Genomic DNA, 56,949 nt, shown 5'->3' on the forward strand with positions numbered 1-56,949 from the left:
CGTCGTCCTCGGCACCGCCGCCCGCGCCGCCGGCCTCGGCCCCGAGGACGCCGCGCACTGCGTCGCGTACGAGACGGTCAGCGGCCCGGCCACCGCGGCGGTACGCCTCCTCGGCCTCGACCCCTTCCAGGCCACCGCCGTCCTCGCCCGCCTCGCCCCCGAGATGGACCGGGTCGCCGAGCAGGCCGCTGCCGCCGCGCTGAGAGGTGTCGACGCCCTGCCCGCGGCGTCCGCGCCCCTCCTCGACATCACGGCCGAGCAGCACGCGGCCTGGCCCGTCCGCCTCTTCGCCTCCTGAGACCCCATCCTGAGACTCCCCCCATCCTGAGACTCCCCCCATCCTGAGCCTCTTCCCGTCCTGAGAACCACTGGAGCCGCCCCATGCACCTCGACCACTCCCACGACGGCCCGGCCGCCGTCTCCGCCGACGCCCACCGTCCCGACGGGAAGCGGCGCGCGCTGCGCGTCGGACTCGGCGGGCCCGTCGGCTCCGGCAAGACCGCGACCGTCGCCGCGCTCTGCCGCACCCTGCGCGACCAGCTCTCCCTCGCCGTCGTCACCAACGACATCTACACCCGCGAGGACGCCGAGTTCCTGCTCCGCAACGCCGTCCTGCCCCCCGAGCGCATCCAGGCCGTCGAGACCGGCGCCTGCCCCCACACCGCGATCCGCGACGACATCTCGGCCAACCTCGAAGCCGTCGAGGAGTTGGAGGACAGGGTGGGCCCCCTCGATCTGATCCTCGTCGAGTCCGGCGGCGACAACCTCACCGCCACCTTCTCCAAGGGCCTGGTCGACGCCCAGATCTTCGTCATCGACGTGGCCGGCGGCGACGACATCCCGCGCAAGGGCGGCCCCGGTGTCACCACCGCCGACCTGCTCGTGGTCAACAAGACCGACCTCGCGCCGTACGTGGGCTCCGACCTGGAGCGGATGGCCCGCGACGCCAAGGCGCAGCGCGGTGACCTGCCCGTCGCCTTCACCTCGCTCACCGGCCCCGACGGCGTCCGCCCCGTCGCCGACTGGGTACGCGCCCAGCTGGCCGCCTGGGTCGCATGAGCCTGAACGCCACCGCCCGGATCGTCGCCGACGCCGACGGCGGCCTGCCCCTCCTGGAGAGCTCCGGCCCTCTCGCAGTCCGGCGCACCCGCGCCACCGGCCCGTACACCCGCGTCACGGTCGTCGGCGCGATGAGCGCGCCGCTCGGCGGTGACCGGCTGGCCGTCGAGACGGAGGTACGGGACGGGGCGCGGCTCCTCGTGGACTCCGCCGCCGCGACCGTCGCCCTGCCCGGACGGGGTGACGAACCCGCCGTGTACGACATCCGGCTCACCGTCGGCGAGGACGCCACGCTGCGCTGGCTGCCCGAACAGCTCGTCTCGGCCCGCGGATCGGACCTGCGGATGCGCACGACCGTCGAACTCGCCGGCACGGCACGGCTCGTGCTCCGCGAGGAACAGGTCCTCGGCCGGCACGGTGAGGAGACCGGCACACTCACCACCCGCCTCACCGTCCGCCGTGCGGGACGGCCCCTGCTCGACCAGGAGTTGGCGTACGGGCCGGGCGCACCCGGCGGCTGGGACGGGGGCGCCGTCCTCGCCGGCCATCGCGCCGTCGGACAACTCCTGGTGGTCGACCCGCGGTTCGAGGCGAAGCCGGTGGAGCCGCTGCTGTTCGCCGACCACGCGGCCCTCGCCCCCCTCGCCGGACCCGCCGCGCTGGTCACGGCCGTCGCCCCCGACGCACTCCACCTGCGGCGCGTCCTCGACGAGGCGCTCAACGCCCTTGCCCCGTTCTGAGGTCACCGCCCAGAAGCACATCCAGGTGCACTCCGCTCAGCGGTACACCGCTCTCCGGTTATTGGTTCGGCAAAGAAACACCAGTACGACCTTTCGCCGCGTGCCCCACTGACGAAAGGATCCCCCGGACAGACCGACATCCATAGGGGGAGGAACCACGTGGGACGCACCGCGGTGCTCGGCTCGGCCGGCACTCTCATAGCGGGCACACTCATGGCGGGCGCGCTGGCGGCTCCGGCCGCCACCGCCGACAGCCGCCACCGGCCGGACGCGGAGGCGCGCGGCGCCGCCGTCGCCGCCGAGCGGGCGGCGCAGCAGGGCATCGACTGGCAGGACTGCCCGGCCGACTGGGGCCTGGAGAAGCCCATCCAGTGCGGCTGGGTGACCGTCCCGGTCGACTACAGCAAGCCGAACGGCAAGCAGATCAAGATCGCCGTCGACCGCATCGGCGCGACCGGCACCCCCGCGGAGCGCCAGGGCGCGCTCCTGTACAACCCCGGCGGTCCCGGCGGCTCCGGACTGCGTTTCCCCCGCCGCGTCACCACCAAGAGCGCCCTCTGGGCGAACACCGCCAAGGCGTACGACTTCGTCGGCTTCGACCCGCGCGGCGTCGGCCACTCGGCCCCCATCTCCTGTGTCGACCCGAGCGAGTTCGTCAAGGGCCCCAAGCTCGACCCGGTGCCCGACAGCGAGGCCGACAAGCGCGCGCAGCGCAAGCTCGCCGCCGAGTACGCCGCGGGCTGCGCGGAGAAGAGCGGCGACATCCTGCCGTACATCAACACGCTCAACACCGCCCGCGACCTCGACGTCGTCCGGGCCGCGCTCGGCGAGAAGAAGCTCAACTTCGTCGGCGTCTCCTACGGCACCTACCTCGGCGCCGTCTACGGCACCCTCTTCCCCAGCCACGTCCGGCGCATGGTGCTCGACAGCGTCGTCAACCCCTCGACGCGGAAGATCTGGTACGAGGTCAACCTCGACCAGGACATCGCCTTCGAGGGCCGGCTCAAGGACTGGATGACCTGGGTCGCCCAGCACGATGCCACCTTCCACCTCGGCGACACCTACGAGGAGGTCCGGCAGCAGTGGGAGACGCTGCGCGCCGCGGCCAAGAAGAGCCCGCTGGGCGGGAAGGTCGGACCGGCCGAGCTCGTCGGCTTCTTCCAGAACGCGCCGTACTACGACTCCATGTGGGTCCCGGTCGCCAAGGCCTGGAGCGCCTACGCCGCCGGTGACCCGCAGCCGCTGATCGACTCGGCGGCCGCCGACCCCACCGACACGGCCGGCAACACCGCCTCGGAGAACGGCAACGCGGTCTACACCGCCGTCGAGTGCGCCGACGCCCCCTGGCCGACCAGCTGGAAGAAGTGGGACCGGGACAACAGCCGGCTCCACGAGAAGTACCCCTTCATGACGTGGGCCAACGCCTGGATGAACCTGCCCTGCGCCACCTGGTCCACTCCGCGTCAGCGGCCGACCGAGGTGCGCACCGGCAAGGGCCTGCCGCCCGTGCTCATCACCCAGGCCGAGCGGGACGCGGCCACGCCGTACGCCGGAGCGGTCGAGCTGCACAAGCGGTTCAAGGGCTCGCGTCTGATCACCGAGAAGGACGCCGGCTCGCACGGCATCACCAACCTCGTCAACCCGTGCCTGAACACCCGGGTGGAGGCGTACCTGCTGACCGGCGCGCTGGACGGCAAGGACGTGACATGCGCTCCGCACGCCACGCCCCAGCCGTAGCCACCGACTGACGGGGGAGGGGCGGCCGCCCGAGCGGCCGCCCCTCCCTCATGCGCGCGTGGCCAGCCAGGCGTCCTCGGCCGCGTAGTCGAAGAAGTCCACCTGGTACTTCACCAGACCCGGGAACGCCTCACGCCACTCCCGCACCGCCAGCTGCGCGGTCAGCCACTCGACCGTCGCCGGCAGGGACTCCTCGTACGACACCACCGGCCGGTACCCCAACTCCTTCTCCGCCGCCGTCATCCCGTAGACGATCGGGTGGGCGCCCGTCCACGGCGTGAGCCCCACCGTGCCCACCGCGGGCCCCTCGATGAGGACCGTCTCGCTCTCCACACCCATCACCGCGTCGATCGCGCGGCCGATCTCCGCCACGGTCGGCGCCTGCGGATCGGCGCCGTTGAGCACCCGGCTGCCCGGGTTCGCCGCCGCCAGGCGGATCAGCTCCGCCAGATTGTCCACATGGACGGGGTGGAACCGCGAGGCGCCGCCGTACGAGAGGACGCGCACCGGCCGCCCGTCGAGCGCCCGCTTGACGAACCACAGCTCGCGCGGGCCCGGGCAGTACGGTCCGTGGATCGCACCCGCCCGCAACACCGTCGTCGGCAGCGCCTCGCCCGCTGCGAGCAACTCCTGTTCCAGCGCCACCTTCCGCGTGCCGTAGGTCCCCTCGCCCCGCGCCACCGTCGGCCAGGACTCCGGGATCGGCACCGGGAAGGCGGGGAAGCCGTCCGGCTCGTCCTGAGTGTCGAAGCTGCGGCCCCGGTCGTCCTCGTAGACCGCACCGCTGGAGATCACCACCGCCGAACCGATCCGGTCGGCGAGCGCGGTCAACTGCCGCCCGTGGCCGCCGTGGTAGGCGACGATGTCCACCAGTACGTCACAGCCGTCGCCGAGCCCCGCCGCGAGCGCGCCCTCCTCGTTGCGGTCGAGCGCCACCGACCTGACCTCCGCCGGCCACCTCTCGTCACGGCCACCGCCGCGCGACGCCGCCGTCACCTCCCAACCGTCCGCGACGAGCGCCCGCACGGCCGCCCGCCCCACCTGTCCTGTCGCTCCGAGTACGAGTGCGTTTCCCTTTGCCATGGGTGCGACGCTACGGCGGCGGTGATCGCCGCCCCACCGGCTTTCGCCGTGCGCGGATCAGCTGTCAGCGTCCGCGGCGCGGGAACTTTCGCGGTGCCACGGCGTTCTCCGCCTCCGCCGCCTTCACCTTGGCCGCGTAGTCGTCGACGTACTCCTGTCCGGACAGCGCCAGGATCTCGTACATGATCTCGTCGGTCACCGCGCGGATCGCCGCCTTCTGGTCCTCCATCCCGGCATAGCGCGAGAAGTCCAGGGGCGCCCCGAACCGGACGGTGACCCGCCTGACCCGCGGCACGACCTGCCCGGGCGGCTGGATCTCGAAGGTCCCCACCATCGCGCACGGGATCACCGGCACCCCGGCCCTGATCGCCATGACGGCGACCCCGACCTTGCCCTTGTACAGCCGGCCGTCGTGCGACCGGGTGCCCTCGGGGTAGATCCCGAGCAGCTCGCCCTTGGCCAGGACACCGAGCCCTTCGCGGATCGCCGCCTGCCCCGCCTCCTTGCCGGAGCGGTCGACCGGGATCTGCCCGGCGCTGCGGAAGAACGCGGCGGTCAGCCGGCCCTTGAGCCCCGGCCCGGTGAAGTACTCCTGCTTCGCGAGGAAGGTGATCCGCCGCTTCAGGACGACCGGCATCAGGAAGTGGTCGGAGAACGACAGATGATTGCCCGCGACGATCGCCGCGCCCTCCTCCGGAATGTGCTCAAGGCCCTCGATCCGCGGCCGGAAGAGCAGCCTCAGGAACGGCCCGAGCAACACGTACTTCAACAGGCGGTAGAACACCGGCGGCCCCCGTTCGTCGTCCCTTGTCCCTCCGGGTACTTTCTCACCCCTCGCGCGTCCGTGGTCCACACTGGAGGAGGAGAGTGGAACCGATGGCTGCCGCACGCCGACCGAGACGGCCCGGCGCAGCCGTCACCGCGGCGCTGTGCGCGGTGATGACCGCCGGGCTGTACGGATGCTCCGACGCGGGAACCCCCGAACCGACCCCGACGCCCGCCACTACCACCCCGCGTCCCGAGTCCCGGCCCCCGTCCCGGTCTCCCTTCACCGGCCTCCCGGCCCGGCCCGCCCCCGTACTCGCCGTGAAGATCGACAACGTGGGGCCGGCCCGCCCGCACACCGGCCTCGGCGCGGCAGACCTGGTCTACGTCGAGCAGGTCGAGGGCGGCCAGACCCGGCTCCTGGCCATCTGCTCCAGCCGCCTCCCCGAGCGGATCGGCCCCGTGCGCAGCGCCCGCGAGTCCGACATCGAGCTGCTGCGGCAGTTCGGCCGGCCCGCCCTCGCCTACTCCGGCTCCCATTCCGGCCTGAAGCCCCTGCTCAAGGCGGCCCCGCTGTACGCGCTGCCGCCGGAGGACGCGCCGGGCGCCTATGTACGCGACCGCGGCCGCAGCGCCCCCCACAACCTGTACCTGCTGCCCGCCCGCGTACTGGCCGCCGCGCCGAAGGCGGAGCAGGCCAAGGACATCGGATTCCGCTTCGGCCCGGCCCCCGAGGGCGGGACCCCGGTCAACGAGCGCACCGTACGCTTCCCCGCCGCCCGGTACACCTTCACCTGGAACGGTGCCGAGAAGGGCTGGCGGGTGGCGATGGACGGCCGGCCGGCCGTCACCACCGACGGCGGACCCGTGACGGCGACGACCGTCGTCGTGCAGTACGTCGACATCCGGCCGTCGAAGTTCAGCGACTTCCTCGGCAGCGTCTCCCCGTACACCGAGACGGTCGGCAAGGGCACCGCCCTCGTCCTGCGGGACGGCCGGGGCCACGAGGCCCGCTGGAGCCGCCCGGCCGCCGAGGCAGGCACCGCCTTCACGACCCCGGCCGGCGAGCCCCTGAACTTCGCGCCCGGCCGCACCTGGATCGTTCTCGCCCCTCGCGGATAGCCGCGGGCCCTCGCGGGTACCCGCGAGGGACGACCAGGGAGGAGGTCCGCCATGGGCGCCGACATCTGGGGCTATCGCGAGACCGCGGGCCATGTGCCCGGAACCCGGCTCATCGGCTATCGGGTCGAGGCCACCGACGGACACATAGGAAAGGTCGACAAGCACACCGAGGAGGTCGGCCGCTCCTACCTCGTCGTCGACACCGGACCGTGGATCCTGGGCCGCCACGTGATGCTGCCCGCGGGAATGGTCACCCGCGTCGACACCGAGCACGAGACCGTCCACCTCGCCTGCACCAAGAACGAGGTCAAGGAGTCGCCGGACTTCGAGAGCGGGCAGCACGAGGAGGACGGCAACGCCATCAAGCTGATCGAGCACTACTACGCCAACCGCCACATGTGAGCGCGGTGACGTAGGAGGGAGGGCGGGGGCGCCTTCACGCGGAGTGCTTCAGGCGAGGGTGTCTTCAGTGGCCCGCCGGCCGCCCGCGCCGGCGGGCCCCGCCGGGAGCGGCACTGTCCGCCGCCGCCATGCCGATCGTGACCACACCGAGCACCACCCAGCCGAACCAGAGCCAGCCGCTGCTGCCGAGCGCCACGGTGTACGCCGTCGTCAGCACCAGGGCCGAAACGGTGATCACGCTCATCGTCTTCGTGGGACCGGACATGTGTCCGCCCTCCTCATGACGGGATGACGAGGCCGTCCGCTTCATCGTGACCCCTGGGAGGGGCGGAGCGCTACTCCCCTGCTCGTCCCGGTTCGGCCCGCCCTACTGGCCGCGGGCCTGGAGCGAGGCGAGATAGGCGTTGTACGCCTCCAGCTCCTTGTCCCCGTCGCGGTCGGCGGCCCGGTCCTTGCGGACGGCCTGACGCTGCTCGGAGTGGTACCACTGGTACACGAGCGCGATCAGCACCAGCACCGACGGGATCTCGCTGAAGGCCCAGGCGATGCCGCCCGCCGCGTTCTGGTCGGCCAGGGCGTCGATGGCGAGCGAGGCCGGCGGATTCTCGTACGCCTTGATCATCGGCTCGGTCGCCATCATCAGGGCGATCCCGAAGAACGCGTGGAACGGCATGCCCGCGAAGAGCTCCAGCATCCGCATCACGTAGCCCGGGCGGTGCGGCCCCGGGTCGACGCCCATGATCGGCCAGAAGAAGACCAGGCCGACGGCGAGGAAGTGCACCATCATCGCGATGTGCCCGACCTTCGACCCCATCAGGGTGTCGAAGAGGGGGGTGAAGTAGAAGCCGTACAGGCTCGCGATGAAGAGCGGGATCGTGAACGCCGGGTGCGTGATGATCCGCATGTAGCGGCTGTGCAGCAGCATCAGCAGCCACTCGCGGGGCCCCTTGCTGCCGCGGCCGGCCACCGGCAGCGCCCTGAGCGCCAGCGTCACCGGCGCGCCGAGCAGCAGCAGGATGGGGGAGAGCATCGAGACGACCATGTGCTGCACCATGTGCACGCTGAACATGACCATGCCGTAGTCGTTGAGCTTGGTGCACATCATCAGCGCCACGCTCAGCACACCGAGCGTGAAGAAGACGGTCCGGCTCAGCGGCCAGCGGTCGCCGCGCCCCCGCAGGCGCGCCACGCCCCACCCGTACAGCGCGAGCCCCACGAGGCAGCCGACGAGGAAGAACGGGTCCGCCGAGAACTCCAGCCCCCGCCCCAGCGTGAACGGCGGCAGATCCATGGTCGTGCCGTGCCCGCTGTGATCCATCTGTGTACTCCTGGAGCCCGATTCGCGCTTGTTGTCCGCACCAGACTAGAACCGCCCCCGTTCGCGGATGCGACCGGGGGCGGATCGTGGAGCTACGGGAGCGTCGTCAGAGCACGCACTCGGCCTCGGCGTACCGCTCGGCCGGAACGGTCTTGAGGGTCTCCACGGCCTGCGCGAGCGGGACCATCTCGATCTCCGTGCCGCGCAGCGCGGTCAGCATGCCGAACTCGCCGCGGTGCGCCGCCTCCACCGCGTGCCAGCCGAAACGGGTGGCGAGGACCCGGTCGTACGCGGTCGGCGTGCCGCCGCGCTGGACGTGGCCGAGGATCACCGGCCGGGCCTCCTTGCCGAGGCGGCGCTCCAGTTCGACCGAGAGCTGGTTGGCGATGCCGGTGAAGCGCTCGTGACCGTACTGGTCCTTGGCGCCGACCTCGAAGCTCATCGAACCCTCGCGCGGCTTGGCGCCCTCGGCGACCACGACGATCGCGAAGCGCTTGCCGGCCTCGAAGCGCTCGCCGACCCGGGCGGTCAGCTCGTCGATGTCGAAGGGCCGCTCGGGCACGACGATGGCGTGCGCGCCCGCCGCCATGCCGGAGTGCAGGGCGATCCAGCCGGTGTGCCGGCCCATGACCTCGACGATCAGGACCCGCTGGTGGGACTCGGCGGTGGTCTTCAGCCGGTCCAGGGCCTCGGTGGCCACACCGACGGCGGTGTCGAAGCCGAAGGTGACGTCGGTCGAGGCGATGTCGTTGTCGATCGTCTTGGGCACGCCCACGATCGGCAGCCCGGCCTCGGACAGGAGGTTGGCGGCCTTCAGCGTGCCCTCGCCGCCGATCGGGATGATCGCGTCGAGACCGAGCTCGGCGACATGGCCCCTGGCGCGCTCGACGCCGTCGACCAGGTGTGCGGGCTGGACCCGGGAGGAGCCGAGGATGGTGCCGCCACGGGCGAGGATGCCGCCCACCGCGTCGAGGTCGAGCTTGCGGTAGTCGGCCTCCAGGAGACCCTTCCAACCGTCGTGGAAGCCGATGACCTCGTCCCCGTGGTCGACGACGGCGCGGTGCACGACGGAACGGATGACGGCGTTCAGACCGGGGCAGTCGCCGCCGGAGGTGAGCACACCAATGCGCATAGCCCGAAATACCTTTGCAACGTGGGCCGACTCCCGGACCACGTCGTCCGGTTGGATCCCCGCCACCCTATCGGTGCCGGGTGGCGGGGCCGAAACGGATGTCCGCACAGTGGACACCGTAGATTCGTACGAATCCGCGGCAATCGTGCGTCCGTACGTCCGGGTGTCGCGGATCCGGGCGTCAGGCGGGCTGCGTCGCAGCGGCGATGCGCTCGGAGCGCAGCGCCTCGTACCACCGGTCGTCGGTCGGCGGCAGCGCGTTCACGTCGAGGGCCAGCTTGAGGAGCAGGTCCGCGATCTGCGGGTTGCGGGCCATGACCGGGCCGTGCATGTACGTACCGAAGACGGTCTCGTTGTACGCGCCCTCGGTGCCGTCGCCCGTTCCGTTGCCGTTGCCGAAGACGGTCCTGGCGAAGGGGCGGGCCGTCGGGCCGAGGTGGGTGATGCCCTGGTGGTTCTCGAAACCGGTGAGCTGGGGGAGGCCGAGCCGGGGGTCGATGTCCGCGAGGACGTCACCGACGCACCGCTCGCCCTCGCCACGGGTGGAGATCACGTCGATCAGGCCGAGGCCGGGCTCGCGCTCGCCGAGGTCGTTGATGAACTCGTGGCCCAGGATCTGGTAGCCGGCGCAGACCGAGAAGATGATCGCGCCGTTCGACGCGGCCCGGGAGAGGCCGCCGTCGCGGCGCAGCCGCTCGGCCGCGAGCCGCTGCGGCCGGTCCTCGCCGCCGCCGATCAGATAGATGTCGCCGGAGGTCGGCACCGGCTGGTCGCTGCGGACGTCGACGCGCTGGACGTCCAGACCGCGCTGGCGGGCGCGGCGCTCGACGACGAGGGCGTTGCCCTGGTCGCCGTAGGTGCTGAGCAGGTCCGGGTAGACCCAGACCAGGCGCAGGCTGCTCTCACTCATGCTGCATGTCCTCTACGGGTCAGTTGCCGACGCGGCGGCGGACGTCCTGGAAGGCGGTGTAGTTGGCGATCAGCTCGATCTGTCCGGGCGGGGACATCTGCACCGCCTCGTCGATCGTCTCGCACACGCGGAAGTCCACGCCCGCGACCTCGAGGCGGACCGCGAGGTCCAGCTTGCGGTCACCGATCACCATGATCGGGTGGCCGGCGAGCCGTCCGTAGTCCACGTCCCACAGCCACGAGGTGTCCGTGCCGTCGGCGCCGCGCGCGTTGACGGAGAGGATCACCGGGGTCGGCGGCTGGTCGATGAGGGAAAACGTTTCGAGCCAGCCCGCCGGGTTCTTCGCGAGCAGCAGCCGCAGGTCACGGCCCTGGAAGGAGACCACGTCGTAGCGGCCGGCGACGGCCTGCACCTGGTACATGCGCTCAAGGGCGACCTGCGGAGGCACGCCGAAGACCGCGGCGACGGCGGCGGAGGTGGCGGCGTTGGCCTTGTTGGCGCGGCCGGGCAGCTGCAGATGGATCGGCCAGGCCGAACCGTGCGGGTCCAGGACGTGGTCGCCGTTGAGCGCCCAACTCGGTGCCGGGCGGCGGAAGCCGCACTCGCCGCAGAACCAGTCGTCGCCGGGGCGCTGCATGACACCGCCGCAGGAGGGGCACGACCAGGCGTCGTCCTTCCACTCCTGGCCGGCGGCGACCCACACGACGTTGGGGGAGGAGGAGGCGGCCCAGACGATCAGCGGGTCGTCGGCGTTGGCGATGACCACGGCCTTCGTACCGCTCAGGCCCTCGCGCCACTTCTCGGCGAGCATCCGGGTCTCCGCGGCGCGGTCGAGCTGGTCGCGGGAGAGGTTGAGCAGCGCGATCGCCTTGGGCGTGGTGTCCCGGGCGACGCCGGCGAGGTACTTCTCGTCGACCTCGATGACGCCGTACTTGGCGTCCGAGCCGCCGGCCAGCGCGGAGGTGATTCCGGCGGGCATGTTGGCGCCGAGCGCGTTGGAGACGACCGGGCCGCTGGCCCGCAGGGCCTCGGCGATCAGGCGGGTCGTGGTGGTCTTGCCGTTGGTCGCCGACACCAGGACGACGTCCAGATGCTGCGCGAGCCGACCCAGCAGATCGGGGTCGAGCTTGAGCGCCACCCGGCCGCCGATCACCGATCCGCTGCCGCGTCCCGCTGCGCGCGACACCGCGGCGGCGGCCTTGCCCGCCGTCACGGCCAGCTTGGCGCGTGGCGACAGCGGCTCTGGATTACCGGGGTGTCCTGACATCGTTCTTGTTCCTCCTTGCGTCGGTCCGGGCTCAGCCTATCGAGATCCGGCCAGCGACCCGAACCGCGGCACCACCGGGACTCCTGCCGAAAGAGCGAGGTCACAGGGGACCGTACCCTTACGCCCATGCGAAACCGGCCGATCCCCGGCAGTTCCGGCCACGTGCGAGCCATGACTCTGCTCGGCGACCCGGTGCTGCACGCCCCCTGTGAACCCGTCACCGACTTCGGCCCGGAGCTCCTCCGGCTGGTCGAGGACATGTTCGCCACGATGTACGCGGCGAACGGCGTCGGTCTCGCGGCGAACCAGGTGGGCGTGGGCCTGCGGGTCTTCGTCTACGACTGCCCGGACGACGAGGACGTCCGCCACCTGGGGCACCTGGTCAACCCGCGCCTGGTGGAGGCGGACGGGGACGTGGTCCGGGGTCCCGAGGGCTGCCTCTCCCTGCCCGGCCTGGAGGCGCCGACCCCCCGTTTCGACCGGGCGGTGGTCGAGGGCCTCCGCCTGGACGGCACCCCGGCCCGGGTCGAGGGCACGGGCTTCTTCGCCCGCTGCCTCCAGCACGAGTGCGACCACCTGGAGGGCGGCGTCTACGCGGACCATGTCACGGGGTGGCGCAAGTCACGTCTGCTGAGGGCGATCCGCAAGGAGCCGTGGGGGAGCGGGGCGGACTCCCTCAAGGCGTAGGGCTTGATTCCTCGGGACCGAGGCGTGGGTCTTGGGTCCTCGGGACCGCGGCGTGGGTCATGGGTCCTCGGGACCGAGGCGTGGGTCTTGGGTCCTCGGGACCGCGGCGTGGGTCATGGATTCTCGGAACCGCGGCGTGGGTCATGGGTCCTCGGAACCGAGGCGTGGGCCTCGGTGTCGCGGAACCCCAGGCGTAGGGCTCGACCCTCAGAACGCGGGCCCGCCTTCGCGGTCGCCCGCCTCGGCGAGGCGCCCCCACAGGAGGTCCGCCAGCGCGTGGACCAACTCCTTGCGCGAGCACGGGCGTTCGCCGAGCCACCAGTCGCCCGCCGCGTGCATCATGCCGACGATGCCATGGCCCCAGATGCGGGCCTGCGCCTCGCCGCCCGGGCCGAGGTCGATGCGTTCGGCGATGACCTGGCCCAGTTCTTCGCCCATCCGCCGCAGCAGCGGGGCCGAGTGGCGGCCCACGTCGAAGCTCTGCTCGGCCTGGTGCGAGGCCTCCGCAGGGTGCATCAGGAAGCGGTAGACCTGCGGCATCGCCTCGATCGAGGCGAGGTAGGTGTCGAGCGTCGACTCGACGCGCCTGCGCCGGTCGGCCGGGGCGTCCAGCGCCGCCCGCAGCGCGGCGAGCAGTGCGTCGGTATGACGGGTCGCCAGCGCCCGGTAGAGCCCGCCCTTGTCGCCGAAGTGCCGGTAGAGGATCGGCTTGGTGATCCCGGCCTCGGCCGCGATGGCGTTCATCGAGGCCTTGGGGCCGTCCCGGAGCACCACCCGGTCCGCCGCCTCCAGCAGTTCGCGGCGCCGCTGATCGGCCGGCTTCTGCTGGTCGGTGGTCCGGTGTGTGGTCTCCATAGCGTGTCTCCCCGCCCGTGCGAATTCCGTGAGGCTGTCGCAACGTAACACCAGACCGGCACCCGGTGCCGCGCGGCCTGAACCGCTCCGCCGCAGGTTGACAGCACCTACTTGCGAGTAACACACTTCTGTTACCGCAAGTAACGCAATGCTGGGAGGGAACATGGCCGAGTTCACGCTCGAACTCAACGACGACCAGAAGCAGGTCCGTGACTGGCTGCACGGATTCGCCGAGGACGTGATGCGCCCCGCCGCCGCCGAGTGGGACGAGCGTGAGGAGACTCCCTGGCCGATCATCCAGGAAGCCGCCAAGATCGGCATCTACTCTCTCGATTTCTACGCCCAGCAGTTCTTCGACCCGACCGGCCTCGGCATCCCGATGGCGATGGAGGAGCTCTTCTGGGGCGACGCGGGCATCGCCCTCTCCATCGTCGGCACCGGACTCGCCGCCGTCGGCGTCCTCGCCAACGGCACCGAGGAGCAGATCGGCACCTGGATCCCGCAGATGTACGGCGACGTGAACGACGTGAAGGTCGCCGCCTTCTGCTCCTCCGAGCCCGACGCCGGTTCCGATGTCGCCTCCATGCGCACCCGTGCCGTCTACGACGAGGCCAAGGACGAGTGGGTGCTCAACGGCACCAAGACCTGGGCGACCAACGGCGGCATCGCCAACGTCCATGTCGTCGTCGCCGTCGTCGACCCCGGGCTCGGCTCCAAGGGCCACGCCTCCTTCATCGTGCCGCCGAACACCCCCGGCCTCTCGCAGGGCCAGAAGTTCCAGAAGCACGGCATCCGGGCCTCGCACACCGCCGAGGTCGTCCTGGAGGACGTCCGCGTCCCCGGCCACTGCCTCCTCGGCGGCAAGGAGAAGCTCGACGAGCGCCTCGCCCGGGCCCACGAGAAGGCCAGGGCGGGCGGTGGTGAGCGCGTGAAGAACGCGGCCATGGCGACCTTCGAGGCCTCCCGCCCCGCCGTCGGCGCCATGGCCGTCGGCACCGCCCGCGCGGCCTACGACTACGCCCTCGAATACGCCAAGACCCGCGAGCAGTTCGGCCGCCCGATCATCGACAACCAGGGCATCGCCTTCCAGCTCGCCGACATGCGCACCCAGATCGACGCCGCCCGTCTCCTGGTCTGGCGCGCCTCCTGGATGGCGACCGCCGGAAAGCCGTTCACCTCGGCCGAGGGCTCGATGTCCAAGCTGTTCGCCAGCGAGACGGCCAAGAAGGTCACCGCCCAGGCCATCCAGATCCTCGGCGGCAACGGCTACACCCGGGAGTACCCGGTCGAGCGCATGCACCGCGACGCCGCGATCTACACGATCTTCGAGGGCACCAGCGAGATCCAGCGCCTCGTGATCGCCCGGACCCTCTCCGGGACGCCGATCCGCTGACGCCGTGGCCCGCCCGGCCCCCGCGGCGGGGGCCGGGAAGCTCACACCAGACAGAACTCGTTGCCCTCCGGGTCCTGGAGCACCACCGCGTAATAGCCCATCCCATGCGGCTCGTCCATCGTGTACAGCACCGACGCACCCAGGGCGGTCAGCCGCGCCACCTCTCCGTCCACCCGCTCCCGGCGCACCGCGAGCGGTACGTCACGGCCCCCGCCGACCTTCAGGTCCAGATGCAGCCGGTTCTTGACCGTCTTCGGCTCCGGGACCCGCTGGAACCAGACCCGCGGCCCGACGCCCCCGGGGTCCACGATCGACTCGGGCAGCTCCCCGGCGCCCCCCGTCAGCTCCTCCTCGGGCACCCCGGTCGCCGCCCAGTACTCCCGCCAGGTCGCGTGCCCGGCCGGCGGCGGCTCCGGCACATAGCGCAGGGCCTCCGCCCAGAACGCGACCAGCCTCCGAGGGTCGGAGCAGTCGATGGTGAGCTGCAGGGTCATCTCGATCGGTTCCATGACGAGAGCGTCGCAGGCGCCACTGACATCGAGCCAACAGGCCGATCCCGACCGGGTGTTCGCCCGCGGTCTCGGCAGGTTACGTTGGGCGGAAGAATCGCCAGGCCGGTGTCAGGCCGGTGACCACCAGGGGGCAACGTACACATGGCAACGACCACCGAGATCCCGGGACCCGCGGGGCTTCCTCTGCTCGGCTCGATGTTCGACCTCAAGAACGACTCGCTCGGAACGTTTCTGCGCGCACAGAGCGAACACGGGGACGTCGTCCGCATCACCGCCGGACCGCCCGGCGTGCGCGCCACCGTCTACGGCGTCTTCTCCGCCGAGGGCGCGCAGCAGGTCCTGGCCACCGAGTCCGCCAACTTCCGCAAGGACAACGTCTTCTACCAGGAGGTCCGCGAGTCCTTCGGCAACGGCCTGCTGACCAGCCAGGACGAGGACTACCTCCGGCAGCGCCGGCTCGTCCAGCCGCTCTTCACCCGCCGCCGCGTCGACAGCTACGCCGAGGCGGTCGCCGCCGAGGTCAGGGCCGTCACCGGCGCGTGGACGACCGCCCCGGACGCCACCGTCGACGTCCTCGACGAGATGACCCGGCTCGCCCTGCGGGCCGTCTCCCGGATCCTCTTCGGCACGGACGTCGACGCGGCCGTCGAGATCGTGGAGCGGGCCTTCCCGGTGATGAACGACTACGTCTTCCGCCGCGGCTTCTCGCCCCTCAACATCCCCCGCGACTGGCCCACCCCGGGCAACCGCCGCGCCGCCGCGGCCCACGAGGAGCTGTACGCGGTCTGCGACCGGATCATCGCCGAGCGCCGGGCGGCCGGCACGGCCGAGGGCGGGCAGGACCTGCTGACCCTGCTCGCCGAGGCCGAGAGCGCCGAGGACGGCAGCTTCGACGCCTCCGAACTGCGCGAGCAGGTACTGGTCTTCCTGCTCGCCGGGCACGAGACGACGGCCACCTCCCTCGGCTTCGCCCTCCACCTCCTCGCCCTCCACCCCGAGGAGCAGAAGCGGGTCCACGAGGAGGTCGACCGGGTCCTGTCCGGCCGCACCCCCGGAGCGGCCGACCTCGACGCCCTGCCGTACCTCACCCAGGTGCTCAAGGAGGCCATGCGGCTCTTCCCGGCCGCCCCCGCCATCGGCCGCCGCGCCGTCGCCGCCACCCGCATCGGCGACCACACCATCCCCGCCGGCGCCGACGTGATCGTGGCCCCCTGGGTCACCCACCGGCACCCCGCCTACTGGGAGGACCCGGACCGCTTCGACCCCGAGCGCTTCACGCCCGAGGCCGAGGCGGGCCGGCCCCGCTACGCCTGGTTCCCGTTCGGCGGCGGCCCCCGCGCCTGCATCGGACAGCACTTCTCGATGCTGGAGTCGGTGATCGCCCTCGCGATGATCCTCCAGGAGTACGCACTCGAAGCGGTCGACACCGAGGTGCCGGTCAACTCCGCGATCACACTCCGGGCAACCGGCCCGGCCCGCGTCCGGCTGCGCTCCCGTACCGCCGGTACCGCCTAGGAGACCGCGGACCGGGTCGAGACCAGAACGGTCGCGTAGAGCTCCTCCGACGTGACCACCCGCGGCGTCAGGCCGTGCCCGGAGACCGCCTCGACGGCCCGGGCGGCCTGACGCTCGCTCGTCTCGACCAGCAGATGACCGCCGGGCGCCAGCCAGTCGGCGGCCTCGGCCGCCACCCGGCGCAGCACGTCGAGGCCGTCCGCGCCACCGTCGAGCGCCACCAGCGGCTCGTGCTCGCGCGCCTCGGGCGGTAGCAGCCCGACCTCCTCGGTCGGTACGTACGGCACGTTGGCGACCAACACCTCGACGCGTCCCCGCAGCGCGGACGGCAGCGGCGCGAACAGATCACCCTCGTAGACCCGCCCGCCGAGCGGTTCGACGTTGCGCCGGGCGCACCGTACGGCCGCCGGCTCGATGTCGGAGGCGTGCACCTCGACACCTTCCACGGCCGAGAGCAGCACCGCCCCGGCCGCGCCGGAGCCGCAGCACAGATCGACGCACACGGCCCCCGGCCGGGCGAGGCCCACGGCCTGCCCGACGAGGAACTCCGTACGCCGGCGGGGCACGAACACCCCTGGATCGACGGCGATCCGCAGACCGGAGAAATCGGCCCAGCCCACGACGTGCTCGATGGGCAGGCCGGCGGCGCGCCGAGCCACCATCGCATCGAGTTCGCCGGTGCTGCCGGCCGTCGCGAAGAGAAGCTCCGCCTCGTCCTCGGCGAACACACAGCCGGCGGCGCGCAGTCGGGAGACGGTGGTGGAACGAAGGGAAAAAGAGGGGTCGAGCGACATGGAACCTTCCGGGAAGCCGAGGGGCGCTCCCGTGGTCACCTCTGTCGGGCGGACCACACGGTCGTCGAGGGGGAGCACCCTGCCTGCATGGCGTTGATGGGGCTCACCTCCTCGTTCGTTCGGCACTGCTGAGCCGCTCACATTACATGATCGTCACCGTGTGGACCCGCCCGGCTTCGGGCTCAGGCGGAGAGGTGCGCCTCGATGGCCGCGAGGACCTCGGGGGCGTCCGGCTCGGTGCGCGGACGGAACCGGGTGACCTGGCCGTCCCGGCCGATCAGGAACTTCTCGAAGTTCCACTGGACGTCGCCGGACTCGCCCTCCTCGTCCGCGACCTTCGTCAGCTCCGAGTAGAGGGGGTGACGGCCGTCGCCGTTCACGTCCGTCTTCTCCAGCAGCGGGAACGTCACGCCGTACGTCGCCGAGCAGAAGGTCTGGATCTCGTCCGCGCTCCCCGGCTCCTGGCCCGCGAACTGGTTGCACGGCACGCCGAGGACGGTGAAGCCCCGCTCCCCGTACTCCTTCTGCAGCCGCTCCAGACCGGCGTACTGCGGCGTCAGTCCGCACTTGGAGGCCACGTTCACCACCAGGACGGCCTGGTCGCGGTAGTCGGCCAGCGAGATGGGGTCGCCGGTCAGGGTGCGCAGCGGGATGTCGTACAGGCTCATGGACAGCTCCTGGTGGGAACGGGGTCGGACATGGGGTTTGATCTCAGCATGGGAGACGAACCACTGGCAATCGCGATCGATTCCCCACCGGAGGGCTCTGCGCGACCCGTGCGGTGCGGGATGTGCGGACGCCCCCTGACCGGCGCGGAATCCCGCCGCACCGGCCTCGGCCCGTCCTGCGACGCCAAGCTCCACCCACCGGGCCCGGCCATCCGCACCCGCCGCCACGAGGTCGACCAGGACCCGCTCCCCGGGACCTAGGGGGCGTCCGCAGGGGTGTCTCGGGCGAGCGGTCAGAGGGTACGGAACAGGCCCTCCTGCACCACCGACACCAGCAGCCGCCCCTCGCGGTCGTAGATCCGGCCGCGGGCCAGGCCGCGGCCGCCCGTCGCGATGGGGGACTCCTGGTCGTATAGGAACCACTCGTCCGCCCGGAACGGCCGGTGGAACCACATCGCGTGGTCCAGCGACGCCATGTCGAAACCGCGCGGACCCCACAGCGGCTCCACCGGGATGCGGACCGCGTCCAGGAGCGTCATGTCGGAGGCGTAGGTCAGCGCGCAGGTGTGCACCAGCGGGTCGTCGCCCAGCGGGCCGACCGCCCGCATCCACACCGCGCTGCGCGGGTCCGCGCCCTTGACCTCCTCCTTCGTCCAGCGCAGCCGGTCGACGTAGCGGATGTCGAACGGCTGGCGCCGCGCCATCCGCTCCAGCGCCTCCGGCAGCGTCCCCAGGTGGTCGCGGATCTCGTCCGCGAGCTTCGGCAGGGTCTCCGGGTCCGTCATGTGCCGCGGCGGCAGCTGGTGCTCGAAGCCGGCCTCCTCCGGCAGGTGGAAGGAGGCCGTGAGGTTGAAGATCGTCCGCCCCTGCTGGATCGCCGTGACCCGGCGGGTGGTGAACGAACGGCCGTCCCGCACCCGCTCCACCTGGTAGACGATCGGGACACCCGGGCGCCCCGGACGCAGGAAGTAGGAGTGCAACGAGTGCACCGGCCGGTCGCCCTCCGTCGTGCGCCCGGCCGCCACCAGGGCCTGGCCGGCGACCTGCCCGCCGAAGACCCGTTGCAGCGACTCCTGCGGGCTCTGCCCGCGGAAGATGTTGACCTCGATCTGCTCCAGATCGAGCAGGTCGACGAGGCTCTCGGCGGGATTGGTCACGACTGCGCTCCTTAACCCTGACTGACCCTGGCTACAGCTGTCCGACGGACGTCACACGGACGATCGCGCGGCCCTCCTCGTCGGAGGCCGCGAGATCCACCTCCGCGCTGATGCCCCAGTCATGGTCGCCGTTCGGGTCGGCGAAGGTCTGCCGGACGCGCCACAGGCCGTGGGCCACGTCCTCCTCGATCGCGAGCAGCTTCGGACCGCGGGCGTCCGGACCCGTACCGAGATCGTCGTACTCGTCCCAGTACGCGTCCATCGCCTCGCCCCACGCGTCCGCGTCCCAGCCGGCGTCCGCGTCCAGCTCGCCCAGCGCGTCCACGTTGTCCAGGGCAGCCAGCTCCACCCGCCGGAACATGGCGTTGCGGACCAGGACCCGGAAGGCCCGGGTGTTCGCCGTGATCGGCTTGACCTGGTCGGCCTTCTCCTGAGCCTCCTCGGCGGTCTCCACCTCGGGGTTCGCGAGCTGCTCCCACTCGTCGAGCAGCGAGGAGTCCACCTGGCGCACCATCTCGCCCAGCCACTCGATCAGATCGGTCAGGTCCTCGGTCTTCAGATCGTCCGGGATCGTGTGGTCCAGCGCCTTGTACGCGCTCGCGAGATAGCGCAGCACGATCCCCTCGGTCCGCGCCAGCTCGTACCAGGACGTGAACTCCGTGAACGACAACGCCCGTTCGTACATGTCACGGATGACGGACTTCGGCGAGACCGGGTGGTCACCGACCCAGGGGTGCGACTTCCGGTAGACGTTGTACGCGTGCCACAGGAGCTCCTCCAGCGGCTTCGGGTACGAGATGTCCTGGAGCCGTTCCATCCGCTCCTCGTACTCGACACCGTCCGCCTTCATCTGCCCGACCGCCTCGCCGCGCGCCTTGTTCTGCATGGCGGCGAGGATCTGGCGCGGGTCGTCGAGGGTCGACTCGACGACCGAGACCATGTCCAGGGCGTAGGACGGCGACTCCGGGTCGAGCAGGTCGAACGCGGCGAGCGCGAACGTCGACAGCGGCTGGTTGAGCGCGAAGTCCTGCTGGAGGTCGACGGTGAGCCGGATCGTCCGGCCCTCGGCGTCCGGCTTGTCCAGCTGCTCCACCACGCCGCCGTCGAGCAGCGAGCGGTAGATCGCGATGGCCCGGCGGATGTGCCGCAGCTGCGCCTTGCGCGGCTCGTGGTTGTCCTCCAGGAGCTTGCGCATGGCCTCGAAGGCGTTCCCGGGCCGGGCGATCACCGAGAGCAGCATGATGTTGGTGACCTTGAAGCGGGAGGTCAGCGGCTCAGGCTCGGCGGCGATCAGCTTCTCGAAGGTGGTGTCGCTCCAGGCGACGAAGCCCTCGGGCGCCTTCTTGCGCACCACCTTGCGCCGTTTCTTCGGGTCGTCGCCCGCCTTGGCCAGCGCCTTCTCGTTCTCGATGACGTGCTCGGGCGCCTGCGCGACCACGAGGCCGGCCGTGTCGAAGCCCGCCCGGCCGGCCCGGCCCGCGATCTGGTGGAACTCCCGCGCGCGCAGCGTGCGCACCCGGGTGCCGTCGTACTTGGTCAGCGCCGTGAACAGCACCGTACGGATGGGCACGTTGACGCCGACGCCGAGCGTGTCCGTCCCGCAGATCACCTTCAGCAGACCCGCCTGGGCCAGCTTCTCGACGAGCCGGCGGTACTTCGGCAGCATGCCCGCGTGGTGGACGCCGATGCCGTGCCGTACGTACCGCGAGAGGTTCTGGCCGAACTTGGTGGTGAAACGGAAGTTGCCGATCAGCTCGGCGATCTTGTCCTTCTCCTCCCGCGAGCACATGTTGATGCTCATCAGCGACTGCGCGCGCTCCACGGCCTGCGCCTGAGTGAAGTGGACGATGTAGACGGGAGCCTGCTTCGTCTCCAGGAGCTCGGTCAGCGTGTCGGTGATGGGCGTCAGCCGGTACTCGTACGAGAGCGGCACCGGCCGGGTCGCCGAGCGGACCACCGAGGTCGGGCGGCCCGTGCGCCGGGTCAGGTCCTTCTCGAACATCGACACGTCGCCGAGCGTCGCCGACATCAGGACGAACTGGGCCTGGGGGAGTTCCAGGAGCGGGATCTGCCAGGCCCAGCCGCGGTCCGGCTCCGCGTAGAAGTGGAACTCGTCCATCACGACCTGGCCGATGTCGGCGTACTTTCCGTCCCGCAGCGCGATGGAGGCCAGCACCTCGGCCGTGCAGCAGATGACGGGTGCGTCGGCGTTCACGGAGGCGTCGCCGGTCAGCATGCCGACGTTCTCGGTGCCGAAGAGCTTGCACAGGTCGAAGAACTTCTCCGACACCAGCGCCTTGATCGGCGCCGTGTAGAAGGTCACCTGGTCATTGGCCAGCGCCGTGAAGTGCGCGGCCGCCGCGACCAGCGACTTTCCGGAACCCGTGGGCGTGGACAAGATCACGTTGGCGCCGGAGACCACCTCGATCAGCGCCTCCTCCTGGGCCGGGTAGAGGGTGATGCCCCGGCCCTCCGCCCATGAGGAGAAAGCCTCGAAGAGGGCGTCGGGGTCGGCGTTCGGCGGCAGCTGATCGATAAGGGTCACGCCCCCATCTTGCCTGGCTTCCGCTCGGATGAGGGAACCGGCCGCCGGCCGCAAGATCACGGACGATACGCTGCCTTGTCGACCGGTCGTCAACTGAGCGCCGGCGCCGGATGAATGGGGCGGGAACGAGCATGATGGGACCGGCGCACTCGCTGTCCGGAGCGGCTGCCTGGCTGGGCGTCGGGGCGGCGACGGCCGCCGCGGGCCACCCGATGCCCTGGCCTGTCGTCGTCGTCGGAGCGCTCATCTGCGCGGGTGCGGCCCTCGCCCCCGACCTCGACCACAAGTCCGCGACCATCTCGCGCGCCTTCGGACCGGTCTCCAAGGGGCTGTGCGAGATCGTCGACAAGCTCTCGTACGCCGTCTACAAGGCCACCCGCTCCACCGCCGACCCTCGCAGGTCCGGCGGGCACCGCACCCTGACCCACACCTGGCTGTGGGCGGTCCTCATCGGCGCCGGGGCCTCGATCGCGGCGATCACCGGCGGCCGCTGGGCGGTCCTCGCGATCCTCTTCGTCCACCTGGTCCTGGCCGTCGAGGGCCTGCTGTGGCGGGCCGCGCGGATGTCCAGCGACGTCCTGGTCTGGCTGCTCGGCGCCACCAGCGCCTGGATCCTCGCCGGGGTTCTGGACCAGCCGGGCAACGGTTCGGACTGGCTGTTCACCGGCCCGGGGCAGGAGTACCTCTGGCTGGGCCTGCCGATCGTCCTCGGCGCGCTCGTCCACGACATCGGCGACGCGCTGACCGTCTCCGGCTGCCCTATCCTGTGGCCGATCCCGGTGGGCCGCAAGCGCTGGTACCCGGTCGGCCCGCCGAAGGGCATGCGTTTCCGGGCCGGCAGCTGGGTCGAGCTGAAGGTCCTGATGCCCGCCTTCATGCTGCTCGGCGGCGTCGGCGGGGCTTCGGCGCTCGGCTACCTCTGACACCGAGTCGCCGGGTGCGCCGTCTGGCGCGCGGGGGCGTCGGCCGTCCATGATGTGGTGCTCCCGACGGGCCGTCAGGTGCTCGTCGGCATCCGCTGTCGGTCCGGGGGGTCCGCATGGAGGAACAGCACAGACGCCACGTACGCGGGATGAGGCGGGGGATGGCGGCGGCGCTGACGGCGCTGGTCTCACTCGCTCTCGCCTTCACGACACCGGCGCAGGCGCGGGCGCAGGGGCCGGCGCGGGTACAGGGGCCGGCGCCCGCCCGGGCACAGACCGCCGGCCCACGTCCCTGCACCCCGTCGATCACGGTGCTCGCGTCGTTGCCCGGGGCGTCGGCGGGGGCCGTCACCGACCTCGGCCGGGGCCGGACGGCCGTCGGCAGCTCCGCCGGGAAGCCGGTGTACTGGCGCGGGACGCGCGTGCACGCCGTCCCGCTGCCGGCCGGCTACACCGGGGGGACGGTGGAGGCGGTCAACCGGCACGGCCTCATGGTCGGCACCCTGTCGGGCCCGGGGCGGGGGCCCGCCCCCTTCAGCTACCGGCCGGGCGCCCGCGCGGTCACTCTGCTGCCGGGCGGCGGCTATGCCAAGGACGTCGACGACCGGGGCCGGATCGTGGGCTATCGGCACGAAGCCGACGGCCGGGTCACGGGCGTCGAGTGGTGGGGCCGGACGATCCGTGGAGAGCTCGCGGTCCCCGCGCACGTCCGGGTCGAGGAGGTCACCGGGATCAACAACGCGGGCCAGATCGTCGGCAGCGGCTACGGCGAGGGCGAGGAGTACGCCGGCTACCACGTCGCCCTGCTCTGGTCCGCGGACCGGTCGGCCCCGGCGCGCGAGCTGCCGCCCGTCCACCCGGGGGACACGTACTCCTCCTACGCGCCCCGCGACATCGACGACCGGGGCCGCATGGCCGGCACCTTCAGCTACAGCAGGGCCATGGAATCGGCCGGTCTGCACTGGGCACCTCCCTACACCGAGGAGCCGCTGTGGCTCGCGCCTCCCGGTGGCCGGACCTCCGCCACCCTGGAGGACATCAGCCCGAGCAGCGGCGTGGCCGTCGGCACCGTGGGCGACTCGCCGATCACCGGCCCCTGGCCGCCCGACACCGCCCCGCCCGAGCAGGCCCAGTACTGGCCGGGCGCAGGGTCCGCGCTCGTCCTGCCCCGCCTCGCGCCGGAGGGCGCCTCCGCCGCGTACGCGGTCGGGGACGACGACCGGGTCGGCGGACGCGCGACGGACGCCTCCGGGCGCGTGCGCCCGGTGATCTGGACATGCGCGTCGCGACAGGCGTACCAGCCGTAGGAAGCGGCGTACGGCTCGCTCACGGCAAAAGGCCCGCCGCCCCGGAAGGAGCGGCGGGCCTCACCGGTTCGGTCAGCCGTGCCAGGACCGCCACAGTGCCGCGTACGCCCCGTCCGCCGCCACCAGTTCGTCGTGGCTGCCCAGCTCGCTGATCCGGCCCTCCTCGACCACCGCGATCACGTCCGCGTCGTGCGCCGTGTGCAGGCGGTGGGCGATCGCGACGACCGTGCGGCCGTCCAGGACCCGGGCCAGTGAGCGCTCCAGGTGGCGGGCCGCGCGGGGGTCGAGGAGCGAGGTCGCCTCGTCGAGGACCAGGGTGTGCGGATCGGCGAGGACCAGGCGGGCCAGGGCGATCTGCTGGGCCTGGGCCGGGGTGAGCGCCAGTCCGCCCGAGCCGACCTCCGTGTCCAGGCCCTCGTCGAGCGCCCGCGCCCAGCTGTCCGCGTCCACCGCGGTGAGCGCCGCCCACAGCTCGGTGTCCCCGGCGCCCGCTCGCGCCAGCAGCAGGTTGTCCCGGAGCGAGCCGACGAAGACATGGTGCTCCTGGTTGACCAGGGCCACGTGCTCGCGGACCCGCTCGGCCGGCATGCTCGCCAGCTCCGCGTCGCCCAGCGTGACCGATCCCGTGCGCGGGGCGTAGATGCCCGCGAGGAGCCTGCCGAGCGTCGACTTGCCCGCGCCGGAGGGACCGACGAGAGCGAGCCTCGTCCCGGGCGCCACGTCCATGGAGACCTGGTGCAGGACGTCGACGCCCTCGCGGTAGCCGAAGCGCACCTCGTCCGCCCGGACCGCCCGCCCCTCGGGCCGTACCTCGTCGTCACCCGCGTCCGGCTCGATGTCCCGGACGCCGACGAGCCGGGCCAGCGACACCTGGGCCACCTGCAGCTCGTCGTACCAGCGCAGGACGATGCCGATCGGATCCACCAGCATCTGTGCAAGGAGCGCGCCCGTGGTCAGCTGACCCACGGTGATCCAGCCCCGCAGGACGAACACCCCGCCGAGCATGAGCACGCCGGCCAGGACCAGAGTGTGCGTGAGGTTGACGACGGGGAAGAGGACCGAGCGCAGGAAGAGGGTGTACCGCTCCCACGCGGTCCACTCGCTGATCCGCCGGTCGGACAGGGCGATCCGGCGGGCGCCGAGGCGGTGCGCCTCGACCGTACGGCCGGCGTCGACCGTCTCGGCGAGCGCGGCGGCGACGGCCGCGTAGCCCGCGGCCTCCGAGCGGTACGCCGACGGCGCCCGCTTGAAGTACCACCGACAGCCGACGAGCAGCAGCGCCGCGGCAGGCAGCAGTGCCAGCGCCAACGGCGGGGCCGTCGCGGCCAGTCCGCCGATCAGCAGCCCGGCCCAGACCACGCCGATGGCGAGCTGCGGCACGGCCTCGCGCATCGCGTTGGCCAGCCGGTCGATGTCGGTGGTGATCCGGGACAGCAGGTCCCCGGTCCCGGCCCGCTCCAGGACGCCCGGCGGCAGACCCACCGCCCGGACGAGGAAGTCCTCGCGCAGATCGGCCAGCATCTCCTCGCCGAGCATCGCGCCGCGCAGCCGCACCAGGCGTACGAAGTACGTCTGGACGGCCAGCGCGACCGCGAACAGCGTGATGGTCCGCCCCAGTCGGAGCTCGTGCTCCCCGGTGGCGAGCCGCTCCACGAGCGAGCCGAGGAGGTAGGGACCGGCCATCGAGGCGATCACGGCGACCGCGTTGACGACGATGAGCAGCGTGAACGCCCTGCGGTGGCGGCGCAGCAGTTCGCGTACGTAGGTGCGTACGGTCGCGGCCGTGCCGACGGGCAGCGTGGTCGCCGTCCGCGGGGCCGCCGGGTCGTACGCCGGTGGCGCCAGGCCGATCATGCCGACTCCCCTTCCAGCTCTTCGAGTTCTTCCTCGAGCGGTTCGTGTTCGAGTGCGGAGGTGCGCGCGAGCTCCTCCTCCGTCTCGCGGGTGACGACGGCTCGGTAGCGCGGCTCGCCCCGCAGCAGCTCGCGGTGCGTTCCCACGGCCACCACCTCGTCGTCGTGGATCAGTACGACCCGGTCCGCGACGTCGAGCAGCAGCGGCGAGGAGGCCAGGACCACCGTCGTACCGCCCTCGCGCAGCCGTTTGACGCCGGCCGCGACCCGGGCCTCGGTGTGCGAGTCGACGGCCGAGGTCGGTTCGTCGAGGACGAGCACCTCCGGATCGGTGACCAGCGAGCGCGCCAGGGCCAGGCGCTGGCGCTGACCACCGGAGAGCGACCGGCCGCGTTCGGTGATCGGGGTCTCCATCGGGTCGCCGTCGGTGTCAACCGAGGCCTGCGCGAGCGCGTCGAGGACGTCACCGCACTGGGCGGCGGCCAGGGCGTCCTCGGCGCGCACCGCGCCGGAGGACGGTACGTCGAGGAGTTCGCGGAGCGTGCCGGAGAGCAGCACCGGGTCCTTGTCCTGCACCAGTACCGCCGTGCGGGCGGCCGCCAGTTCCAGCTCGTCGAGCGGCACACCGCCGAGGAGCACCGACGTGTGGCGCTCGCCCGGTTCGGTGGGGTGGCCGCCGAGCCGGTCCGCGAGCCGTCCGGCCGCGTCCGGGTCGCCGCAGACGACCGCCGTGAAGCGGCCGGCGGGGGCGAGCAGGCCGGTGGCCGGGTCGTACAGGTCGCCGGCCGCCTCGGCCTGCCCGCCGGTGGCCGTCGTCGTGCGGCTGAGCGAGAGGACGCGGGCGGCCCGCTTCGCGGACGGCCGGGAGAAGGAGAAGGCCATCGCGATCTCCTCGAAGTTCCGCAAGGGATGATGGGTGAGCGCCACGGCTCCGTAGACGGTGACCAGTTCACCGACCGCGATACGTCCGTCCAGGGCGAGCCGGGCTCCGTACGCCACCACGGCGATGAGCAGCGCACCCGGCAGGAGGACCTGGATCGCCGAGATCAGTGCCCACATGCGGGCGCTGCGGACGGCGGCCTTGCGGACCTCCTGGGAGGCGGTGCGGTAGCGGCCGAGGAACAGCTCCTCGCCCCCGATGCCGCGCAGCACGCGCAGCCCCGCCACGGTGTCCGAGGCCAGCTCGGTGGCCTTGCCCGCCTTCTCGCGCTGGACGTCCGCCCGGCGGGTGGCCCGGGGCAGCAGCGGCAGGACGGCGAGGGCGAGGACCGGCACGCCGACCGCGACGAGGGTGCCGAGGGCGGGCTGGTAGACCACCAGGCCGATGCAGACGACGACCAGGGTCACGGCCGCCGCGGCGAACCGGGACAGCGCCTCCACGAACCAGCCGATCTTCTCGACGTCGCCGGTGGAGACCGCCACGACCTCGCCCGCGGCCACCCGGCGGGTCAGGACGGAACCGAGTTCGGCGGTCTTGCGGGAGAGCAGCTGCTGGACCCGTGCCGCGGCGGTGATCCAGTTCGTGACGGCGGTGCGGTGGACCATCACGTCGCCGACCGCGATGGCCGCGCCGAGCAGGGCGAGCACACCGCCCGCCAGCGCGAGTCGCCCGCCGTCGCGGTCCACGACGGCCTGCACGGCGAGGCCGACGGCGAGGGGGAGTCCGGCGATGGCGAGCTGGAGCAGCAGTCCCCACAGCAGGGACCTGACCTGCCCGCCGAGTTGGTTGCGGCCGAGCCAGAGGAGGAACCGGGTGCCCGTACGGACATCGGGGACCCCTGGATCGGCGTACGGTAGATCGCGAATCTGCATGTCGTCCCAGGGTCTTCCGGTGGCTCGTCGGCCGGTGGCCGGGCGGTTCAAACCGTGCAAGGTTCGCGCTTCGGGACGGCGAACGGCAATTGATTTATTCGCAATCGGGCACAGAACACGCCAAGATCGAACAACGCCCTCTGGACGCCCCGGGCACCCCGCGATTCACTCGCGACCCATGAGACATCAGAAGATCATGAGCATGATCGGTGGCCTCGCGCTGGTCGCCGGCGCCCTGCTCGGCGCGCAGCCGGCGGTCGCGGACGGGCCGCCCGAGCAGCCGCCGGCCGAGTTCACCAGCGACTGGCACGACCCGGTGACCGCCGCACCGCCCGTCGCGAAGCCCGACACCCCTTCCTGCGAGATCACACTCGCCGCCGCACAGTTCCGCGACTTCACCCCGTACAAGGGGAGTTACACCCCTCCGAAGGAGTGCGGCACCCGCTGGAACAAGGTCGTGCTCCGCCTCGACGGAGAGGTGAAGGGGCGTCAGTACGACCGGCTCGGGTACCTCACGGTGGGGGGCGTGGAGATCTTCCGCACCTCGACGCCGCAGCCCTCGCCCGACGGGATCCGCTGGTCGGTGGAGAAGGACGTCACCCGCTACCGCGACACCCTCAGCCGCCCGCAGCCCGTCGAGATGCTCATCGGCAATGTCGTGAACGAGACGTACACCGGTGTCTTCGACGTCCGCGTCACGCTCACCTTCTTCACGGCCCGGGGGCAGGTGAAATCCGCGGTGGACACCCCCGACCGGGTGATACCGCTCGACTCCGCGAGCCCGACGACGCCGCGCAACACCGAACGCGTCCTCGCGGAGGTCTACGCCACCGGCTCCGGCGGCGGCTGCGAGGAGTACTGGTACCTGACCGTGCCCGACGCGGCCCCTTACTCCTGCAAGGCGACCGACGGCCCGTACCGCGAGGTGCAGATCCGCGTGGACGGACGACTGGCCGGCATCGCCGCCCCGTTCCCGACCGTCTGGACCGGCGGCTGGTCCAACCCCTTTCTCTGGTACGTCACCCCCGCCCCGCGCGCCTTCGACATCCAGCCGATCGTCTACGACCTCACCCCCTTCGCCGCCCTCCTCAACGACGGCCGGGCCCACCGGATCGAGGTGTCGGTGCTCGGTGTCCCGGCCGGGCAGCCCGGCTGGAGCACGCCGACCAATCTGCTGCTCTGGCAGGACGAGGGGAGCACGGTCGTCACCGGCTCCCTCGACCGTCATGAGGAGAGCGCCCCGCGCGGCTCCTCGGTGTACACGGCCGGCTCGGAGCACCGGCTCGACACCGAGGGCGGTCACGGGCTCACCGTCGCCGGGCACCTGAACACCTCGCACGGCCGGGTCGGCACCACGGTCACCCGGACCCTCGCCCACACCTCCGTCCACCGCTGGGGCGAGGGCGAGAACCCCGACGCTCTCACCGGCCGGTGGACCGACGACGAGACCGTGACGGCAGGACGCACCAGCACCCGTACCCACCGCACGTACACCATGGACGGCGAGACGACGGTCGGCGCGGGCGACCGGCTGCGGACCGTGCTCGCGCTCGGCGACCGCGCCGACACCGTCGTCGTACGGAACGGGCAGAGGCTCTCCTGGACGCGTCTGGACGACAGCTACCGCGGTGACGCCACCTACACCACCGGCGTCCCCCGCGATCAGCGGCACGCGGTCGGTACGACGACCGAGCGGTACCGGCTTTCCGGCTCCGGCGGCTGCCACGACCGCACCCTGACGACCGTGCAGGGGACGGTCACCGAGGACCGTTCCCGCTGCTGAGAGCGGGTAGAGGCGCGCCTGACGGGCGGGTCCGGAACAAGGTGTCCCTCGCCCGCCGCCCTTCGCGCGCCGCGCAGCCTTTGGTGGACGACGTCACGCCCGCTCGGCAGCCGACAGGCTGACGGCGCGCGGGGCCCGGCAGGTGCGAGCCGGGCCCCGCGTGTTTCACGCCTCGTCCGGCCTGGCCGAGTCCACGCCGGACCTGGCCCTGCGCCATTCACCGCGCGTGAAGTCGGGGATCGGCTGCGGCGCGCCCCCCGCCTTGATCGAGGCGTGACTGAGCGGCACCGGCGCCGTCCAGGTCGCCGCGTCGTACACGTCGAAGTCGGGGACGAGCCCGAGCCGCATGCACTGCATCAGCCGGAAGATCATGATGTAGTCCATGCCGCCGTGCCCGCCGGGCGGATTGGCGTGCTCCTTCCAGAGCCAGTGGTCGAACTCCCCGGCGTACGCCGCGAAATCACCCCACTGGTGCCCCTTGTGGTCCGGCTCCACATAGATCCGGGCCGGGTAGTCCTCGAACACACCCCGCGTGCCGCCGAGACTGTTGATCCGGCTGTAGGGATGGGGCGTGGAGACATCGTGCTCCAGCCGGATCACGCGGCCCTTCGCCGTCTGGACCAGACTGATCGTCCGGTCGCTCTCGATGTACGTCTCCTTCCAACTCGGGTCGCCCGGTGGCATCTTCTCGGCCCGGTACTGGGCGAGCCCGAGCGCAGGCGTGCCGAAGCTGCTGATGCTCACCACCCGGTCACCACGGTTGACGTCCATGTAGTTGGCCACCGGGCCGAAGCCGTGGTTGGGATAGAGATCGCCCCGCAGCCGGGTGTGCCAGAGCCTGCGCCACGGGCCCTCGTAGTACGTGGGCGAGAACATCAGCTCGCGCAGATCGTGGTTGTACGCCCCCGCGCCGTGCAGCAGATCGCCGAACTTGCCCGCGTGGGCCATCCGCAGGACCCGCATCTCGTTGCGGCCGTAACAGCAGTTCTCCAGCTGCATGCAGTGGCGCCGGGTCTGTTCGGAGAGGTCGACGAGCTGCCACAGCTCGTCCAGCCGCATGGCGATGGGACATTCGACGCCGACGTGCTTTCCGTTCAGCATCGCAGTCCGCGCCATCTCGAAGTGGAGGTCCCAGGGGGTCGCCACGTAGACGAAGTCGAGGTCGGAACGCTTGCAGAGGTTCTCGTAGTCATCCTCGCCGTGGGTGTACACGGCGGGGGAGGGCTGGCCGGCGGCGACGACCTTGGCGGCGGCCCGCTCCGTCTTCGCCTTCACCGGGTCGCAGACCGCGACCACCCGCACGCCGGGCAGGGCGAGGAAGAGATCGATCATGCTGCCGCCGCGGTTGCCGAGGCCGACGATCCCCACCCGGACGGTGGAGCGGCCCTCGAAGGGGACGCCGGCCATCGTCGCCCCTCTGCGCGGGGGAGTCCCGGCGGTCTCCTCGGGCACGGCGGCCTCGGCGGCCTCGGCGGGGGTCGCCCCCAGACCGCCGAGGGCGATGCCCGCTCCCGCGACGCCGGCGGTGGTCCGCAGTACGGACCGACGGCTCGGGGACTGCGGCGCGTTGTCGTTCACAGAACCTCCAGTAGCTGTGTGCATGGCTGGTTCATGAATCCCGCACAGGACCCTGGCCGTTGGGACGGGAGGTGCGCAAGGGCGCGGATTGGACTCTTGCGACGGGCACTTGGACTCTTCGATTCCGCATACGCAAAGGCCCCTCACCGCTGTCCTGCGGTGAGGGGCCCAGGCGATGCAGCGCCGCCGGGTGTCGGGCCGTGCGGCCTGCGGCCGCCTTGCGATGCCGCGGCCGGATGTCGGGGGCCGAGCGGTCTGCCGCCGCCTTGCGATGCCGCGTCCGGTGTCAGGGGCGCGTCGCGCGCTCCAGGGCCAGGAGCGCGGACTCGTAACTCCGCCCGGTGGCCCGGTCCATGCCGATCTCGCACATCCGGTTCGCCGACAGATGCGCGTCGAACGGCCGCGCCGTCACCGCGGCCGCCTCACGCGCGGTGGCGGAGGCCGTGAGCTCCGGGTGCAGCATGCCCCGATCCCCCGCGAATGCACAGCATCCCGCGTCGTCCGGGACGACGACCTCCTCGGCGCACGCCCGCGCCAGAGCCGTCAGCTTCTCCTCGTCGCCCAGATGCCGCATGGAGCAGGTCGGATGCACCACCGCCGAGCCCACCCTGCGGCGTACCTCCAGCCGCGGCAGCAGCTCGTCCGCCGCCCAGACCGGAGAGTCCACCACGGTCAGCTCCGCATGCAACTCCCGGTTGTCGTCGGTGAGATACGGCACCACCTCGTACGCGATCCCGAGGGCGCAGGAGGACGAGTCCACGACCAGCGGCAGCCGGCCGCCGGCCGTCCAGCCCCAGGCCGCCTCGACGATCCGGTTGGCCATCACCACGTTCCCGCGCTCATAGCCCTTGGAGTGCCAGATCGTGGCGCAGCACGTACCGGCCACGTCGTCCGGGATCCACACGGGCTTCCCGGCGCGGGCGGCGAGGGCCACCACGGCCTCGGGAAGCGACGGCCCGGTGCGCCCCTCCGGATCACCGAAGATCCGGTTCACACAGGCCGGGTAGTAGACGGCGGTGGCCGCCGGACGGTCGGTGGCAGGCAGGCGGCGGGCCGCCGCGCCCGGGATCTCAGGCAGCCACTCCGGTACGAGTTCGGGCCGCACCACCTTGCGCGCGAGACCGGTCACCGACTCCAGGACACCGTCACCGATCCGGTGGGCGGCCGCGACGGCGAGGCGCGCCGAGGCCTCCATGGCGCGGAAGTTCCTGGCCGCGAGCGCCGCGACCAGCTCCTCGCGCGGGGAGTGACGCTCATGGCGGAACCCCTTCATCAGCGCCCCGGTGTCGATCCCGACGGGACAGGCCAGCTTGCAGGTCGAGTCTCCCGCGCAGGTGTCCACGGCGTCGTAGCCGTACGTATCGAGGAGGCTGGCCTCCACCGGTGAGCCGTCACTCTGGCGCATCATCTCCCGTCGCAGCACGATGCGTTGGCGTGGTGTCGTCGTCAGGTCGCCGCTCGGGCACGTCGGTTCGCAGAAACCGCACTCGATGCACGGGTCGGCGATCGCCTCCACCCTCGGAATCGTCTTCAGGCCCCGGAGATGGGCGAGCGGATCGCGATCGAGGACGATCCGCGGGGCGAGGACCCCGTCGGGGTCGATGAGCTCCTTGACCCGCCACATCAACTCGCTCGCCTTCGGCCCCCACTCCAGCTCCAGGAAGGGGGCGATGTTGCGGCCGGTGGCGTGCTCCGCCTTCAGCGAGCCGTCGAACCGCTCCACGGTCAGCTTGCAGAACTCGTCCATGAAGGCCGCGTACCGCTCCACGTCGGAGGAGTCGGCGGCGTCGAAGGCCAGGAGGAAGTGGAGGTTGCCGTGAGCGGCGTGACCGGCCACGGCCGCGTCGAAGCCGTGCCGGGACTGCAGCTCCAGCAGGTCGGCGCAGGCCTCGGCGAGCCGGTCGGGCGGTACCGCGAAGTCCTCGGTGATCAGCGTCGTGCCCGAGGGCCGCGAGCCGCCCACGGCGGTGACGAAGGCCTTGCGCGCCGTCCAGTACCCGGAGATCACCGCCGGATCGCGGGTGAAGGCGTTGCTCACCGAGGCGACCGGGGCGATCAGATCCAGACCGTCGAGCACCTCGGCGGCCGACCGCTCGCAGGCCTCCAGCGCGGCCGCGTCCGGCGCACGGAACTCCACGAGCAGAGCGGCCGTCTCCCTGGGCAGCTCCGCCCAGTCGGCGGGCACCCCGCGGACGCTGACCGAAGCGCGCAGCGTGTTGCCGTCCATCAGCTCGACCGCGAGCGCCCCGGCGTCGTTGAAGTGCGGGACGGCCGCGGCCGCGGCCGGCAGCGAGGGGAAGAAGAGCAGCGCCGTGGAGACCTGCCGGTCCAGGGGCAGGGTGTCGAAGACGACCTCCGAGATGAAGCCGAAGGTGCCCTGCGAGCCGACCATCAGGCCGCGCAGGATCCGCACGGGCGTGTCGCCGTCCAGGAACGCGTCCAGGCGGTACCCGTTGGTGTTCTTGATCGCGTACTTGGCGCGGATGCGGGCGGTGAGCTCCGCGTCGGCCTCGATCTCGGCCTTGAGGCCCAGAAGCCCCTCGCACAGGCGCGGCTCGGCCTGCGCGAGCTCCTCGTCGGCTGCTGGATCACCGGTGTCGACGACGGTGCCGCTCGGCAGCACGAAGGTGAGGGAGGCGACGGTCCGGTAGGAGTTCCGCGTGATGCCGGCGGTCATGCCGGAGGCGTTGTTGGCGACGACTCCGCCGATCGTGCAGGCGACGGCGCTGGCCGGGTCGGGGCCGAGCACCCGGCCGTACCGGGCGAGGGCGGCGTTGACCCGTACGACGGTGGTGCCGGGGCGGACACGGGCACGGGCCCCGTCGTCCAGGACCTCGACGCCCGCCCAGTGCCTGCGCACGTCGACGAGGATGTCCTCGCCCTGCGCCTGGCCGTTGAGGCTGGTCCCCGCCGCCCGGAACACCACCTCACGGCCCTTGCCGTGCGCGTACGACAGGACGGCGGAGATGTCGTCGATGTCCTCCGCGACCACCACGACCTGCGGCACGAAGCGGTAGGGGCTCGCGTCGGAGGCGTACCGCACCAGGTCCGAGATCTTCCAGAGCACCTTCTCCGGGCCGAGCAGCGCGGCCAGCTCCTCCCGCAGCAGCCGTGGCGTGCCCTTGTGCTGGAGCTCGGGGACCCGGTCGGGGGCCGGTCTGCGCTTCGTACCCGGACGAAGGGACCGCGGGTTCGGCTCCAGCAGTGGCATGTCACGGCTCCCATCGCGCGCCTGCGCGCCCGATCAGCAGCGGCGCTCCGGCACATGGTCGACCAGAGCGGACAGCAGACCTCCGAGCACCTCGCGCTGTTCTACGGTCAGTGGAGCCAGGATGTCCTCTGCGGCCGCCCGGCGCGCGCTGCGCAGGGCGCGCAGCGTGGCGCGTCCCGGGTCGGTGAGCTCGATCCGGATCACCCTGCGGTTGGTCGGATCGGGGACGCGGCGCACCCGGCCGGCGGCCTCCAGGCCGTCGACGAGGCTGGTCACCGCGCGGGGGACGACCTCCAGGCGCTCGGCGAGATCGGCCATCCTGGGCGGACGGTCGTAGTGCGCGACGGTACGCAGCAGCCGGGACTGCGCCGGAGTGATGCCGACCGGCTCCAGGTGCTGCTTCTGGATGCGGTGCAGACGCCGGGTGAGGCGGAGCAGCTGTTCCGCGAGGAGGCCGTCGGCGTCCGGCGTGGTGTCCGGCGTGCCCGTACCGTCGGAAGTGTTCATGCCGGGAAGAGTATCAGGACCATGTTCATTGTGAGTATAGGTAACAATGAGCTAAGCTCGGATCGTCTCCGATGCCGCACCCCTCGTAGGAGCCCATGCACCCCCACGAACAGTCCGCCTGGACACCCCCCGCGCGCGATCCCGCGCAGCCGAAGGAGCCCGCCCAGATGCGGCGCATCCTGAGGCTCTTCCATCCCTATCGGGCCCGCCTCACCGTCGTCGGCCTGCTCGTCGGCGCCTCGTCGCTCGTCTCGGTCGCCTCGCCGTTCCTGCTGAAGGAGATCCTGGACACGGCGATCCCGCAGGGCCGCACCGGGCTGCTCAGCCTGCTCGCCCTCGGCATGATCGCCACCGCCGTGATGACCAGCGTCTTCGGCGTCCTGCAGACCCTGATCTCCACGACCGTCGGCCAGCGCGTGATGCACGACCTGCGCACCGCGGTCTACGCCCAGCTCCAGCGGATGCCGCTCGCCTTCTTCACGCGCACGCGCACCGGCGAGGTCCAGTCCCGTATCGCCAACGACATCGGCGGCATGCAGGCGACGGTCACCTCGACGGCCACCTCCCTCGTCTCCAACCTCACCGCCGTCGTCGCCACCGTCGTCGCGATGCTCGCGCTGGACTGGCGGCTCACCCTCGTCTCCCTGCTCCTGCTTCCGGTCTTCGTCTGGATCAGCCGCCGCGTCGGCCGCGAGCGCAAGACGATCACCACGCAGCGGCAGAAGCAGATGGCCGTCATGGCCGCGACCGTCACCGAGTCCCTCTCGGTCAGCGGCATCCTGCTGGGCCGGACCATGGGCCGCGCCGACTCGCTCACGAAGTCCTTCGCCGAGGAGTCCGAGCGCCTCGTCGACCTCGAAGTGCGCTCCTCCATGGCCGGACGGTGGCGGATGTCCACCATCGGCATCGTCATGGCGGCCATGCCGGCGATGATCTACTGGGCCGCCGGCTTCGCGCTCCAGGCGGGCGGACCGGCCATCTCTCTGGGCACGCTCGTCGCCTTCGTCTCGCTCCAGCAGGGCCTGTTCCGGCCCGCCGTGAGCCTGCTCTCCACCGGAGTGCAGATACAGACCTCCCTCGCCCTCTTCCAGCGGATCTTCGAGTACCTCGACCTTCCGGTCGACATCACCGAGTCCGAGAACCCCGTCCGGCGGGAGAAGATCAGCGGCGAGGTGGCGTTCGAGAACGTCGACTTCGCCTACGACCCCGAAGCCCCCGGCCGTGCCACGCTCGACTCCATCGACGTGACCGTCCCGGCCGGCGGCAGTCTCGCCGTCGTCGGACCCACCGGCTCCGGCAAGTCCACGCTCAGTTATCTGGTGCCCCGGCTGTACGACGTGACCGGCGGCCGTGTGCTGCTCGACGGCGTCGACGTCCGCGACCTCGATTTCGACACCCTCGCCAGAGCCGTCGGCGTGGTCTCCCAGGAGACCTACCTCTTCCACGCCTCCGTCGCCGACAACCTGCGCTTCGCCAAGCCCGACGCCACCGACGAGGAGATCGAGGCCGCCGCCCGCGCCGCGCAGATACACGAGCACATCGCCTCCCTGCCCGAGGGGTACGACACCCTGGTCGGCGAGCGCGGCTACCGCTTCTCGGGCGGCGAGAAGCAGCGCCTGGCGATCGCCCGCACCATCCTGCGCGACCCGCCCGTCCTCATCCTCGACGAGGCGACCAGCGCACTGGACACCCGTACCGAACACGCCGTCCAGCAGGCCATCGACGCGCTCTCCGCCGGACGCACCACCATCACGATCGCCCACCGGCTCTCCACCGTCCGGGACGCGGACCAGATCGTGGTCCTCGAAGCCGGACGGGTCGTCGAGCGGGGCACCCACGAGGAGCTCCTCGCCCGGGACGGCCGGTACGCGGCACTCGTACGCCGCGACGCGCAGAGCGCGCGGCCGCACCCGAACGGCGAACACACGAACGTGGGAGCGGTTGTTCCCCAGAACGTGTGATCGTGCCGCCTTTCGTTGCCCAACTCCCGTGTGACGCATGATGATTACGGTGCGCAAGCGACGGGCTGCAGACCGCGACCGCGTAGTCCCACTCATGCATCTGTACGAGGAGAAGCACCACCATGAACGTGATCACCAACCTGCTCGCCGGCGTCGTCCACTTCCTGGGCTGGCTCGTCTGACGATCGCAGTGCCACGGCGCCGCCGGGCCCCCGTCCCAGGGGACCGGCGGCGCCGCCGCGTGCGGGCTCCGCGGTTTGGCGCACCGGCCGGGTTAGCGTGCGCCCATGACGTACCGGACCTGGCAGCCCGAACACCGTCGCCGCCGTCGGCTCACCCGCCGCGGCCGGATCGCCCTGCTCCTGGGCGCGGTTCTCGCCGTGGCCGCCGCCATCGCGATCCCCCTGCTCCTGCCGGACGAGCCCGCAGTCGAGAAGCCGCGCACCCTCGTCATCCCGGAGGGCTGGCGGGCCGGTCAGGTGTACGCTGCCGTGGACCGCTCCCTCCGCCTCCCCGAAGGCACCACCCGCGCGGCCGCGGCCTCCCCGGCCACCGGGCTGGGACTGCCCGCCGAGGCGGCCGGCAACCCCGAGGGCTATCTCTTCCCCGCGACCTATCCGGTGCTCTCCTCGACGACCCCCGAGAGCCTGTTGCGCTACATGGTCGACACGGCGAACAAACGGTTCGGCGCCGGTCACATCGGCACGGGCGCACAGCGAAAGGGCCTGAGCCTCCACCAGACGGTGGTCATCGCCAGCATCGTGCAGGCCGAGGCCGACACTCCCGAGGACATGGGCAAGGTCGCCCGAGTCGTCCACAACCGGATCGCGCGGGGGATGGCGCTCCAGATGGACTCGACCCTGAACTACGCGCTGGGGCGTTCGACGGTGGACACCACGCACGAGGACACCAGGATCGCGAGCCCGTACAACACCTACGAACGCACCGGTCTGCCACCCACGCCGATCGGCAACCCCGGCGAGGAGGCGATGACCGCGGCCGTCGCGCCGCCGGAGGGGAAGTGGCTGTACTTCGTGACGGTGCGGCACGGGGACACCCGGTTCACCGCCGACTACGCGGAACACCAGGCGAACGTGGCGGAGTTCAACGCCGAGCGACGCGCGGCGAAGGCGGGATGACGGCCGGCGGCCGCACGGACGGAACCCGGACGGGACCCGGACGGGACCCGGACGGGACCCGGACGGAACCCGGACGGAAGCCGAACGGAACCGGACGGAACCCGGACGGAAGCCGGACGGAAGCCGGGATGACGGCCGGCAGCCGGATGCCGGATGCCGGTCGGAGGGAGGCCGGACGGCGGCGGGCCCCGGGCGGCGATCAGCCGCTGACGACCGGCTCCCGGTGGAGGGGGTCAGCCGCTGACGACCGGCTCCCGGTCCAGGAGTCGGCGGATCTCCGTGACGGCCGCGCGGCCGGCCCGATTGGCGCCGATCGTCGAGGCCGACGGCCCGTACCCCACCAGGTGGACGCGCTCGTCCCGTACCGCCCGCGTCCCCTCCACACGGATGCCGCCGCCCCGCTCGCGCAGCTTCAGCGGGGCCAGGTGGTCGATCGCGGCGCGGAAGCCCGTCGCCCACAGGATCACGTCGGCCTCCACGCTCCGGCCGTCGGCCCAGGCCACGCCCGTCGGGGTGATGCGGTCGAACATGGGGTTGCGGTCCAGGACGCCCCGCGCCCGCGCGCTCCGGATCGCGTCGGTCAGCGGGAGGCCGGTGACCGAGACGACGCTCTGCGGCGGCAGCCCACGCCGTACACGCTCCTCGACCATCGCGACGGCGGCCCGGCCCTCCATCTCGCCGAAGGGCCCCTCGCGGTAGACGGGCTCGCGCCGCGTCACCCACGTCGTCTCGGCCGCGACATCGGCGATCTCCATCAGGTGCTGTGTCCCGGACGCGCCACCACCGACCACGATCACCCGCTGACCGGCGAACTCCTCGGGGCCCGGGTAGTTCGCCGTGTGCAGCTGGCGGCCGCGGAACGTCTCCTGGCCCTGGTAGCGGGGCCAGAAGGGGCGGTCCCAGGTGCCGGTCGCGTTGATCAGGGCGCGGGTCGCGTAGCTCCCCTCCGATGTCTCGACCAGCAGCCGGCCGCCGTCGCCCTCACGGACCGCGGAGACCTCGACGGGCCGGTGGACGCGGAGGTCGAAACGCTCCTCGTACGCCGTGAAGTACGCGCCGATCACCTCGGAGGAGGGCCGGCGGTCGTCGGCACCGGTCAGTTCCATGCCCGGCAGCGCGTGCATGCCGTGGACCTTGCCGTAGGTGAGCGAGGGCCAGCGGAACTGCCAGGCGCCGCCGGGACGAGGGGCGTGATCGAGGACGACGAAGTCCCGCTCCGGCTCCAGACCGGTGCGGCGCAGATGGTAGGCGGCCGAGAGCCCCGCCTGCCCGGCGCCGATCACGACCACGTCGATGGCGCGTACCGTCTCAACCCCGAAATCGTTCACGATTCCACCAACGGCGGCGAGGCCGCAGATCTTCCCCAGCGCCCGGCGGCTCCCCCGGCCCCCTCGGCTACCTCCCTCCCGCCACCAGGAGAGGAGCCCCGCCGGGCGCCGAGGCCGGGCGGCCGTTGGCCGCCGGGACGCCCAGCAGCGGGGAGGCGGGGATCGTCGGCAGAAGACCGCGCGCCGCCAGCTCGGGGGTCACGCCCTCCCCGAACCAGTACGCCTCCTCCAGATGCGGGTATCCGGAGAGCACGAAGTGCTCCACACCCAGATCGTGGTACTCCTCGATCCGGTCGGCGACGTCGGCGTGGCTCCCCACCAGTGCCGTACCCGCCCCGCCCCGTACCAGACCCACGCCGGCCCACAGGTTCGGCGCGATCTCCAGCCTCTCGCGCTCCAGCGAGCCGCCGCCGTGCAGGGCGAGCATCCGCTGCTGGCCGACCGACTCGCTCCTGCCGAGCGCCTGCTGGGCCGCGGCGATCGTCTCCGTGTCGAGATCGGAGAGCAGCCGGTCCGCGGTCGCCCACGCCTCGCGGGAGGAGTCGCGCGAGATGGTGTGCAGACGGATCCCGAACCGCACCTCGCGCCCGCGCTCCTCCGCGAGCCGCCGGATCCAGTCGATCTTCTCCTTCACCTGCCATGGCGGTTCGCCCCAGGTCAGGTACACGTCCGCGTGCTCGGCCGCGACCGGACCGGCCGCCGGGGAGGAGCCCCCGAAGAAGATCTCCGGCAGCGGGTCCGGCGGCAGCGCGGTGAGTCCTCCCTCCACCTGGTAGTGCTCGCCGTGGAAGTCGTACGGCTGCCCGCTCCACACGCCCCGCACCACCGACAGGAACTCGGAGGTCCGGGCGTAGCGCCGGTCGTGGTCGAGATGGTCGCCGAAGCGTCGCTGCTCGGTGGAGTCGCCGCCCGTCACCACGTTGAGCAACAACCGGCCACGGGTGATCCGCTGGTACGTCGCCGCCATCTGCGCGGCGAGGACCGGTGAGACGACCCCGGGGCGGAAGGCGACCAGGAACTTCAGCCGCTCGGTGTGCTGCGCGAGCGCGACCGTCGTGAGCCAGGCGTCCTCGCACCACGTCCCGGTCGGCGTCAGCACGGCCTCGAAGCCCAACCGCTCCGCCGCCTTGGCGATCTGGGCCAGGTACGCGATGTCGGGGGCCCGTACTCCGCTGACGGTGCGGGACCGGGTGATGCCGCCGTCGGTGTAGGCGTGCCGGTCGACAAGGGTGCGGCCGTCGCCGCCGGTGGGCAGGAACCAGTGCAGGTGGACGGTCATCGGGAGGTGTCCTTTCCGTAGCTGCGCGCCAGGGTGGTGGACGGCGGCAGGGTCTTGTTGAAGCGGGTGTCGACGTAGTCGCCGAAGTCGAACGGCCTGGGGATCAGCTTCAGTTGGGCGAAGGCGTCGGCGATCTCCTGCTCGGAGGCGATGGCCTCCTTGTCGATCGCGACGGGGATCCGGGTGCCGTTGCTGCGCTTCACGGCCGCGAGCGCCACGTCGTACGGCAGTCCCGTCTCCTTCGCCCAGACCTTCGCCCAGGCGTCGGGGTGCTCGAAGACCCAGTCCTGGGCCCGGCGCAGCCGTTCGATGAAGTCGCCGATCGCCGCGGCCTTCTCCTTGTCCGCGAGCGCGGAGGGTGCGGCGACCTGGAAGCCGAGGCCGTTGACCACGCCACGGCCGTCGGCGAGCACACGGGCCTTGCCGCTCGCCAGCACCTGCGAGGTGTACGGGTCCCACACCGCCCAGGCGTCGACCTTGCCGCTGGTGAACGCGGCGAGGGCGTCGGCGGGCTGGAGCAGGCTCACCTTGATGTCGGCGAGGGAGAGACCGACCCGCTTCAGCGAGGCGATCAGCTGGAAGTGGGCGGAGCTGCCCTGGGCGACGGCGACCGTCCGGCCCTTGAGGTCCCGCGGCCCGCGCAACGGGGAGTCCTCGGCGACGAGGATCGCCTCGCCGGCCGAGTCGCCGTGCGTGGCGGCGACCACGGTGATCTTCGAATCCGCGCCGGCGGCGAAGACGGGCGGGGTGTTGCCGACGGAACCGATGTCGACGGCCTCGGCGTTCACGGCCTCCAGGAGCGGGGGGCCGGAGGTGAAGGTCGACCACGTGATCCGGTACGGCAGGTCGTCGAGCTCACCCGCGGCACGCAGGACGGCCTCCGAGCCGCCCTTCTGGTCACCGACGTCGAGGACGAGCGCGCCGGAGCCGTCGCTGCCGGTGTCGGCGGAGGAGGGGGAGGAGCAGGCGGAGGCGAGGAGGACGAGGGGGAGGAGGAGCGCAGCGGGCAGCAGGGAGCGCTTCATGTGCGAGGGTTCTCCGATCAGGGTCGGGGGGCCGGTCAGCAGGGGCAGGGGAGGGGCACGGGTCAGGCGGCGTGGACGCCGGGTGTGCCTTCGTTGACGCCGAGTTCGGAGAGAAGGCGGGCGCGCAGGGCGGCGAAGCCTGGATCTCCGGCGGTACGCGGGCGGTCGAGGCCGATGGCGGTGTCGTACGCGATCACACCGTCACGCATGACCAGCGCCCGGTCGGCGAGGAGCAGCGCCTCGTCCACGTCGTGCGTGACGAGCAGCACCGCGCACCCCCGCCGCTGCCACAACTCGGCGACGAGTCGCTGTGCCTTGATCCGGGTGAGCGCGTCGAGCGCACCGAAGGGCTCGTCGAGCAGCAGCAGATCCGGTTCGCGTACCAGAGCGCGGGCGAGCGAGGCGCGTTGGGCCTCCCCGCCGGAGAGCGTCTTGGGCCAGGCGCCGGAGCGATGGCCGAGCCCGACCTCCTCCAACGCCCGCTCGGCGACGGCCCTTTCGGGCTTGCCGGGCAGCCCGAGGAGGACGTTGCGCCACACGCGCTTCCAGGGCATGAGGCGCGGCGCCTGGAAGGCGACGGCCCGGCGCTTGGGGACGAGGACGGTCCCGGAGATGTCGCGATCGAGCCCGGCCAGCACCCGCAGCAGGGTCGACTTGCCGCAGCCGCTGTGCCCCAGGAGGGCGGTGAACTCCCCGGCGCGCAACGTCAGATCGAGACGATCGATGACGGCACGCCCGTCGAAGGAGCGCGTCAGCCCCTGGATGGTCACTGCCCGGTGAAGGTCGGTCGCCATTGCAGCAGCAGCCTTTCGAGAGTACGGACGACGGCGTCGGCGATCAGGCCGAGGAAGGCGTAGACGACGAGGCAGACGACGATGACGTCGGTTCGGAAGAACTCCCGCGCCTGGTTCATCAGGAAGCCGATGCCGGCGTCGGCGTTGATGGACTCGCCGAAGACGAGCGCGAGCCAGGCGGTCGCGAGGGAGTACCGCAGTCCCGTCATCGCCCCCGGCAGCGCGCCGGGCAGAACGACATGCCGAATCAGGCCCCACCGCCCGAGCCCCAACGATTCGGCCGCCTCGACCAGTTGGGCGTCCACGCCGCGAATCCCGGCGTAGACGTTGAGATACAGATGGAAGGCGACACCGAGGGCGATGAGCGCGACCTTCGGGGCCTCGCCGATGCCCAGCCAGATGATGAACAGCGGGATGAGCCCGACCCAGGGCACGGTCCTCAGCATCTGTACGGTCGCGTCGACCAGGTCCTCGCCGAGTCGCGAGAGCCCGGAGACCAACGCGAGCGACACGCCGACGGCGCCGCCCAGGAGCAGTCCGACGGCGACCCGTTGGAGCGAGACGACCATGGCGTTCGGGAGCGTGCCGTCGGCGATCAGCTCGCCGCCGACGCGGACGATGGTGCCGGGGGAGGCGAGGACATCGGCGGGCAGGACGCCGGTCGAACTGAACACCTGCCAGAGAAGGAGCAGCAGCAGGGGGCCGACGGTCCGGCGGACCCAGCGGGGTACACGGACCCGCCGACTGCCGCCCTGCGGGCCGGAGACGGGTACGACCGCCTCAAGTTGATACGACATAGGGGATATGTCCGCCGCGATGTCAGGCGGAGCATGACCAACCGTCATGGGAGGGCTCCGGGAAAGGGAGAGTGGGTACGCGTCAGCGCCCGAGCGACGCGCGCAGAGCGCGCGCGTCCACGGTGATCAGTCGGTGATCAGTGCTTCAGGCGTCGGAGAGCGAGAGGGCGTCAGCAGCCGCGGCGACACGCGGCGGAGGCCACCCGCAGCAGGTCGATGTGACCGCGCGTGGTGAGCAGGGCTGTACGCAACATGGCGTGAACGTAGCGACCGGCTTCGGCCCGGGTCAACGGCGTCTCGGAGGGTGGACGCGCGATCTTGCGGTACGAGCGGCAGGATGGTCCCATGTCCACTTTCGCCACCCGTGTACTCACACTCACCACCGGCACGACCGAGACGGTCACCGACCTGACCTCGTCCTGCGCCGACTTCCTCACCCGAACGGCCGAGGGCCGCGACGGCCTTCTCAACATCTTCGTCCCCCACGCCACGGCCGGCGTGGCCATCCTCGAAACCGGCTCGGGCAGCGACACCGACCTCCTGACGGCCCTCCACCACCTCCTCCCGCCCGACGACCGCTGGCAACACCGCCACGGCTCCCCGGGCCACGGCCGCGACCACGTCCTCCCGGCCCTGGTCCCCCCGCACGCGACGGTGCCGGTCCTGGGCGGCCGGCTGGAACTGGGGACATGGCAGTCCATCTGCCTGGTCGACACGAACAAGGACAACCCGGAGCGCCAGGTGCGGCTGACGTTTCTCGGGTAGCGGCTCGATGCTGCATGACTGTAGGCGGGATCTGCGGCCGCACCAACTGATACGCCGGAACCTGTCCTCGTCGGGGATCCGTCACTCCCAACCCGAGGCATCGCGTGGTTCGGCGGTGCTTCGACACCCTGAGGTGAGTCGTGCAGAGTGAGCATCGCCGGCCTGCAGCAGCCGGCAACGCCGAGGTGTCCCAATCGCCGCCGGTCTCGACGCATGGCTGAGTGTGCCGGGTATGGCGCCGGCTTCCAGTGACTCGCGGAGCAGGAGCCGGAGAATGGCCATGCGTCCAGTACTGCGTGAGCTGCGGTGCCGCTATGCGGCATCAGTGTTCGATGTGGAAGCGGTTTTGGAACACCACGGTCTGGCGGATGCGGTTGGTGAATTCGGAGCTTCGGGCGATGCGGTCGACCCCGCCGGCCTTGTTGTTGCGTAGGGCTGCCTTGAAACACTGGTCGAGCACGCCGATCAGGCGATCCATGAGCTCGGTGTTCAAGTGGTCGAGGTCGATGTTCAACAGATCGCGAGAGGTGGGTTGACGCAGCCGGGTGAGCGCGAAGGCGGACACCCCGGCGAGGGGGTAGAGCCAGTTCTCGATGGTCTCCCCGAGAAGGGGTCGATCCTCTGCATACGCGTTCAGATGGAGCCGGATCCGCGTGTGAACGTCGAGGGACAGCCGGTAGAGGTCGAGATCCACTCGTGGTGAAAAGATCTGATGGTAGTGCTTGTCCTCAAGGAGCAACGCCTCGGAGTGTCTGAGCGCGACGTGGGGCTCACGGAGGGCGAAGGCCGTGAACTCGCGTGCCAGCCGGGCCATGGAGACGACCTGGTCGAGCGGGAACCCGAGATTGCGGTAGTAGCTGGCGCGGCGTTCGTAGTAGTACCCGCCACCGTGCGTGAGGCTCTCTTCGATGTCTTTCTGAATCGGTTCAGTGGCCCTCAGAGCACCAGCCGGAAGCTGTGTCTGACTGTTGGTGGCTCGGATGATCCTGTCGCGAGCCGTTCCGTTCTGCGGTGCGACCACGATCTTGACGAGCAGTGAGCGATCGCGGTGTTGGCCACCGTCCTGGAAGAAGCTGTAGACTTCGTGGCTCGTCTGAAGTCCGTTGACGATCTGTGGATCCTTGATGACGATCTTCTTGCCCGCGATCTGCGCTGCGTCAGCGACGACTGTGACGCCGTTGTTGAACCACCAGAAGTCCTCCCTGGTGCCGGACTTCAACGTCTCGCCGATGGCATTGTTCACCGCCGTGGAACCGGCGTAGTCCCGCACGTTCGATTCGAACAGCTCCAGTCGAAGAGCCTGGTTGTCTGAGGTGATGAAGCGGTAGTACTCATCGAGCCGAGCCAGACATACGTAGCCCTCCCCGAGAGACGTGCTCATGGGGGTCTCGGTGAAGACGAGCTGCGCCACCGCTTTGGCGCCCCGAGCGGTTCGTTCGCGAAGGTCCGCGGCATTGAGATACTCAATCGTCGCCTGCGTGTCCGATGTGATCTTGGCGAGCTCCCGACGGAGGCGATCTCCCTTCGCCTTCACGTTGGGGTGAGGGCCCTCCGCTGCCTTACTGGCGTAGATCACCTTGACACGTACCTGAGGGAACGAGGAGGCCAGGTCTTCGAGGACGCGGAGGAAGCGGCGTGTGCGCTCGAGGAGCTTGGCGTTGGTGTGAGAGCCCAGCTCGTCTTCGTCTCGGCTCATGTCCAGGAGCGTGGGCAGGTGGAAGTGGAGCTTTTCGAAGACCGTTTCTTGGTAGCCAGGCGAGGTCTTCGCCTGAAGCACGACCAGCTCGATGGTGCTGGCTCGTGGAGTGAGGTACTGGTGGGCGTCAGAGGTGACGTAGCGGCCGTCTACGAACGACCAGATGCCGTCGATGCCGCAGTCGTGCGCGCCGTCAACGATGCCGTCGATGATCTCATCGTTGTCCAGATCCCAATCCTGCAAGGCTTTGTCGGCTGCGAAGAAGGTGAAGAAGTCGTCCCGTCCCTTCTGCGGTGCCAGCCGTCGATGCTGATCATCCAGGATCCGGTCCAGGAGCCGCTGATCGTTGTTTTGAGCAGACGTCATCCAACACCCCCGGTGCGCAGGCGAACGAGACAAGATGGTCGCAGGCTCCCTGAGGAAGAGGAAACCCCCTGAAGTGTCGTAGATCAGGTCGTAGCGTGCGCTTGGTGCGACAAGGCGCCGGACGAGCGGGGTCGGGGTCTGGTTCGGCGGGGATCTCGTGCACCGACATGACGCCGTCGGGCAGGTGAAGAGGAGCACGTCTCATCTCATCGTGACCTTCCGGGTGGGAGTCGCAGAGCGGTTGCGGTGGTTCAGATCAGACTGGGCTGTTCTCCCGGAAGCTGTGGCAGGAGAACGTTTTTGCAGGCGTCGGATACTCGCGCGCCGGGGGCCGCCCCCCGGGGGGCACTGCGCGGCGACGAGGTGCCACACCTCGATGTTGCCCTTCGGTGTGTTTCTTGCGTCGGACTCGTCGAGCTTGGCGTGGAGGTCCAGTCGGACCCGCTCCAGCCCGCAGGCGCGGGTCCGGGGCGTCGCGGGCACGACGTGTAGAACTGAAGTTCAGATGTAGTCATAATTCTAGACTGGGTCTGAGAAGCAGCTATAGTCGCGCTAGAGTGGCCCACGAGCCGTTGAAAGACACCTACGGAGGCCGGCCATGCCACCCCGCAAGAAGCGGGCCACACTCGCCCGCACAACTCGCCGCCCCTATGTGGATGACGCCACCTGGGACAGCGCTGACGACATCGCCGCCGGCGATGCCCTGACCGTCGGTCACCTGCTCACCGTCCTCCTGGACCGGTACGCCGCCGGCGTCGTCAACGTTCCCCTTCCGGAGGAGGACGTGCGCGCGGGTGGACGCAGCGGGCACCTTGCCGCCATCGGAGACGCCGCCTGGGCCCACGCCGACGAGCGCCGAGCGCGGGAGGGTATCCAGTCCATGAGCGTCCTTTGTGAACTGCTGCTGCGTGAGACCGTTGCCGGACGCGTCTCGGCCGGTCTCGACGCCGCGCCACGCGCCCAGCAGCAGACCGAGCCGCGCGAGGAAGCCGCGGGCGCCGTCACCCCGTCCCTGCTCCACTCCGCCGCCTGAGACCTTACGGAGTCCGCCATGACCGAGCGTGCCGCAGAGCCCACTGGCCCCCGCATCCCCATGCCCGAGAAGGCCCCGGCCGCGCTCCGCGTCGCCGTCGGACGCCTCGACCCGACTGTCCTTGCCACGTTTGATCAGCAGTGGGACGAAGCGATGCGCCAAGCCCGCGATGAGTACATCCTCACACCGCCCCGTGCCTTCGTCGAACACTGGTGGTCATGGGTCGGAGTCGCCCGCTACCCGCAGCGCCTCGCCCGCTTCCGTGAGTGCGAGCGCATCGTCAGCGAGTCGGGCGATCGCGCCGAGCGCCGTGCCGCCGCGAGTGAGCTGGCTTCGATCCTCGCCGAGGCTGTCGCCGCGTGAGTGACTGGACCTGGGAGTACGAACCCGACGCCAAGAACGTCGTCGGCGGCCTGGACAAGGCCGAGCGGCTGGAGGTCGAAGCGATCGCGCAGCGGATCGCCGATGCCGTGGGAGTCCGTCGCATCGGTAAGCCCTTCGACACCTTCGACATCACCGAGGCGGCATCCGGCGTCAGGACGTTCGCAGAGGGCGCCGTGATGGTCTGGTACCAGGAGGACTACCGCGACGATGTCGTCCTTGTCCTCCGCGCACAGCACTTCGGAGCGCAGCATCTCGACACCTGATCCCCGCGCGGAGTGACGCCGCCGGGCGGGCCATCGCGCGCCAGGACCCCAGCACCGTCGTGGAGGTGGCGAGGTCGGGTGAGGTGAGACACGACGGCGTACGCTGAGGGTTGTCCTAACGGAGGTTGGCGGACACCAAGAGGGACAACCCCGACCGTCAGGTGTGGTTGAGCTTCCTGGGATAGGGATAGCGGTTGGTACACGAGGGCCAGCGGCTGTGGGAGACACTCGCTCAGGGTCTGAAGCGACTGGTCTCGATCGATTCGCCTGGCCGCCGTCACGGCGCCACGATTGGACTCGGGGCGAACCGGTGACGTTCGTGAAGGCGGCGCCGGTGATGCGACGGTAGGCGGGGGTCGGTGTACGCGGGCGGCCTCTGTGGCAGAGGGTCCGCGCCGCCGAAGCGCTGATCTGCCTGGAGGCCGCCCCCGCGTTCGCCGTGGGGCGGCGCCGATCTCACCCGCCGGGACAAGGCCCAGCCGTACGGCTTCCGATCGGCCGGTCAGCAGCAGGACGGCCCATCCGACGGAGGGCCGGCCACATGACGGTCACCGGGCTCAGAGGCGGACGTTCCAGCTGACCGTGGACGTCATCGCCGCGGAGATGTCGCGGTCCCGTACCGAGGGCGTACGGTCCTGCGCGGTGATCGAGAGCCGGTGTGTCCGCAGGTCGAAGAGCCGCCCGGTCAACTCGGACACCTGCACCTGCGTGCGGCCCGCGAGGAACTTCAGTTCCCGGCCGTCCAGATACCAGCGGATCGTGAGCCGGCGCCCGTCGGCTCCCGTCAGCCGGGGTACGAGCGCCTTCGCGGTGTCGCGGGCGCGAAGGGTGCGGTCGGTGGGGGTGACCGCGGTGGCGATGTGCGCCTTGCGGTAGAAGCCGGCGATCATCGCCTCGACACCGGGCAGGTTGAATGGCTTGCCGAGGGAACGCATCAGGGAGTTCTCGGTGGGCCGACGCAGTCCGGTGACGTAGTAGCCCCCGCCCTCGTACGCGCCGACCGTACCTCCGTCCGGAGACGGTTCGCCCAGCCAGCGGTGCCACTTGGCGCGCTGTGAGGCCAGGTCGGCCACGTCGAGTGTGGTGATGTTGGCATCGGCGGGCTCGGGGCCCGCGTAGCGCTCGTAGCCGGGGTAGTCGGAGTAGAAGTATTCGTCGGCGAGCTTGCCCAGCGAGTGGCCGGTCTCGTGGATGGCGACCTGGCCGGACTTCTCGTTGCCCGCCGAGGCGGTCGATATGCCCTCGTAGCCGAGGGTCGGGCTGGGCTCGTTGTAGCCCGCGCCGCCGTACTTGGCGCTGTTGGCGAGGACGAGGACCAGATCGGCCTCGGGGGCCTTCGCCACGTAGCCGTCGACCTTGTCCTGGTCGATGCAGAGCAGCCGTTCGATGTCGTCGCACCAGAAGTACGAGCCGAGCGCGGTGTCCCGGACGGTGGCGGGGTCGGGGTCGCCGGAGACGCCGGACTGGTTCGACACGGCGTCGACCGTCCAGACGTTGAAGAGGTTCCGGTAGGTCGTGTACGGCTCGACGGCCGTCAGCTCGGCCCACTTCTCCCTGGCGTCGGCGTGGAACTGGCCCTGTTCGGCGGCGGTGTAGCCGTCCCCGACGACGACGATGTCGAGCCGGTCGGCGGTGGGGCCGTTGTCGACCATCTTGGCGACCTCGCCGTCGGCGGCGGCCTCGGCCGTCGAGAGCCGGGAGGCCGGCCGGTCCTGGCCCTCGCGCGGTACGCGTGTGTGGCCGGATCCGGCGACCGTGCCATGCTCCGGTCCGGGTATCTCGACCTCGGCGCCGGCCCTGGCGGGCGTCGCCGGGTCGGCGGCCGCACTGCCGGGTTGGGCGGCCAGTACGGCCGCGAGGGCGGCGGCCACCGCCACCGCCGTCATGGCTCTACGGCGTGCTGGACGTGCTGGACGTGCTGGAAGTGCTGGACGCATGAACTCATCCCTCTGACACGGAAGTTAAGCACCCTGTTAAACAGAGTGAACGGGTCGCTTAAGCTAGGGGGAGGGTGAGGGCGTGCGCAATGCCTGCTTCCCTTGAATGCTGGGGAGTTCAAGAGTCAGGGGGTTGTTATGGACGAACCGGCCGAGATCGGGCGCCGGGTGCAGAAGCTGCGCAGCCAACGCGGTCTGACCCAGCGGCAGTTGGCTGAACCCTCCTATACGCCCGCGTACATCTCGACGCTGGAGTCCGGGAAGGTCAGGCCCTCCGAGGCCGCGCTGCGCTTCCTCGCGGACCGGCTCGGCACGTCGTACGAGGAGCTGGCCACCGGACGCCCCGCGCACCTTGCCACCGAGCTGCGGCTCGCCCTCACCGACGCGCACCGGCAGCTCGCGACCGGCGCCGCCGACGAAGCCGCCGTCCGCTACCGACGGCTCCTCACCGACGCGGAACACCTCGGCCTCGCCCCCGAGCAGGCCGAGGCGCTGCTCGGGCTCGGCGACTGCGCCCTGGAGAGCGGCGAACTCGCCGACGCCGGACGCCACTTCCAGGACGCCGAACGGCTCCTGGCCGATGCACCGCTTCCCCGCCGCGCCCGCGCGATCCGGGGCCGCGCCGTAGCGCACCTCCTGGCCGGGGAGCTGCGCTACGCCTGCTACCTCCTGGAGTCCGCCATCGACGAGCTCGGCGCGAGCGGGCTGGTCGACCCCGAGGCGCTGGTCATCCTGTACGCCGCCGTGATCGGCCCGTACATCGACCTGGGCGCCCACGCCCGCGCCGCGCATGCCGCCGAGCTCGCGCTGGCGCTGGCGCCGCAGGTCGACGACCCGGCGCTGGTGGCGGGCATGCACCGGCAGGTGGCCCGCACCTTCCTCGCCGAGGGCCGCACAGCCGACGCCGACGCCTCACTGGCCAAGGCGCAGGCGATCTACCAGCAACTGAGGCTGCGTACCGATCTCGCGCACTGCCACTGGATGCGTGGCTACATCAAGGCGCAGAACGGCGAACTCGCCCTTGCCGAACGGGAGTTTCGTACTGCTCGGGACATGCTGACCGCCAAACGCGCGACGCTGTTCACCGCGCAGGTGGAGGTGGAGCTGGCCGACGTCCTGCGGCGGCTGGGACGGTACGACGAGGCGTCGGATCTCCTCATGGCGCTCCTGGACCTCGGCGACCGCCACGGCGCGGTGCACGCGGGCGGCGCGCACCGGCTGCTCGGGCTGATCGCCGAAGAGCGGGGCCAGAGCGAGACCGCCGAGGAACACTACGTCACGGCGCTGGGCCTGCTGGAGCGCAGCGGCGCCAGCGGCGACCTCGCCGACCTGTGCCGTCTGCTGGGCGACCTGCTGCGCCGCAGCGGCCGCACCGAGGCGGCGCTGGACGTCTACCGCACGGGCCTGGGCCACCGTGCCGCCCCTGGGACGACGACGCTGGGCCCGGCCCCGACGGCGCCGGCGGTCCCGCGGCTCTGAGGGCGGCTGGAGCCGTTACGCCCGCTGCCCGGACGCCGGCCGGGTGAGGGGCCCGGTTCCCGCGCGCACGTGGTGACCGCGGAGAATCGCGGAACGAGGATCACCGCGCGTGCGGCGCCGGTCAGCTGCAGCGCGATCCGCCGGAGATTCGCGGGCTCCAGGCCGTGTTTACCCCGTCCGGCCGGACGAGGTCGCCCGGATCGCGGACTCCGACGGGCCCCCATCCGGGGTGTCGCGGCGGTCCTGTTCGGTTGAGCGGGGAAGCCCCACCCGGGGTAGTGTCGATTCATACGCGTATGCGTGCTTTATGCGCCACCGGCCGCTCCCTGAACGCGGCGGTGCCAGGTGTGCGAGAGGACCGGCGACCTGCCGTCCTGCTGACCGGCCGCCCGAATATGGCCACCCGAATGTGACCGCAGCGATCACGACGACGGCGGGACAAGACTCGGTTTCTCGCTTGTGGCCCCTCTGTGCGGGCGGTCCTGCATTTCTCATATCGATCTGAGCCAAGTTCACCCGGCCAAAGGGGTGGCTCTCCAGGAGGAAAGCCATGTCTCATCACGGCAAAAGCGCCGACGACGACCGGCGGGCGAAGCAGCCAGCCAAGGCATCGGGCATGCCGGTGCCGGGGACTTCCGGCACGTCCCCCGAGCCGACAACCGCAAGGGCGGGCGAGATGCCGGTCCCGGGTATGCAGACAGCAGCCGGGAGCCCCGCGGCAGGGCACATGCCGACTCCCGGCATGAAGTCGGCGGCGGCAACCGGCGGGTCCCGCGAGATGCCGATGCCGGGGATGCACGCCCCGTCCGCCGGCGGAGCGATGCCCATGCCGTCGGTCGGCATGACCGGCAGGTCGGAACCGACGGGACAAGCACCCCAGGGCAGCAAGCCTCCGCAAGGCGACGAGCCGCCGCCGTTCCCGAACGGTGGTACCCCCGCTGTGTCTCGCTTCGGCGGGCCCGGGGGCACCCTCCCGAGCGGTCCGTCGTACAAGCCGGGCGTCGTCGAGGTGGAGTTCCGTGAGGGCGTCACCCCGGACATCACCCAGCCCCCGGACGGCGCGCCTCCCGAGGTCCGCAGCGTCGCCGAAGGACCACTCGACGAGTTCAACCGCATCCTGGCAGACAACAGCCTCGTCAGGGCGGAATCGACATTCCTGATCACACCGCAGGAAGCCACTTCGCTGCATGCGCGCGCGGCCTCGGAGGGCTTCGACACTCCTCACCTGTCGCGGTTCGTCACTCTGCACTTCGCCGACGAGGCGGACACGGTCGCGATCGCGGCGCGCCTCGACGCGCTTCCCGAGGTGGAGCGGGCGATCGCCGTCCCCGTGGCTCTGCCGCCGACGGTCACGGCGGAACGCCCCGGAGGCGTGACGATGCTCGCCCCGGCGGCTCCACTGGCGGAACCGCTGGTCGGTACGGGCGGGACCGTGGTGGTGGACACCGCCACCGGCCTGGAGAACCAGTGGTACGTCTTCCGCTGTGGCGTGAACCAGGCGTGGGGGACTTCCACCGGCCGCGAAGTGGTGATCGCCGATGTCGACTGGGGCTACCGGACCTCGCACAACGACCTCGCCGCGAACATCGCCAAGACGTACAACGCCTTCGACGGCACCACCGACGTAACGAGCGGTGACGTCTCCCACGGGACCGCCGTCATGGGGCTGGCCGGTGCCGCGGTCAACCATCTCGGCATGGCGGGCGCCGCGTACGACTCCACGCTCTGGGCAGTGCGGTCGGATTCGGGGACAGGTCCGGCACTCGGCGGAGACGCCTGGGCCCGGGGCATCGACTGGGTGCGTACCACCGACAGCGGCGGCAGGCGCAAGGTCGTGATCCTCGAAGTCCAGACCGGGGCGTACGGGAACATCGAGTACGTGCCGTCGGTCAACGCGGCCATCAGGACGGCGATCGCCGCGGGAGTGGTCGTCTGTGTGGCAGCGGGCAACGGAGACCGGGACGCGGGCATCGGCGACGACGGCAGGCCGATCCCGGAGACGGGTTCCATCCTCGTCGGCGCCACGGCATACGACGCCACGGTCAACAAGCGTGCGTGGTTCAGTAACTACGGCCCCAGGATCGTCGTGTGCGCACCCGGCGACGACTTGCACGACCTGACCTGCGACAGCAGCGCCGACACCGCGTACCGCAACGCCTTCGGCGGCACCTCCGGCGCGACGCCGAAGGTCGCCGGTACCGTCGCGCTGATGCTGGCTGCGAACCGCGGTCTCACTCACGCCGACGTGCGCCGGATGCTCAAAGCCACTGGGACCGCGGTCACTCCGGACCCGGGCAAGGACATCGGCACGTTCCTCAACGCCGGTGCAGCAGTACGGGAGGCCTCCGAGCAGGCGGCCGGACGCATGGAGATCTTCGCTCGTGGTGGCGATCAGGCGCTGTGGCACATGTGGCAGACCGCGCCGAACAACGGCTGGTCCGGGTGGCAGTCGCTCGGCGGCTGGATCGACATGCTCAGCTACGGCCGTAACTCGGACGGCCGGTTGGAGGTCTTCGCCCGTGGCGCCGACCAGGCCGTGTGGCACATGTGGCAGACAGCGCCGAACAACGGCTGGTCGGGCTGGGAGTCGCTCGGCGGCTGGATCGACAACCTCAAGATCGGCCAGAACAACGATGGCCGGTTGGAGGTCTTCGCCCGCGGAGCCGATGGCGCGGTGTGGCACCTGTGGCAGACCGCCCCCAACGGCACATGGTCGGGTTGGGAGTCGCTCGGCGGCTGGGTCGACGATCTGGACGTCGGCCGTAACGCGGACGGCCGGTTGGAGGTCTTCGCCCGTGGCGCCGACCAGGCGCTCTGGCACAAGTGGCAGACCGCACCGGGCGGAGGCTGGTCCGGCTGGGCGTCTCTGGGCGGCTGGATCGACCGTCTCGCGACGGCCCGTAACGCGGACGGCCGGCTGGAGGTCTTCGCCCGTGGAGCGGATGGCGCCGTGTGGCACATGTGGCAGACCGCGCCGAACAACGGCTGGTCCGGGTGGGAGTCCCTGGGCGGTTGGATCGACATGCTGGCTCTCGGTCGCAATTCCGACGGCCGGTTGGAGGTCTTCGCCCGTGGCGCCGACCAGGCCGTGTGGCACATGTGGCAGACCGCGCCGAACAACGGCTGGTCGGGTTGGGGGTCACTCGGCGGCTGGGTCGACGATCTGGAGCTCAGCAAGAACGCGGACGGCCGGTTGGAGGTCTTCGCCCGTGGAGCCGATGGCGCCGTGTGGCACATGTGGCAGACCGCGCCGAACAACGGCTGGTCCGGCTGGGAGTCCCTCGGCGGTTGGATCGACCGGCTCGCCGTGGCCGAGAACACGCCCTGAGCGCCACCGCTGATCGACCGATCCGAAGGACGCGGAGGTTGGCGGATACCAAGAGGGGGCTGCTAAGCCGAGTAGGCCCCCGCCCTCTGGGGCGACGGCCTACTCGTGGGAAAGGGACCCGGTCTCAGCCGATGGCGAGGCGTGTCTTCCAGTAGCTCGTCGGAGGGATGATCTCGGTTCCGGAGCCGGGGAGAACGGTCCTGGCACCCGCATACAGGCGGACGCTGCCATTGGCGGGAACGGTCCAGACGTCGGGGATCCCGTCGCCCGTCACGTCGGGAGTGCCGATGAGGCGGGGGATGCTGGTGCTGGACCACCCGGCGGAGCCGTAGACGGTGTCGGCTCCGTCCTTGGAACCGGCCGCTGTCGCCAGAGAGTTGAGGTCCACCCCTCCACCGGCGGCGGGCTTGCCCTTGCGCAGCAGCAGGCGCCCGGATTCCTGCCGGAAGACGAGGTCGGTCACCGCGTCACCGTCGATGTCGAGTGCGGTGACGATGTCCTGGGTGTTCCACGGGGTGGTGGCGATCTGCTGTGCCTGCAGGACGCTGGCTCCGTGGTAGCCGGTGAAGGCCCACAGGGTGTCACCGACCGTGACGAGGAAGTCGGCCCTGCCGTCGCCCGTCATGTCGCCCGCCGACATGATCTGGGTGAACGCGCCGGGGCTGGGCGCGTTGGCAGGCAGCAGGATCTCTCGACGCTTGTCGACGTTCACCGCCCCGTATCCGTCACCGGGATAGACCCACAGCTTGTCGCCGAGCCGGACCACGAGGTCCTGCAGACCGTCGCCGCCGTAGATGTCACCGTTGTGGGTGATCAACGGGTTGTTCTTGAAGTGGCCGTTGGGCGCGCCTATGTAGGCTGGCAGGTTGTCACCGGTGGGATCCTTGTCCGGGTTGCCGCGGTAGGCGCCGGACATGGAGTAGCCGAGCCTGCCGCTGGGCCTGGTGACGTCCGAGGTCTGACCGAGGGAGGGGTAGAGGGCGAGGTTGCCGCCTTCGGTGACGACCATGAGGTCGGGGAGCTTGTCGCCGGTGAAGTCGCCCGGTGCGTCGGCCTCGTCGCGGGGGGTGACGTAGAAGAAGTACTTGGTCGCCTCGGATACGTTGCCCGCTTGGTCGACGGTACGCACGTAGAGGACGTTGGGACCGGCGGTGGGCGGCTTCAGGTCGGAGACGGTGGTCTCGATGCTGGGCGACGTACCGGCGGTGCGCGGCGTGGAGAAGTTGTAGGCGGCGCCGTTGAAGCTGTACTCGTACCTGACGACGTCGCTGTTCAGCGCGCGGAGGTGGAAGGTACCGGGCGAGCCGAACTTGACGGTGCTCCAGATGGTGTCCTCGGCGTCGTTGGCGAAGCCGTTCTCCTTGGCGTCGGCGTTGGGGAACACGTCCGAGCGGACCTTGGGCGGCTTCGGCGCCGCGGTGTCGAGGACGAAGCGGCAGGGCGTTTTCGCGGGCGAGTAGGAGGAGGTGGCGTTCGCGGCGTCGACCGCCCTGACCCGCCATGAGTAGAGCGTGTTGTTGGTGAGGTTGGCCGTGGAGAACGCGGGAGTGGTCCGAAGGGCCTCCGACGTGCTGCCGCCGACGGAAACCGTGCCGGCACCCTTGAGGAGGTCCTTGGTCGTGTCCCACTGGCCGGTCGGCCACAGGTCGAAGTCGAACTCCTTGAGGTTCGAATCCGCGTCGGTGGCCTTCGCCGTGAAGTACACGCTGCCGGCGCCCATGCGGACGTACGGCGGAGTCGTCGTGCACTTGGCTTCCGGGCCGAGGTCGAGGTTGGTCGGCGGGGTCGGCCTGCGGTTGTAGACGAGGACCAGGACCGGACCGTTCTCGCCGTTGGCCTGGAACTTCTTCCAGGCGTACTGGGACTTCTCGTTACCGGCGCGAAGCCCGAAAGTGATGCTGTTCCAGCTGCCGTCGGCGGCCTGCTGCGCGGTCTTCTTCACGTCGAAAGTCTCGTACGCGTCGCGGCACCCGGACTTGTATCCATGGGCGAAACTGCGTGAGGCGATCTGGTTTCCGTCGTGCAGCTTGGGGGCGTTCTTCCAGTTGGTCTTCGAGCTGATCTTCCCGGACAGGTGTACCGTCATCTGGCGCGCGCTGCACGACCAGGAGTAGGTCTCCAACAGGCGGAGCTTCGCGCTGGAGATGACCGTTCCCCGTAGAGCGGGGTCGAAGTCGATGGTGAAGAAGGACCGAGAGGTGCCCCAGGTGTCGGACTCGAATCCGACGCGCGCCTCGTGCGTCCCACCCTTGTTGAAGTTGCGCCCGTTGTAGAACGTGGCCTGGGGGTGGCGGCTGTAGGCGGTCGTCCAGTTCTGGGTGTGCTTGGTCACCGAGGGGTCGATGAACACGGGGTAGACGGTCGCCGGATCGGCCAGGAAGTCAGGGTCGGGAGTCAGGGTCCACTGGTCGGCGGCGAGGTCGGCCTCGACCAGGGCGCCACGGGTGTCGGGGCCGGGACCGTCGAGCGCGGGCAGCGCGAGCGTGGCGGCGGAACCGCTCTGCGAGGGCGCGGGTGTGGGTTCGGTGGGGACCGGCGGAAGCGACGGCTCCGAGACGGCCGGCGCCGGTTCCTCGGAGGCAGCGGGCAGCACCTCGGACTCGGCGTCGGTCTGCTCGTCCGACTCGACGTCGCTGTCGCTCGTTGCCGTCACGGTGGGTTCCGGCTCGGTGCTCGGCGTGGTGGTGGGCGGCGCCTCGGGGGCGGTCGGCTGGGAACTCGCCCCGACCTGGCCGTCGGT

General features: G+C 71.0%; 48 protein-coding genes (1 of these 48 only partly in view). 21 read left to right on the top strand and 27 right to left on the bottom strand.

Going from position 1 to position 56,949, the window contains the following annotated elements:
* The 4 genes from J7E93_RS03050 to J7E93_RS03065 form a co-directional block, all read left to right on the top strand.
* The coding region (locus J7E93_RS03050) for an urease accessory UreF family protein (protein WP_285440868.1) at positions 1-298 on the top strand (298 nt) is incomplete at its 5' end.
* Between the two features lie 83 nt (positions 299-381).
* The gene (gene ureG, locus J7E93_RS03055; protein ID WP_215065654.1) at positions 382-1,059 is read left to right on the top strand and encodes an urease accessory protein UreG; all 678 of its coding nucleotides are present in this window, start codon (positions 382-384) and stop codon (positions 1,057-1,059) included.
* Complete coding sequence (locus tag J7E93_RS03060; protein ID WP_215065655.1) at positions 1,056-1,799, top strand: urease accessory protein UreD; 744 nt, start codon at positions 1,056-1,058, stop codon at positions 1,797-1,799. Before ureG ends, J7E93_RS03060 begins: the two co-directional genes overlap by 4 nt.
* A 159-nt stretch (positions 1,800-1,958) precedes the next feature.
* Positions 1,959-3,536: an alpha/beta hydrolase gene (locus J7E93_RS03065; protein ID WP_215065656.1), complete on the top strand. Its 1,578-nt coding sequence runs from the start codon at positions 1,959-1,961 to the stop codon at positions 3,534-3,536.
* Between the two features lie 48 nt (positions 3,537-3,584).
* Here J7E93_RS03065 and J7E93_RS03070 read toward each other — a convergent pair whose 3' ends face one another.
* Both J7E93_RS03070 and J7E93_RS03075 read right to left on the bottom strand, forming a co-directional pair.
* Complete coding sequence (locus J7E93_RS03070; RefSeq protein WP_215065657.1) at positions 3,585-4,619, bottom strand: NAD(P)-dependent oxidoreductase; 1,035 nt, start codon at positions 4,617-4,619, stop codon at positions 3,585-3,587.
* Between the two features lie 64 nt (positions 4,620-4,683).
* On the bottom strand, positions 4,684-5,403 hold the full coding sequence (locus J7E93_RS03075) for a 1-acyl-sn-glycerol-3-phosphate acyltransferase (protein ID WP_215065658.1): 720 nt from the start codon (positions 5,401-5,403) through the stop codon (positions 4,684-4,686).
* Between the two features lie 92 nt (positions 5,404-5,495).
* Between J7E93_RS03075 and J7E93_RS03080 the strand changes: the two genes are divergently transcribed.
* Both J7E93_RS03080 and J7E93_RS03085 read left to right on the top strand, forming a co-directional pair.
* Positions 5,496-6,506, top strand: coding sequence for a DUF3048 domain-containing protein (locus J7E93_RS03080; RefSeq protein ID WP_215065659.1), 1,011 nt, complete (start codon positions 5,496-5,498; stop codon positions 6,504-6,506).
* 51 nt (positions 6,507-6,557) lie between these two features.
* On the top strand, positions 6,558-6,908 hold the full coding sequence (locus J7E93_RS03085; RefSeq protein WP_215065660.1) for a PRC-barrel domain containing protein: 351 nt from the start codon (positions 6,558-6,560) through the stop codon (positions 6,906-6,908).
* Between the two features lie 64 nt (positions 6,909-6,972).
* Here J7E93_RS03085 and J7E93_RS03090 read toward each other — a convergent pair whose 3' ends face one another.
* The 5 genes from J7E93_RS03090 to J7E93_RS03110 form a co-directional block, all read right to left on the bottom strand.
* Positions 6,973-7,173, bottom strand: coding sequence for a hypothetical protein (locus tag J7E93_RS03090; RefSeq protein ID WP_215065661.1), 201 nt, complete (start codon positions 7,171-7,173; stop codon positions 6,973-6,975).
* Between the two features lie 102 nt (positions 7,174-7,275).
* Positions 7,276-8,226 carry a cytochrome c oxidase assembly protein gene (locus J7E93_RS03095; RefSeq protein WP_215065662.1) on the bottom strand — a complete coding sequence of 317 codons (951 nt, stop codon included), beginning with the start codon at positions 8,224-8,226 and terminating at the stop codon, positions 7,276-7,278.
* A 106-nt stretch (positions 8,227-8,332) separates the two neighbouring features.
* The gene (locus tag J7E93_RS03100; RefSeq protein WP_215065663.1) at positions 8,333-9,358 is read right to left on the bottom strand and encodes a 6-phosphofructokinase; all 1,026 of its coding nucleotides are present in this window, start codon (positions 9,356-9,358) and stop codon (positions 8,333-8,335) included.
* Positions 9,359-9,539: 181 nt separating this feature from the next.
* Positions 9,540-10,268 (bottom strand): type 1 glutamine amidotransferase, encoded by a 729-nt coding sequence (locus J7E93_RS03105; protein WP_215065664.1) that lies wholly within the window; start codon positions 10,266-10,268, stop codon positions 9,540-9,542.
* A 19-nt stretch (positions 10,269-10,287) separates the two neighbouring features.
* Complete coding sequence (locus J7E93_RS03110; protein WP_215065665.1) at positions 10,288-11,535, bottom strand: MurT ligase domain-containing protein; 1,248 nt, start codon at positions 11,533-11,535, stop codon at positions 10,288-10,290.
* Between the two features lie 126 nt (positions 11,536-11,661).
* On the opposite strand from J7E93_RS03110, the gene def reads away from it, so the two are divergent.
* Positions 11,662-12,222, top strand: coding sequence for a peptide deformylase (gene def / locus J7E93_RS03115; protein WP_215065666.1), 561 nt, complete (start codon positions 11,662-11,664; stop codon positions 12,220-12,222).
* Positions 12,223-12,429: 207 nt separating this feature from the next.
* Here the strand turns inward: def and J7E93_RS03120 are convergent, their stop codons facing one another.
* Complete coding sequence (locus J7E93_RS03120; protein WP_215065667.1) at positions 12,430-13,077, bottom strand: TetR family transcriptional regulator; 648 nt, start codon at positions 13,075-13,077, stop codon at positions 12,430-12,432.
* A gap of 163 nt (positions 13,078-13,240) precedes the next feature.
* On the opposite strand from J7E93_RS03120, the gene J7E93_RS03125 reads away from it, so the two are divergent.
* The gene (locus J7E93_RS03125; protein WP_215065668.1) at positions 13,241-14,470 is read left to right on the top strand and encodes an acyl-CoA dehydrogenase family protein; all 1,230 of its coding nucleotides are present in this window, start codon (positions 13,241-13,243) and stop codon (positions 14,468-14,470) included.
* 41 nt (positions 14,471-14,511) lie between these two features.
* On the opposite strand, the gene J7E93_RS03130 is transcribed toward J7E93_RS03125, so the two are convergent.
* Positions 14,512-14,979 carry a VOC family protein gene (locus J7E93_RS03130; protein ID WP_215065669.1) on the bottom strand — a complete coding sequence of 156 codons (468 nt, stop codon included), beginning with the start codon at positions 14,977-14,979 and terminating at the stop codon, positions 14,512-14,514.
* 144 nt (positions 14,980-15,123) lie between these two features.
* On the opposite strand from J7E93_RS03130, the gene J7E93_RS03135 reads away from it, so the two are divergent.
* On the top strand, positions 15,124-16,497 hold the full coding sequence (locus tag J7E93_RS03135; RefSeq protein ID WP_215065670.1) for a cytochrome P450: 1,374 nt from the start codon (positions 15,124-15,126) through the stop codon (positions 16,495-16,497).
* Here the strand turns inward: J7E93_RS03135 and J7E93_RS03140 are convergent.
* Together J7E93_RS03140 and J7E93_RS03145 are read right to left on the bottom strand one after the other, a co-directional pair.
* The gene (locus J7E93_RS03140; protein ID WP_215065671.1) at positions 16,494-17,291 is read right to left on the bottom strand and encodes a putative protein N(5)-glutamine methyltransferase; all 798 of its coding nucleotides are present in this window, start codon (positions 17,289-17,291) and stop codon (positions 16,494-16,496) included. The two genes, J7E93_RS03135 and J7E93_RS03140, sit on opposite strands and share 4 nt — an antisense overlap.
* Before the next feature lie 182 nt (positions 17,292-17,473).
* The gene (locus J7E93_RS03145; protein WP_215065672.1) at positions 17,474-17,959 is read right to left on the bottom strand and encodes a glutathione peroxidase; all 486 of its coding nucleotides are present in this window, start codon (positions 17,957-17,959) and stop codon (positions 17,474-17,476) included.
* Between the two features lie 48 nt (positions 17,960-18,007).
* Between J7E93_RS03145 and J7E93_RS03150 the strand changes: the two genes are divergently transcribed.
* The gene (locus tag J7E93_RS03150; protein WP_215065673.1) at positions 18,008-18,220 is read left to right on the top strand and encodes a DUF6011 domain-containing protein; all 213 of its coding nucleotides are present in this window, start codon (positions 18,008-18,010) and stop codon (positions 18,218-18,220) included.
* A 32-nt stretch (positions 18,221-18,252) separates the two neighbouring features.
* Here the strand turns inward: J7E93_RS03150 and J7E93_RS03155 are convergent, their stop codons facing one another.
* Both J7E93_RS03155 and J7E93_RS03160 read right to left on the bottom strand, forming a co-directional pair.
* The gene (locus tag J7E93_RS03155; RefSeq protein ID WP_215065674.1) at positions 18,253-19,116 is read right to left on the bottom strand and encodes an acyl-CoA thioesterase II; all 864 of its coding nucleotides are present in this window, start codon (positions 19,114-19,116) and stop codon (positions 18,253-18,255) included.
* A 31-nt stretch (positions 19,117-19,147) separates the two neighbouring features.
* Positions 19,148-21,721 carry an RNA helicase gene (locus J7E93_RS03160; RefSeq protein ID WP_215065675.1) on the bottom strand — a complete coding sequence of 858 codons (2,574 nt, stop codon included), beginning with the start codon at positions 21,719-21,721 and terminating at the stop codon, positions 19,148-19,150.
* Between the two features lie 71 nt (positions 21,722-21,792).
* Here J7E93_RS03160 and J7E93_RS03165 point away from each other — a divergent pair, with 71 nt between their 5' ends.
* Together J7E93_RS03165 and J7E93_RS03170 are read left to right on the top strand one after the other, a co-directional pair.
* Positions 21,793-22,584, top strand: coding sequence for a metal-dependent hydrolase (locus tag J7E93_RS03165; protein ID WP_215065676.1), 792 nt, complete (start codon positions 21,793-21,795; stop codon positions 22,582-22,584).
* Positions 22,585-22,745: 161 nt separating this feature from the next.
* Positions 22,746-23,891 carry a hypothetical protein gene (locus tag J7E93_RS03170; protein WP_215065677.1) on the top strand — a complete coding sequence of 382 codons (1,146 nt, stop codon included), beginning with the start codon at positions 22,746-22,748 and terminating at the stop codon, positions 23,889-23,891.
* Positions 23,892-23,963: 72 nt separating this feature from the next.
* On the opposite strand, the gene J7E93_RS03175 is transcribed toward J7E93_RS03170, so the two are convergent.
* Both J7E93_RS03175 and J7E93_RS03180 read right to left on the bottom strand, forming a co-directional pair.
* On the bottom strand, positions 23,964-25,745 hold the full coding sequence (locus J7E93_RS03175) for an ABC transporter ATP-binding protein (RefSeq protein WP_215065678.1): 1,782 nt from the start codon (positions 25,743-25,745) through the stop codon (positions 23,964-23,966).
* On the bottom strand, positions 25,742-27,556 hold the full coding sequence (locus J7E93_RS03180; RefSeq protein ID WP_215065679.1) for an ABC transporter ATP-binding protein: 1,815 nt from the start codon (positions 27,554-27,556) through the stop codon (positions 25,742-25,744). The genes J7E93_RS03175 and J7E93_RS03180 overlap by 4 nt, the downstream gene beginning before the upstream one ends.
* Before the next feature lie 178 nt (positions 27,557-27,734).
* Here J7E93_RS03180 and J7E93_RS03185 point away from each other — a divergent pair, with 178 nt between their 5' ends.
* Positions 27,735-29,339 (top strand): peptide-N4-asparagine amidase, encoded by a 1,605-nt coding sequence (locus tag J7E93_RS03185; RefSeq protein WP_215065680.1) that lies wholly within the window; start codon positions 27,735-27,737, stop codon positions 29,337-29,339.
* Between the two features lie 165 nt (positions 29,340-29,504).
* Here J7E93_RS03185 and J7E93_RS03190 read toward each other — a convergent pair whose 3' ends face one another.
* The 3 genes from J7E93_RS03190 to J7E93_RS03200 form a co-directional block, all read right to left on the bottom strand.
* Entirely contained in the window at positions 29,505-30,917 is a 1,413-nt protein-coding gene (locus J7E93_RS03190) for a Gfo/Idh/MocA family protein (RefSeq protein WP_374105352.1), read from the bottom strand.
* Between the two features lie 286 nt (positions 30,918-31,203).
* On the bottom strand, positions 31,204-34,128 hold the full coding sequence (locus J7E93_RS03195) for an FAD-binding and (Fe-S)-binding domain-containing protein (RefSeq protein WP_215065682.1): 2,925 nt from the start codon (positions 34,126-34,128) through the stop codon (positions 31,204-31,206).
* 33 nt (positions 34,129-34,161) lie between these two features.
* The gene (locus J7E93_RS03200; RefSeq protein WP_215065683.1) at positions 34,162-34,635 is read right to left on the bottom strand and encodes a MarR family winged helix-turn-helix transcriptional regulator; all 474 of its coding nucleotides are present in this window, start codon (positions 34,633-34,635) and stop codon (positions 34,162-34,164) included.
* 95 nt (positions 34,636-34,730) lie between these two features.
* On the opposite strand from J7E93_RS03200, the gene J7E93_RS03205 reads away from it, so the two are divergent.
* Together J7E93_RS03205 and mltG are read left to right on the top strand one after the other, a co-directional pair.
* Positions 34,731-36,596, top strand: a complete 1,866-nt coding sequence (locus J7E93_RS03205) for an ABC transporter ATP-binding protein (protein WP_215065684.1) — start codon at positions 34,731-34,733, stop codon at positions 36,594-36,596.
* 287 nt (positions 36,597-36,883) lie between these two features.
* Positions 36,884-37,735 carry an endolytic transglycosylase MltG gene (gene mltG / locus J7E93_RS03210; RefSeq protein ID WP_215065685.1) on the top strand — a complete coding sequence of 284 codons (852 nt, stop codon included), beginning with the start codon at positions 36,884-36,886 and terminating at the stop codon, positions 37,733-37,735.
* Positions 37,736-37,968: 233 nt separating this feature from the next.
* On the opposite strand, the gene J7E93_RS03215 is transcribed toward mltG, so the two are convergent.
* The 5 genes from J7E93_RS03215 to J7E93_RS03235 all read right to left on the bottom strand — a co-directional run bounded on the left by J7E93_RS03215 (position 37,969) and on the right by J7E93_RS03235 (position 43,006).
* Positions 37,969-39,063, bottom strand: coding sequence for an NAD(P)-binding domain-containing protein (locus J7E93_RS03215; RefSeq protein ID WP_308367660.1), 1,095 nt, complete (start codon positions 39,061-39,063; stop codon positions 37,969-37,971).
* Positions 39,064-39,130: 67 nt separating this feature from the next.
* Entirely contained in the window at positions 39,131-40,342 is a 1,212-nt protein-coding gene (locus J7E93_RS03220) for an LLM class flavin-dependent oxidoreductase (RefSeq protein WP_215065686.1), read from the bottom strand.
* Positions 40,339-41,367: an ABC transporter substrate-binding protein gene (locus J7E93_RS03225; RefSeq protein ID WP_215065687.1), complete on the bottom strand. Its 1,029-nt coding sequence runs from the start codon at positions 41,365-41,367 to the stop codon at positions 40,339-40,341. Before J7E93_RS03225 ends, J7E93_RS03220 begins: the two co-directional genes overlap by 4 nt.
* A gap of 62 nt (positions 41,368-41,429) precedes the next feature.
* Complete coding sequence (locus tag J7E93_RS03230; RefSeq protein ID WP_215065688.1) at positions 41,430-42,161, bottom strand: ABC transporter ATP-binding protein; 732 nt, start codon at positions 42,159-42,161, stop codon at positions 41,430-41,432.
* Positions 42,134-43,006: an ABC transporter permease gene (locus tag J7E93_RS03235; RefSeq protein ID WP_215065689.1), complete on the bottom strand. Its 873-nt coding sequence runs from the start codon at positions 43,004-43,006 to the stop codon at positions 42,134-42,136. Before J7E93_RS03235 ends, J7E93_RS03230 begins: the two co-directional genes overlap by 28 nt.
* A 297-nt stretch (positions 43,007-43,303) precedes the next feature.
* Between J7E93_RS03235 and J7E93_RS03240 the strand changes: the two genes are divergently transcribed.
* The gene (locus tag J7E93_RS03240) at positions 43,304-43,723 is read left to right on the top strand and encodes a secondary thiamine-phosphate synthase enzyme YjbQ (RefSeq protein ID WP_215065690.1); all 420 of its coding nucleotides are present in this window, start codon (positions 43,304-43,306) and stop codon (positions 43,721-43,723) included.
* A gap of 322 nt (positions 43,724-44,045) precedes the next feature.
* Here the strand turns inward: J7E93_RS03240 and J7E93_RS03245 are convergent, their stop codons facing one another.
* Positions 44,046-45,785, bottom strand: a complete 1,740-nt coding sequence (locus J7E93_RS03245) for an AIPR family protein (protein ID WP_215065691.1) — start codon at positions 45,783-45,785, stop codon at positions 44,046-44,048.
* A 598-nt stretch (positions 45,786-46,383) separates the two neighbouring features.
* Here J7E93_RS03245 and J7E93_RS03250 point away from each other — a divergent pair.
* The 3 genes from J7E93_RS03250 to J7E93_RS03260 are packed head-to-tail and all read left to right on the top strand — an operon-like array spanning position 46,384 to position 47,465.
* Positions 46,384-46,818, top strand: coding sequence for a hypothetical protein (locus tag J7E93_RS03250; RefSeq protein WP_251065969.1), 435 nt, complete (start codon positions 46,384-46,386; stop codon positions 46,816-46,818).
* Positions 46,819-46,836: 18 nt separating this feature from the next.
* Positions 46,837-47,181, top strand: coding sequence for a DUF6247 family protein (locus tag J7E93_RS03255; protein ID WP_215065692.1), 345 nt, complete (start codon positions 46,837-46,839; stop codon positions 47,179-47,181).
* Entirely contained in the window at positions 47,178-47,465 is a 288-nt protein-coding gene (locus tag J7E93_RS03260; RefSeq protein WP_215065693.1) for a hypothetical protein, read from the top strand. The genes J7E93_RS03255 and J7E93_RS03260 overlap by 4 nt, the downstream gene beginning before the upstream one ends.
* A 557-nt stretch (positions 47,466-48,022) precedes the next feature.
* Here J7E93_RS03260 and J7E93_RS03265 read toward each other — a convergent pair.
* A complete protein-coding gene (locus tag J7E93_RS03265) occupies positions 48,023-49,351 on the bottom strand; it encodes a M64 family metallopeptidase (RefSeq protein ID WP_215065694.1) in 1,329 nt (442 codons plus the stop codon).
* Positions 49,352-49,540: 189 nt separating this feature from the next.
* On the opposite strand from J7E93_RS03265, the gene J7E93_RS03270 reads away from it, so the two are divergent.
* Positions 49,541-50,881: a tetratricopeptide repeat protein gene (locus J7E93_RS03270; RefSeq protein WP_215065695.1), complete on the top strand. Its 1,341-nt coding sequence runs from the start codon at positions 49,541-49,543 to the stop codon at positions 50,879-50,881.
* Positions 50,882-51,439: 558 nt separating this feature from the next.
* Here J7E93_RS03270 and J7E93_RS03275 read toward each other — a convergent pair.
* A complete protein-coding gene (locus tag J7E93_RS03275) occupies positions 51,440-51,724 on the bottom strand; it encodes a hypothetical protein (RefSeq protein ID WP_215065696.1) in 285 nt (94 codons plus the stop codon).
* Between the two features lie 97 nt (positions 51,725-51,821).
* On the opposite strand from J7E93_RS03275, the gene J7E93_RS03280 reads away from it, so the two are divergent.
* Positions 51,822-54,209, top strand: coding sequence for a S8 family serine peptidase (locus tag J7E93_RS03280; RefSeq protein WP_215065697.1), 2,388 nt, complete (start codon positions 51,822-51,824; stop codon positions 54,207-54,209).
* A 124-nt stretch (positions 54,210-54,333) separates the two neighbouring features.
* Here J7E93_RS03280 and J7E93_RS03285 read toward each other — a convergent pair whose 3' ends face one another.
* A protein-coding gene (locus J7E93_RS03285; RefSeq protein ID WP_251065970.1) for a DNRLRE domain-containing protein crosses the window boundary here: on the bottom strand, positions 54,334-56,949 show its 3' portion. 807 nt of this gene lie beyond the right edge of the window; 2,616 of the gene's 3,423 nt are visible here — the last part of the coding sequence; its start codon lies off the right edge, out of view; the stop codon is at positions 54,334-54,336.

It is taken from the genome of Streptomyces sp. ISL-36, from assembly GCF_018614205.1.
Classification (GTDB): domain Bacteria; phylum Actinomycetota; class Actinomycetes; order Streptomycetales; family Streptomycetaceae; genus Streptomyces.

Excerpts from the sequence above, each read along its gene's own strand:
- ureG (WP_215065654.1), top strand. The coding sequence starts at position 382 with ATGCACCTCGACCACTCCCACGACGGCCCGGCCGCCGTCTCCGCCGAC.
- J7E93_RS03145 (WP_215065672.1), bottom strand. The coding sequence starts at position 17,959 with ATGAGCCTGTACGACATCCCGCTGCGCACCCTGACCGGCGACCCCATC.
- J7E93_RS03150 (WP_215065673.1), top strand. The coding sequence starts at position 18,008 with ATGGGAGACGAACCACTGGCAATCGCGATCGATTCCCCACCGGAGGGC.
- J7E93_RS03270 (WP_215065695.1), top strand. The coding sequence starts at position 49,541 with ATGGACGAACCGGCCGAGATCGGGCGCCGGGTGCAGAAGCTGCGCAGC.
- mltG (WP_215065685.1), top strand. The coding sequence starts at position 36,884 with ATGACGTACCGGACCTGGCAGCCCGAACACCGTCGCCGCCGTCGGCTC.
- J7E93_RS03125 (WP_215065668.1), top strand. The coding sequence starts at position 13,241 with ATGGCCGAGTTCACGCTCGAACTCAACGACGACCAGAAGCAGGTCCGT.
- J7E93_RS03230 (WP_215065688.1), bottom strand. The coding sequence starts at position 42,161 with ATGGCGACCGACCTTCACCGGGCAGTGACCATCCAGGGGCTGACGCGC.
- J7E93_RS03070 (WP_215065657.1), bottom strand. The coding sequence starts at position 4,619 with ATGGCAAAGGGAAACGCACTCGTACTCGGAGCGACAGGACAGGTGGGG.
- J7E93_RS03095 (WP_215065662.1), bottom strand. The coding sequence starts at position 8,226 with ATGGATCACAGCGGGCACGGCACGACCATGGATCTGCCGCCGTTCACG.
- J7E93_RS03110 (WP_215065665.1), bottom strand. The coding sequence starts at position 11,535 with ATGTCAGGACACCCCGGTAATCCAGAGCCGCTGTCGCCACGCGCCAAG.
- J7E93_RS03060 (WP_215065655.1), top strand. The coding sequence starts at position 1,056 with ATGAGCCTGAACGCCACCGCCCGGATCGTCGCCGACGCCGACGGCGGC.
- J7E93_RS03185 (WP_215065680.1), top strand. The coding sequence starts at position 27,735 with ATGAGACATCAGAAGATCATGAGCATGATCGGTGGCCTCGCGCTGGTC.
- J7E93_RS03205 (WP_215065684.1), top strand. The coding sequence starts at position 34,731 with ATGCACCCCCACGAACAGTCCGCCTGGACACCCCCCGCGCGCGATCCC.
- J7E93_RS03130 (WP_215065669.1), bottom strand. The coding sequence starts at position 14,979 with ATGGAACCGATCGAGATGACCCTGCAGCTCACCATCGACTGCTCCGAC.
- J7E93_RS03240 (WP_215065690.1), top strand. The coding sequence starts at position 43,304 with ATGTCCACTTTCGCCACCCGTGTACTCACACTCACCACCGGCACGACC.
- J7E93_RS03235 (WP_215065689.1), bottom strand. The coding sequence starts at position 43,006 with ATGACGGTTGGTCATGCTCCGCCTGACATCGCGGCGGACATATCCCCT.
- J7E93_RS03170 (WP_215065677.1), top strand. The coding sequence starts at position 22,746 with ATGGCGGCGGCGCTGACGGCGCTGGTCTCACTCGCTCTCGCCTTCACG.
- J7E93_RS03250 (WP_251065969.1), top strand. The coding sequence starts at position 46,384 with ATGCCACCCCGCAAGAAGCGGGCCACACTCGCCCGCACAACTCGCCGC.
- J7E93_RS03275 (WP_215065696.1), bottom strand. The coding sequence starts at position 51,724 with ATGCCGACCGACGGCATGGGCATCGCTCCGCCGGCGGACGGGGCGTGC.
- J7E93_RS03225 (WP_215065687.1), bottom strand. The coding sequence starts at position 41,367 with ATGAAGCGCTCCCTGCTGCCCGCTGCGCTCCTCCTCCCCCTCGTCCTC.
- J7E93_RS03140 (WP_215065671.1), bottom strand. The coding sequence starts at position 17,291 with ATGTCGCTCGACCCCTCTTTTTCCCTTCGTTCCACCACCGTCTCCCGA.
- J7E93_RS03180 (WP_215065679.1), bottom strand. The coding sequence starts at position 27,556 with ATGCAGATTCGCGATCTACCGTACGCCGATCCAGGGGTCCCCGATGTC.
- J7E93_RS03175 (WP_215065678.1), bottom strand. The coding sequence starts at position 25,745 with ATGATCGGCCTGGCGCCACCGGCGTACGACCCGGCGGCCCCGCGGACG.
- J7E93_RS03200 (WP_215065683.1), bottom strand. The coding sequence starts at position 34,635 with ATGAACACTTCCGACGGTACGGGCACGCCGGACACCACGCCGGACGCC.
- J7E93_RS03165 (WP_215065676.1), top strand. The coding sequence starts at position 21,793 with ATGATGGGACCGGCGCACTCGCTGTCCGGAGCGGCTGCCTGGCTGGGC.
- J7E93_RS03105 (WP_215065664.1), bottom strand. The coding sequence starts at position 10,268 with ATGAGTGAGAGCAGCCTGCGCCTGGTCTGGGTCTACCCGGACCTGCTC.
- J7E93_RS03080 (WP_215065659.1), top strand. The coding sequence starts at position 5,496 with ATGGCTGCCGCACGCCGACCGAGACGGCCCGGCGCAGCCGTCACCGCG.
- J7E93_RS03135 (WP_215065670.1), top strand. The coding sequence starts at position 15,124 with ATGGCAACGACCACCGAGATCCCGGGACCCGCGGGGCTTCCTCTGCTC.
- J7E93_RS03245 (WP_215065691.1), bottom strand. The coding sequence starts at position 45,785 with ATGACGTCTGCTCAAAACAACGATCAGCGGCTCCTGGACCGGATCCTG.
- J7E93_RS03255 (WP_215065692.1), top strand. The coding sequence starts at position 46,837 with ATGACCGAGCGTGCCGCAGAGCCCACTGGCCCCCGCATCCCCATGCCC.
- J7E93_RS03195 (WP_215065682.1), bottom strand. The coding sequence starts at position 34,128 with ATGCCACTGCTGGAGCCGAACCCGCGGTCCCTTCGTCCGGGTACGAAG.
- J7E93_RS03085 (WP_215065660.1), top strand. The coding sequence starts at position 6,558 with ATGGGCGCCGACATCTGGGGCTATCGCGAGACCGCGGGCCATGTGCCC.
- J7E93_RS03090 (WP_215065661.1), bottom strand. The coding sequence starts at position 7,173 with ATGTCCGGTCCCACGAAGACGATGAGCGTGATCACCGTTTCGGCCCTG.
- J7E93_RS03265 (WP_215065694.1), bottom strand. The coding sequence starts at position 49,351 with ATGACGGCGGTGGCGGTGGCCGCCGCCCTCGCGGCCGTACTGGCCGCC.
- J7E93_RS03100 (WP_215065663.1), bottom strand. The coding sequence starts at position 9,358 with ATGCGCATTGGTGTGCTCACCTCCGGCGGCGACTGCCCCGGTCTGAAC.
- J7E93_RS03220 (WP_215065686.1), bottom strand. The coding sequence starts at position 40,342 with ATGACCGTCCACCTGCACTGGTTCCTGCCCACCGGCGGCGACGGCCGC.
- J7E93_RS03120 (WP_215065667.1), bottom strand. The coding sequence starts at position 13,077 with ATGGAGACCACACACCGGACCACCGACCAGCAGAAGCCGGCCGATCAG.
- def (WP_215065666.1), top strand. The coding sequence starts at position 11,662 with ATGCGAAACCGGCCGATCCCCGGCAGTTCCGGCCACGTGCGAGCCATG.